The organism is Kitasatospora sp. NPDC127067 (genome assembly GCF_042724755.1).
Lineage (GTDB): Bacteria > Actinomycetota > Actinomycetes > Streptomycetales > Streptomycetaceae > Kitasatospora > Kitasatospora lactacystinica.
On sequence record NZ_JBHXEM010000059.1, the window covers coordinates 1 to 43,350 of the forward strand.

Consider the following 43,350-nt stretch of genomic DNA (forward strand, 5'->3'; position numbering starts at 1 on the left):
GCGAAGTCCACCCCGGAGAAGGTCTCCCCCTGGTCGAAGGACTCGCCGTGGCGGTTGTAGGTGCGGTGGTCGTCCGCGCCGAAGACGGTGTGTTCGTCGTACCGGCCCGACAGCAGGCCCGAGGCCAGCGGCACCCGGGCGAGGATTCCCACACCGGCCGCCTCGGCGGCGGGCAGCACCTGCTCCAGCGGCTTGAGCCGGAACGCGTTCAGGATGATCTGGACGCTCGCGACGTTCGGGCGGGCGATGGCCGTCAGCGCCTCGGCGCAGGTCTCCACGCTCACCCCGTAGGCGGCGATCCGGCCCTCCTCCACCAGGGTGTCCAGGGCGTCGAAGACCTCGTCCGAGGAGTACACCGGCGTCGGCGGGCAGTGCAGCTGCACCAGGTCCAGCCGCTCGACCCCCAGGTTGTCCCGCGAACGGTCGGCCCAGGCGCGGAAGTTGGCGAGGTTGTAGTGCTCGGGCCGCTGCTCGACCCGGCGGCCGAACTTGGTGGCGACGAACACCTCGGCGTCCGGGCGGTCCTTCAGGAAGCGGCCGATCAGCCGCTCGCTGCGGCCGTCGCCGTAGACGTCGGCGGTGTCGAAGAGAGTGACGCCGGCCTCCACCGAGGCCTCCAGCACGGCCAGGGCGTCCTCCTCGCGGACGTCCCCCCAGTCCGCGCCGAGCTGCCAGGTACCGAGTCCGACGATCGAGACGGGGCGGCCGGAGCGGCCGAGTACACGCTGTTCCATGGAGCGAGCCTCTCACGCGACGCCCCGGCCGCACCACGCACCGCTGCCGCACCACGCACCGCTGCCGGCTCACGACCCGCCGTCGAGGCGCCGCCTACCGAACGCGGGCCCGCCGACCGGACCCGCGGGGCCGTTGGGACCAATCCGCACCGCGGGCGGCTCCGAACATCCGGGGAGAAGCAGCTGAAGCGGTAGAAGCAATCAGAACACCCGACGGCACCACCTGTGAGGCCCCGCCCGTGACCGTATCGATCGCCCTGTTCACCCAGGACCTGCGGCTGCACGACAACCCCGTGCTGCACGCCGCCCGGTCCGCGGCCGACCGGGTCGTCCCGCTGTTCGTCCTGGACCCGGCCGTCGAGGACGCCGGATTCGCCGCGCCCAACCGGCAGGCGTTCCTGGCCGACTGCCTCGCCGACCTGGACGCCTCGCTGCGCCGGATCGGCTCCCGGCTGATCGTGCGCCGCGGCGAACCCGCCGAGCAGACGGCCCGGGTCGCCGCCGAGGCCGAGGCCGAAGGTGCGGCCGAGGGTGATGCCGGTGGCGGTCCCGCTCCCGTCACCGTGCACATCGCCGCGGGCGTCAGTGCCTTCGCGCACCGACGGGAGGCCCGGCTGCGCGAGGTGTTCGGCGAGCGCCTGCACGTCCACGACGCCTCGGTGACGGTCGTCCCCGCAGGCCGGATCACCCCGGCCGGCCGGGACCACTACGCGGTCTTCACCCCGTACCACCGCGCCTGGCAGCAGGCGCCCCGCCGCACGGTGCTCGGCGCGCCCCGGGCGCTCGACACCCCGGGCGGCATCGGCAGCGAGAACCTGCTGCTCACCGGGCCGCTCTCGCCCGCCCTGCCGCCCGGGGGCGAGAGCGCGGCCAGGGAGCGGTGGCGGCGCTGGGACGTCGACGCCTACGCCCGGGTGCACGACGACCTCGCCGCCGACGCCACCTCCCGGCTCTCCCCGTACCTGCACTTCGGCTGCCTGTCCCCGACCGAACTCGTCGAACGCGCCCTGCGGCACGACGGCGAGGGGGCGCAGGCCTTCGTCCGGCAGCTCGCCTGGCGCGACTTCCACCACCAGGTCCTCGCCGCCCGCCCCGACGCCGCGCACCGGGACTACCGCACCAGGGACGACCGCTGGCACCGGGACGAGCGCGAGGCCGAGGCCTGGCGGCAGGGCCGCACCGGCTACCCGATCGTCGACGCCGGAATGCGCCAGCTCGCCGAGGAGGGCTGGATGCACAACCGGGCCCGCCTGCTGACGGCGGGCTTCCTCGCCAAGTGCCTGTACCTGGACTGGCGGATCGGCGCCGCCCACTTCCTGTCGCTGCTGGTCGACGGCGACGTGGCCGACAACCAGCTCAACTGGCAGTGGGTCGCGGGCACCGGCACCGACACCCGCCCCAACCGGGTGCTCAACCCGCTGCGCCAGGCCGACCGGTACGACCCGGACGGGGCGTACGTGCGGCGCTGGGTGCCCGAACTCGCCCACCTGCCCGGCCCCGCCGTCCACCGCCCCTGGCTGCTCGACCCCGCCCCCGACTATCCGGCCCCGCTCATCGCCCCGGACGCCCTCACGGTCCGCTTCCGCGAGGCCCGGGGCCTGGACTGAGCACGGCCGGGGGCCCCCCCGCGGGGGGGGGGGCCCCCTTCCGCTGTGCCCGCGGGGCTACTGGGCGCCCGAGGTCGCCGAGAGGAGCTGCTCCAGCTCCTCCTCGCGCTCCTGCGCGGCGACGAAGAGCAGCTCGTCGCCGCCCTCCAGGGTGTCGTCCTTGCCCGGCACCAGCACCCGGCCCTCGCGGATGATGGTCACCAGCGCGGTGTCCTGCGGCCAGGCCACGTCGCCGACCCGGATGCCGACGAGCTCGGTGTCGGAGGCCAGGGTCAGTTCGACCAGGTTGGCGTTGCCCTGGCTGAAGCGCATCAGGCGGACCAGGTCGCCGACGCTGACCGCCTCCTCGACCAGCGCGGACATCAGCCGCGGGGTGGAGACGGCGACGTCCACGCCCCAGGACTCGTTGAAGAGCCACTCGTTCTTGGGGTTGTTCACGCGGGCGACCACCCGCGGCACCGCGTACTCGGTCTTGGCGAGCAGCGACACGACCAGGTTGACCTTGTCGTCACCGGTCGCGGCGATCACCACGTGGCAGCGCTGCAGCGCTGCCTCGTCCAGCGAGGTGATCTCGCAGGCGTCGGCCAACAGCCACTCCGCCATCGGAACCCGCTCCACCGAGATGGAGTTGGGGTTCTTGTCTATCAGCAGGACCTCGTGGCCGTTCTCCAGCAGCTCGCCCGCGATCGAGCGGCCCACGGCACCGGCCCCGGCAATGGCGACCCGCATCAGTGACCCTCCTCCTTCGGTCCCTGCGCGAACGCGGCCTCGACGGCCGTCAGGTCGGCCCGGCGCAGCATCACGTGCACCAGGTCGCCCTCCTGAACCACCATCTGCGGCGAGGGGAGCATTCCCTCGCCGAGCCGGGTGACGAACGCCACCCGGGTGCCGGAGGCCTCCTCCAGCCTGCTGATCCGGTGGCCGATCCAGCGCGGGTCGTACGCGACCTCGGCGAGCTGCACGCCACCGCTCGGGTCCTGCCACAGCGGCTCGGCGCCGCTCGGCAGCAGTCGGCGCAGCATCTGGTCGGCGGTCCAGCGGACCGTCGCGACGGTGGGGATGCCCAGGCGCTGGTACACCTCTGCGCGGCGGGGGTCGTAGATCCGGGCGGCGACGTTCTCGACGCCGAAGTTCTCCCGGGCCACCCGCGCGGCGATGATGTTGGAGTTGTCGCCGCTGGAGACCGCGGCGAAGGCGCCCGCCTCCTCGATGCCCGCCTCGCGCAGGGTGTCCTGGTCGAAGCCGACGCCGGTGACCCGGCGGCCGTTGAACCCGGCGCCCAGCCGGCGGAACGCGGTCGGGTCCTGGTCGACCACGGCCACCGAGTGGCCCTGTTTCTCCAGGGCTCTGGCGAGGGCGGAGCCCACGCGGCCGCAGCCCATGATCACGATGTGCACCGGCGCTTACCTCACCCGTCCCGAAGGGGCCTTGACCTGCGCAAACACCGTTCAGCTCCGTTTCCCGCCCGGTCGTCCGGGACGAGGTTCCTCGTGGGGGCGCCGACCCGGCAACGCTCGACAACCAGAGTGTTGCCCGCCGACTCGTATCCGACACGCTAGCCGGTCCACCGAACGCAGTCGCGACGAAGGGGGGGACAAACGGCGGAGCCTTGACCGGGGAGCCCCTACGATTCCTTAACGTGCCTATGCCGACTGACCTTCCGAAACGCATCCTGATCGGGCGCGCCCTACGCAGCGACAAGCTGGGCGAGACGCTTCTGCCCAAGCGGCTCGCGCTGCCCGTGTTCGCCTCGGACGCGCTCTCCTCGGTCGCGTACGCCCCCGAGGAGATCCTGCTCACCCTCTCCATCGCGGGCGCCTCGGCGATCCATTTCTCCTGGCAGATCGGCGTCGTCGTGGCGATCGTGATGCTCGCCGTGGTCGCCTCGTACCGGCAGAACGTGCACGCCTACCCCAGCGGTGGCGGTGACTACGAGGTCGCGACCGTCAACCACGGTCCGGCCGCCGGTCTGGTGGTCGCCAGCGCCCTGATGGTCGACTACGTGCTCACCGTGGCCGTGTCGACGACCTCGGGCGTCGCCAACGTCGTCTCCGCGGTGCCCGCGCTGCGCGGCCACGAACCGGTCCTGTCGGTGATCGTGGTCGTGCTGCTGATGGGCATGAACCTGCGAGGCGTGCGCGAGTCCGGGAGCGCCTTCGCCGTTCCCACCTACGCCTTCATGGTCGGCGTGATCGGGATGGTCGGCTACGGGGTGTTCCGGCACTTCGTGCTCGGCCAGGACATGCCCGCCGAGAGCGCCGGGTTCCACCTCGCCGCCACTCCCGGCAACGACTCGCTGGCCGGCTTCGCGATGGTGTTCCTGCTGCTGAAGGCGTTCTCCTCGGGCTGTGCCGCGCTCACCGGTGTCGAGGCGATCTCCAACGGCGTGCCGGCCTTCCGCAAGCCCAAGAGCAAGAACGCGGCCACCACGCTGCTGATGATGGCGAGCATCGCCGTCGTGATGTTCATGGGCATCATCTGGCTGGCCCGGCTGACCGGTGTCCAGATGGCCGAGAACCCGGCCGAACAGCTCGTCGGCACCTCGCCGGACTACCACCAGAAGACCGCGCTGGCGCAGATCAGCGAGGCCGTGTTCAACAACTTCACGCCCGGCTTCTACTTCGTCGCGGCCGTCACCGGGCTGATCCTGGTGCTCGCCGCCAACACCGCCTTCAACGGCTTCCCGGTGCTCGGCTCGATCCTCGCCCAGGACCGCTACCTGCCGCGCCAGCTGCACACCCGCGGTGACCGGCTGGCCTTCTCCAACGGCATCATCCTGCTGGCGATCGCCGCGATCCTGCTGATCCTCGCCTTCGACGCCGACCCGACCCGGCTGATCCAGCTCTACATCGTCGGCGTCTTCGTCGCCTTCAACATGAGCCAGTCCGGCATGATCCGGCACTGGACCCGGCTGCTGCGCACCGAGACCGACCCGGCCAAGCGCCGCCACATGCAGCGGAGCCGGGCGATCAACGCCTTCGGCCTGGTGATGACCATGGCCGTGCTGATCGTCGTCCTGGTCACCAAGATCAGCCACGCCTGGATCGCGATCGCCGCGATGGCCGTGCTGTTCGTGATGATGAAGGGCATCCGACGGCACTACGACCGGGTCTCCGACGAGCTCATCGCCGCCGAGGAGCCGGACGACGTGGTGCTGCCCACCCGGGTGCACGCCATCGTGCTGGTCTCCAAGCTGCACAAGCCGGCGCTGCGCGCCCTGGCGTACGCCAGGCTGGCCCGGGCCCACACGCTGGAGGCCGTCACGGTCAACGTCGATCCGGCGGACACCGCGGCGCTGCGGCGGGAGTGGGACGAGCGCGGCATCGAGGTGCCGCTCAAGGTGCTGGACTCGCCGTACCGCGAGATCACCGGGCCGGTGCTGGACTACGTGAAGAACCTGCGGCGCAGCAGCCCGCGGGACGTGGTCTCGGTCTACATCCCGGAGTACGTGGTCGGCCACTGGTACGAGCACCTGCTGCACAACCAGAGCGCGCTGCGGCTCAAGGGGCGGCTGCTGTTCAAGCCCGGTGTGATGGTCACTTCGGTACCGTGGCAGCTGGAGTCCTCGGAGCGGCGCAAGCCGCAGAAGGCCTGGTCGGCGCCGGGTGCCGTCCGGCGTGGCGAGCCACGCGCGCCGAAGGCCGTAAAGTCGAAGGATTCCGTCTCCACCGGTTCGAACGCCGGGGACACCTCCGACCGCAGCAAGGACTCCTCCCAGTGACCCGCAACACTCCGCCCCGTTCCTCGGGCTCCTCCGGCAAGGGCGCCCGCCGGGGCGGCTCCCAGCCCGGGCAGGTCTCCCGGCCGCGCTGGGGCCGGCCGGCCCGTCCGGAGGCCACCGATCGCGACGGCCTCACCGCGCGCACCGCGCCGATCGTCCCGGGCGAGCGGGAGGACCGGGAGCCCGCCGGGCCCGCCGCCGGCAAGGGCGCCGCGGGCAAGACGTCCGCCGGCAAGACGTCCGCGGGCAAGGCGTCCGCCGGCAAGGCCTCCGGCAAGGGCGCGCCGAAGGGCGCCGCCAAGGGTGCCGCCCAGGACGCGCCGAAGGGCGCTGCCGGGGCCGGCCGGAAGGCGCCGCGCAAGCAGGCGGTGCGGCCGCCCAAGGCGCTGCGCGCCGGCGCCGCGCGGCCGTCGCGGCCCGGGACGCCGTCCGGGGAGCCGCTGGTCGGGCAGCGCTACGAGGTCGAGGTCGGCCCGGTCGCGCACGGCGGCGGGCACTGCGTGGCCCGGCACGAGGGCCGGGTGCTGTTCGTGCGGCACGCGCTGCCCGGTGAGAAGGTCGTCGCACTGGTGACCGACGGGACCACCACCTCGCGGTTCCTGCGGGCCGACGCGGTGGAGGTGCTGGAGCCGTCCAAGGACCGGATCGAGGCCCCCTGCCCGTTCGCCGGTCCAGGCAAGTGCGGCGGCTGCGACTGGCAGCACGTCACCCCGGGCGGGCAGCGCAAGCTCAAGGCGGCGGTGCTGACCGAGCAGCTGGCCAAGCTCGCCGGGCTCACCCCGGCCGAGGCGGGCTGGGACGGCAGCGTCGAGCCGGTCGGCGGCAAGCTTCCGGCCGGGCAGGTGCCGGCCTGGCGCACCCGGGTGCAGTACGCGGTCGACGCCGGGACCGGGAAGGTCGGCCTGCGCAAGCACCGCTCGCACGACGTGCAGCCGGTGGACCGCTGCCTGATCGCCGCCGAGGGCGTCACCGAGCTGGGCATCGAGGCCCGCGACTGGCCGGGGGTGGCGAGCGTCGAGGTGATCGCCGCGACCGGCTCCTCGGACCGCCAGGTGGTGCTCACCCCGCGGCCGGGCGCCCAGCTGCCGCTGGTCGAGCTGGACAAGCCGGTGTCGATCGCCCGGGTGGACGAGCAGGGCGACGTGCACAAGGTGCACGGGCGCGGCTTCGTGCGCGAGCGGGCCGCCGGGCGGACCTGGCGGATCAGCAACGGCGGCTTCTGGCAGATCCACCCGGAGGCGCCGGACACCCTGGTCGACGCCGTGCTGGACGGGCTGGACCCGCAGTGGGGCGAGAACGCGCTCGACCTGTACTGCGGCGTCGGCCTGTTCGCGGGCGCGCTGGCCGACCGGGTCGGCGAGGACGGTGCGGTGCTCGGCATCGAGTCCGCCAAGCAGGCCGTGGTCGACGCCCGGCACAACCTGGCCGCGCTGGACAACGTGCAGATCGAGTGCGACCGGGTCGAGACGCTGCTGCCGCGCACCGGCATCACCGCCACCGACCTGGTTGTGCTGGACCCGCCGCGCTCGGGCGCCGGCCGCGAGACCGTCGCCCACCTGGTCGGCCTGGAGGCGCGCCGGATCGCGTACGTGGCCTGCGACCCGGCGGCGCTCGCGCGGGACCTGAAGTTCTTCCGCGAGGGCGGCTACCGGCCGGTGTCGCTGCGGGCCTTCGACCTGTTCCCGATGACCCACCACTTCGAGTGCGTGGCGATCCTGGAGCCGGTCGGGCAGTGATTCCGGGCTGATTCCGGGCTGATTCCGGGCGTTGGGGAGTCACGGCAGGAGGCGGTCACCCGTTCGGGGTGGCCGCCTCCTGACGTGTCCGGGGCCGGCTACTCGTTGTGCTCCTCCTCGTCGACGCTGTGCGGCAGGTCGATGCCGTGCTGGGCGGCGAGCCGCAGGAGCGCGGCGACCCGGCCCTCGTAGGCCTGGACGCCGTCGGCGTCCTCCTCGGCCCGGGCCGCCGCGAGGTCCCGGCGGGCCTGGGCGAGCTGCTCGCGCAGCTCCTGGTCGAACATGGCTGTCATCGGTAGGCCTCCGCACCGGTCGGCGCCCGCTCGGGGGAACGCAGGGGGGTCTTCAGCCTCCCGGACGGCGGGTCGGTCTTCAAGTCCCGCCCCTCCCGGCGGGGCGGGGTGGGGGGTGGGGCGGAGCGGGCGCGGGCGGCCCGGACCGGGCGGAAGGTCAGGTGCCGGCAATGTGCTGGTAAAAGATGGTGCGCGCAAGGCCGCCGGGCCCCGGGAGAGGGCTTGACGAGGTCATTCCCCGGGGCGAAGGTGAGCCGCTGACATGTGATGTGTGCCGTTGTACCGGCGTGCCGTTGCGCCGGTATGCCGTCGCACCGCCCGTGACGGCAGCCGCCCCACGCCGTCGGCCGGGGCCGGCCGGGTGCGCGAGGGGGAGCGTCATGGAGCTGGAGCTGCGGCACCTTCGCGTGCTGTGCGCGATCGCCGACACCGGGAGCGTCGGCCGGGCCGCCGTCCTGCTCGGCGCCTCGCAGCCGGCGACCAGCACCCAGCTGCGCCGGATCGAGCGCCACCTGGGCGCCCCGCTGTTCGAACGCACCACCGTCGGCGTCGCGCCGACCGGCTTCGGGGCGGAGGTGGTGGCCGCGGCCCGGGAGCTGCTCACCCGCGCCGACGGTCTGGGCCGCCGCCCGGAGGCCCCGGCCGGGCCCGTCCCGCGCGAGCTGCGGCTGGCGGCGACCAGCTCGCCGCTGCTGCCCGGACTGGTCACCAGGGCGCGGCACCAGCGGCCCGGGCAGCGCCTCACCCTGACGTCGGTCCACCGCTCCTCCGACATCGTCGAGCTGCTGGAGCGGGACGAGGCCGACGCCGCGGTGGCCGTGGACTACCCGGGCCGGGAACTGCGCCACGCGCCGTCCGTCGCGCACCGCGGCATCGTCACCGAGCCCGTCTTCGTCGCGCTGCCGGCCGGCCACCGGCTGCGGCACCGCACCGAGGTGGCGCTGGCGGACCTCGCGGAGGAGGAGTGGTTCCTGGCCCCCGACGACGGGGCCGGCTGGCACGGTGTGTTCCACGGGGCCTGCGCCGCGGCGGGGTTCGCCCCGGCGACCGTCCACGAGTTCCTCGGCGGCCGGCTGGAGCTCCAGGAGATGATCGCCGCCGGGCTCGGCATCTCCGTCGTCCAGGCCACCACCCGGCCGCTCGCCGAGGTGGTGGTCAAACCGCTCGCGGGGACGCCGATCTGGGTCCGGCAACTGCTGGTCTGGCGGCCGGCCGGGGTGGGCGGGGAGGTGGTGGAGACACTGCTCGGGGCGGCCGCCGCGGCGTACCGGGACCTGATCGCGGCGGCGCCGAGCTTCCAGGCGTGGGCCGCACGGACGTACCGGCCTTAGCGGTCGGGGCGGGCGGTGTTATGGCTGGACAGGGCTATGTCATATGACCTGTGACATTGTTCCGACCCTCCGCCGCTGGCAGGATCATGACGCGTTCCCCCAACGCCTCGGCAGTCCTCCCAGCGCCTCCCCCCACAGGAGAAGGACCCACCAGTGCGCCCACGGATACCACTCCCCACCCTGCTGGCCGGCCTCGTCGCCGGCTGCTGCGCCGCCGCCACGCTGCTGCCCGCCGCGGCCGCCTTCGCCGCCCCGGCTGCTCCCGCCGCCCCGGCCGCCTCCGGGGCGAGCGCCCGGCCCGCGGCCGGCGCCCCGGCGGCCGACCCGGGCTCCGCCCTGCCGAAGCCGCTCGGCGCCTTCCTCACGGTCGACCCGGTCGAGCAGTCCCGTGCGGCCGAGGAACCCGCCCCCGTCGCCAAGCCGCTGCCCCCGGCGCTGCTCGGGCAGCTCGTGATGGGCCAGCCGGCCGGCACCGCCGTGCAGACCGCGCAGCGCCCGGCCGGGCCGAAGACGTCCCCGGTCAAGCAGCCCCTCGCGGCCCGCGGTGCCGCCGCCGCGGCCGCCACCGCGCAGAGCTGCACCCCGGCCGACTTCGGCAGCCGCAGCGGGGCCGACCTGGTCTCCTTCCTGGAGGCCTCGACCCCGGACTGCGTCAACACGCTGTTCAACGTCACCGGCACGGACGCGGGCGCCGTCTTCAAGGAAGCGAAGATGCTCACCGTCGCCAACGCCTTCCAGAACGCGGCGGGCGGCTACACCGGCGACAACTCGACCGGCATCCTGCAACTCGTGCTCTTCCAGCGGGCCGGCTGGTACGTGCAGTCGAACAACGCGGGGGCGGTCGGCCCGTACGACGCGGCCCTGACCGGCGCCTCCAAGGCCGCCCTGGACGCGTTCTTCGCCGCGCCGCACCGCACCGACGTGAGCGACGGCAACGGCACCGTGCTCAACGAGGTCCTGGTGCTCACCGACAGCGCCAACCTCCAGGGCAGCTACCTGGGCGTCTACAAGCAGGTGCTGACGTCGTACGACAACTCGTACAACGCCTTCCCGAAGATGCTCAAGGCGGTCAACGCGGTGCTCTCCGCACCGCTGTGGCGGGGCAACTGGAACCCCGACTTCGTCAGCGCGGTCGGCGCCGACCCGAGTATCGGCGCCACCCTGGGCGACTTCGCCCTGAACCACAAGGACCTGCTCGGCACCGCCAACGCCTACCTGGACGTCAACGCGGGCAACGACCTCGGCCGGATGGCCGGCGACGGCCCGGCGGTCGAGGCCGCGGTCAAGGGCAAGGTCAAGGCCGTCCTCGACGGCGCCCGGATCACCGGCGCCACCGGCCCGCTGTACGTCCACACCGCGTACCAGGCCAACAGCTTCGACCCCGGCCAGTGCTCGTACTACGGCACCTGCGACCTGCCGGCCAAGCTGACCGCCGCGGTGCTGCCGAACCAGCTGGTCTGCGACAACCGCACCATCCTGACCGAGGCGCTCCCGCCCGCCGACCTGTCCGCGGTCTGCGCCAGCCTGCGCGGCGAGGACACCTTCTTCCACAAGCTGGTGAAGGACAACGGGCCGATCCCCGGTCAGTACGACAAGGAGCTGACCCTCGCGGTCTTCGCCAACCAGGCCGACTACCTGACCTACTCCTGGGCGATCTTCAACAACTCCACCGACAACGGCGGACAGACCGTCATGGACCCGACCGACCCGAACAACCGGGCCGTGTGCGTGATGTACCAGAAGTCCTGGAACGACGGCTTCACCGCCAACGTGTGGAACCTCAACCACGAGTACACCCACTACCTGGACAACATCTACGACCTCAAGGGCAACTTCTCCACCGAGATCTCCGTCCCGGACATCTGGTGGATCGAGGGCGTCGCCGAGTACGAGTCCTACGCCTACCGCGGCACCACCGACACCCAGGCGATGGCCGAGGCCGCCAGGCACACGTACAAGCTGAGCACGATCTTCCAGAACACGTACGGCAATTCGGACACCGTGCGCACCTACCCGTGGGGCTACCTGGCGGTCCGGTACATGTTCGAGAAGCACCCGGCCGACATCGACTCCGTGCTCGCGCACTTCCGCACCGGCGACTACCAGGGCGGCTACGCGGTCTACAACGGCATCGGCACCGGCTACGACGCCGACTTCGACGCCTGGCTCGACGCCTGCGCCGGCGGCGCCTGCTACGCGGCCGGCCCGACCGCGCTGTTCGGCCAGACCGTGAACGGCCCGACCGTCACCCTGACCGACAAGTCCGTCCAGACCGGCCCCGGCCGGATCACCGCCTGGCACTGGACCTTCGGCGACGGCGGCTCGTCCGACCAGCAGAACCCGAGCCACACCTACGCGGCCGCCGGCACCTACACCGTCGCGCTGACCGTCACCGACGACACCGGCAGGACCGCCAGCACCCCGACCTCCGTCACCGTGACCACCGGCGGAGGCGGCGGCCCCACCACCCCGCCGGCCTGCACCGACCCCCGCGCCGACGCGCTCGGCAAGAACTGCTCGCGGGCCGACCTGGCGGCGACCGCCGGCAACCTGGACTACCTGTACGTCTACCTGCCGGCCGGCACCAGCACCCTGAGGATCACCACCTCCGGGGGCACCGGCACCGCCTCCCTGTACTACAACGAGAGCACCTGGGCCTCGCCGAGCGCGTACACCGCCTCGTCCACCAACCCGGGCACCACCCAGAGCATCACGGTGACCAACCCGACGGCGGGCTACCGCTACGTGAGCCTCTACGCGAACACCGACTTCAGCGGGGTGACCGTCAGCACCCAGTTCTGATCCGCCTCCCTTCCGGCGCGGGCCGGGTCCGTGGCAGCCGCCGCGGGCCCGGCCGTTCGGCGTCCCGGTGACGGCGAGGTTGCGCGGGGGCGTGCGGCAGGTGTGCGGGCGGTGTGCACGCGCCCTTGTTGTGCTAGCACTTGAGCGCTAGCTTGAACGGCATGGGTAAGAAGCAGCTGAACGTGCGGGTCGACGCCACGACCGCCGAGATGGCCCGGGAACGGGCGGAGCAGCAGGGGATCTCCATGAACCAGTACATCGAGCGCCTGGTCCAACAGGACATGGGCGAGTCCGGGCGGGCCTTCGTGGACGCGGCCGCGCAGTTCATGAAGGAGTACGAGTCGGCCTTCCTCGCCGAGTTCGGGGAGCCCGGCGACCTCCAGGACGTGCGCCGTTGAAGCTGGAGGTCGACCTCTCGTGGCTGCTCATGACCGCCGAGCAGTACACCCCCGGTGACCCGCAGGTCACCGACTACGGCTCGCTGCTCGCGGCCGTCACCCGCCACCAGGCCGAGATATTCGACATCGCGGTCTACCCCGAACCACAGGACCGCGCCGCCGCGCTGATGCACCAGCTGATCCGGGTGCCAGCCCTGGAGAAGACCAACGAACTCTTCGCGACCGCCGTCGCCTACGCCTACCTGGTCGCCAGCGGCTGCACCATTGCCACCACCGCCCGCGAGGTGCGCAGCCTCTCCCGGGCCATCCGCGAGGGGCGGCTCGGGGTGTCGGGCGTCGCCGAGCGGCTGGCGGCCTGGATGGTGGACGAGGCGGAAGGGGAGGAGGTCACCGGGGCGGACGAGGAGGACGAGGACGACGACTGATCGGCGCCGTCCTCGGCCGGGCCCCCGGGGCGCCGGGCGGCGGGGCCGCTGAGGGGCGGGCTGCTACTGGGCGGTGGGCTGCTGCCGGGCGGGCTGCTTCTGGGCGGTGGGCTGCTGCCGGGCGGGCTCCTACTGGGCGGCGGGTTCCGCGATCAGGGCCGTCGCGAAGGTGCGGAAGCCGGCCCGCCGGTAGATCCGGGCGACGTCCTCGTCGGCGGCGGACAGGAACACCGTCCGAACCCCGTTCGCCCGGGCGTGCGCGACCAGCGCCGCGGTGACCGCCAGGCCCAGCCCGCGGCGGCGCGCGGACGGGAGCGTGCCCACCCCGGCCACCTCGGTGACCGGGCCCACCGGGTTGTGCTGGCCGGCGCACAGGGCCGTGCCGTCCTCCAGGGCCGCGGCCAGCACGGTGGTGCCGGCGGCGATCCGCCGGGCGACCTGCTCCGCCGTGCCGTCGGCCGTCAGCCGCGCCGCGGCCGTGGCGAGCTCGGCCGCACCGGTCGGGCCGACCGCCGTGCCCGGATCGCCGAAGGCCAGGTGCGGGACGGCGAGCGCGGCCGCCAGTTCCGGCGCGTCCGGCGCCAGCACCCGGACCTCCACCGGCTCCGGCAGCTCGGGCGCCGGGGCCGCTTCGTCCTGCGGGCCCAGCACCAGCAGCGGGTGCTCGTGCACCGTCAGGCCCGCCGCCTCGACCGCCGCGCGCAGCTCCGGGGTCTGCTCGGCCACCCACTCGAAGGCCTCCGGGACACCCAGCTCCCGCTGCCGCTCCAGCACCCGGCGGACGTCCTCGGCGGTGGCGGCCGGGCCGCCGTGGCCGAGGGCCGGGCGGGCGTAGTACGGCCAGCCGCCCCCGTCGCGGACGAACAGGGTCAGCGGTCCGAAGTCCTCGGTGCGGGCGGCGCTGCGCGGCACGGCGTCGTAGTAGCGCTCGATCTCGTCGAGCAGGGGGCGGTCGGGAACATGATCAACAGGGGTCACGGCGTGCATCCAAGCAGGGGCTGTGGCGCGGTGCCACCGGATTTCCGGGGCACGTCCCGGGGTCCCTCGCCGCCTCCCCGGTGCCCCTCGACGTCTCCCCGGGGGCCGATTGTTGCCGAACGCTTACCCGCTCGCAGCGATCTTGTGCGAACACAGCGTGCATGCTGAAGGCTTTACAGCTCTGCCGAGGGGGACGGCGGACGTCTGCACTAGGCGAGGCAAGGGGGAAGACAGGCCCATGAGGCTCTGCTTTCTGGTGGAGGAACACTACCGGCACGACGGCATGCCGCTCGACGTGGCACGCCAACTCACGGCGTGGGGACACCGGGTGGACGTGCTGCGCCCCGGGGATTCGCTGCTGGCGATCTCCGAGGAGGTCCGGGCCGGCAGTCACGACGCCTGGGTGCTCAAGACCGTGTCCGGCGGGCCCGGGCTGACCCTGCTGGAGTCGGCCGCCGCCGTCGGCCTCACCACGGTGAACGACGTGCGCTCGATCCGCGGGGTCCGGGACAAGGCGCTCGCCGCGGTCATCGGCCGCACCCGCGGGCTGCCCGTCCCGGTGACGTACGCGGCCGCGCGCTGGGAACGGCTGGCGGAGATCCCGGCCGCCGAGTACCCGCTTGTGGTCAAGCCCGCCGACGGCAGCTCCGGGCGCGCCGTCCGGCTGGTGCGCAGCCCCGACCAGTTGCTGGAGGTCGGGCCGGAGCTGGCGGGGGAGGGGCTGCTGATCGCCCAGCCGTACGTGCCCAACTCCGGGACCGACCTCAAGGTGTACTGCGTCGACGGCGAGCTCTTCGCGACGGAACGTTCCTCCCCGCTGCACCCGGGGCAGGGCGTGCGCGAACGGCAGGTGCCGCTGCCGGGGAGCGTCGCGCGGATCGTGGCGCAGGTCGGCGAGGTGTTCGGGCTGGACCTGTACGGGGTCGACGTGCTGCTGGGGCCGGACGGGCCGGTGGTGGTGGACGTCAACGACTTCCCGAGTTTCCGGCAGGTGCCGGACGCGGTGGCCCGGGTCTCCCGGGCGGTGCTGCGGCTCGCGCGCAGCGGGACGGCCGTGTCGGTGCCCGGCGGGCCCGCCGAACTGGTGCCCGGCGGGCCGGTCGAGCTGGTGCCCGCGGGCGGCGACTCCTACGGTCAACTCGGCTTCGGTGAGGGGGAGTTGCTGTGAAGGTCGGACTGATCACCGGCGACCCGGGGCATCCGGTGCTGGCCTCGGCGGCCGAACTGCTGGTGCGCCGGGGGCACGAGGTGGCGGTCGTCCCGCCCGCCGGGCCCGTGACCGGGCTCGCCGACGTCTGCCTGCTCAAGGCCCGCACGCCTCAGGCGCTGGCGCTGGCCGCGGAGTTGGAGCGGCGGGGCGTGCCGGTGGTCAACTCGGCGGCGGCCACCGGGCTGTGCCAGGACCGGGTGCGGATGGCCGACCTCGCCCGCGCCGCCGGGCTGCCCTTCGCGGCCACGGACGCGGCCGGACGCTTGGGCGAACTCGCCGATCCGGCCTACCCGTTCGTGGTCAAGAGCCGGCACAGCAGGCGGCACGACCTGGTCGCCCGGGTGGACGGCCCGGCCCGGTTGCGCGAACTCGCCGAGCGCTGGCCCGAGGAGCCGGTCGTCACGCAGCCGTTCGTCCCGGGGACGGGCTGGGACCAGAAGCTGTGGGTGGTCGACGGACAGGTGTTCGCGGCCCGGCGGCAGTCCGAGCTCGCCACCGGCACGGGGAAGTCGGGGCGGGCGGAGGACTGGCAGCCGTCCGCCGCGCGGGCCGCGCTCGCGCTGCGCGTCGGCGAGGTGTTCGGGCTCGACGTGTACGGGGTCGACCTGCTCGACGGGCCCGCCGAGCCGGTCATCGTGGACGTCAACGCCTTTCCCGGGGTGCGCGGCCGCCCCGGCGCGCCGGAGGCTCTGGTGGCGTTGGCGCTGCGGGTCGGGGCGCAGCGGGGGCCGGTGCTCGCGGGGCAGGACCGCGCGCGGCGGGGCCCCGCGGGGCGGGCGCTCGCAGGACTCGGGAGGGGCGTGGGGTAGGGCCGGCGGGCGTGGCCGGCGTGGGCCCGTCGGCGCTGGGCCGGGGTGGCGGCCCGGGGCGCGGGTCCGTCGGCGCTGGGCTGGGATGGCGGCCCGGGGCGCGGGTCCGTCGGGGTCGTTAGGCTGGCTGGCGCCCCGACCGGCCGGGGCGTACGGCGAGAGAAGACGGAACCTTGCTCCAGGACATCGAGCGCTACCTGGCCTGCCCGCACTGCGCGCAGGCCCTCACCCGGCACGACCGCAGCCTGCGCTGCCCGGCCGGGCACAGCTTCGACCTCGCCAAGCAGGGCTACGTCAGCCTCCTCGCCGGCGACGCCCACACCGGCACCGGGGACACCGCCGAGATGGTCGCGGCCCGCGCGGACTTCCTCGCCGCCGGGCACTACCGGCCGATCGCCGAGGCGCTGGCGCGGGCGGCCTCCGCCGTCGTCGCCGGTGAGCCCGGCGGGCTGGTCGCCGACCTCGGCGCCGGCACCGGCCACTACCTGGCGCACGTCCTGGACGCCCTGCCCGGCACGGTCGGCGCGGCCCTGGACATCTCCAAGTTCGCGCTGCGCCGCGCCGCCAAGGCGCACCCCCGGATCGGCGCCGTGGTGTGCGACGCCTGGCGCCCGCTGCCGCTGCGGGACGCCTCGGCCGAGCTGATGCTCAACGTGTTCGCCCCGCGCAACGGGCCCGAGATCCGCCGGGTGCTGCGCCCCGGCGGCACCCTGCTGCTGGTCTCGCCGACCGCCCGCCACCTGCGCGAACTCGTCGACGCACTGGGCCTGTTGTCGGTGGACGAGGAGAAGCAGCGGCGGATCGACGAGAAGCTCGGACCGTACCTGGAGCCCGCCGGGCGGCGGGAGGTCGAGTTCACCCTGCGGCTCGGCCCGCAGGACGTGCGCACCGTCGTCGGCATGGGGCCGAGCGCCTGGCACACCGATCCGGAGCGGCTCGGTGCCACGCTCGCGGAGCTGCCGGAGCCGGTCGAGGTGACGGCCTCGGTGACGGTGGCCGCGTACCGGCGCTGAGCGCCACGTTGGGATGAATCTGCCGCGCAGGCACGTTTCTTCCGGTCGGCCTGCGGCTAACGTCCGACAGGTGAACCGCGACGCCACCAGGCCCGCAGGGCCGTCCCACCTCCGAACGGGCGCCCCACGGCCCGACCGGCCGCCCGTGCCGCGTCCCACCGTCGAGGAGCTCCGGCTCACCTCGTTCAAGTCCTACCGGCGCGCGGTGCTGCCGCTCGCGCCCCTCACCGTGCTGCACGGGCCCGCCGGGGTCGGCAAGTCCAACGCCCTCGACGCGCTGGCCGTGCTCTCCCGGCTCGCCCTCGGCGAGGAGATCGCCGACTCGCTGGACGGGCTGCCCGACCGCACCGGTCCGCTCGCCGAGCCCGTCCGCGGAGGCCTGGACGGGTGCGTGCCGCACGGGCGGGACGCGATCATCCTCGGCTGCACCGTCCGCTCGCCGCACGGCCTGATCCGGCTCGACGTGGTGATCCGCACCGACGGCCCGGTCCGGATCGCCCGGGAGTCGCTCACCCTCGACGGCCGGACCCTGATGGACACCGGGGAGCAGGACGTCCGCAACCGGCGGGTCAACGTCTGCTGGCACAACGACACCCGCCAGGGCGACATCCGGGCGCCGTTCCCCAGCGGCACGATGATCACCGCGCAGCTGCCGCTGCGGGTCGCCGGCTCGTCGGCCGGCGAGTGCCTCGTCCTCGCCGCCACCGAGGACCTGCTCACGGCGCTGCGCGAGGTCTTCCCGCTGCACCCCGTCCCCGCACTGATGCGCGGCTGGGCCCGGGCCGACCCGCAGGCCCGGCTGCGCGGCAACGCCGCCAACATCTCCGCCGTCGTGGCCCGGCTGAGCAACGAGTGCCCGCGCCGGTACGGGCAGCTGCTGCGCGCGGTGCAGTCCGCCGCGCCGCACCCGCTGCTCGGGCTCACCCTGGCCGAGCGGGAGAGCGCGGGCGTGCGGAAGGTCCTCGCCGTCTTCGACGAGGGCGTCCTCGGGCGCACCGGGGCCGACCAGGCCTCCGACGGCATGCTGCGCCACCTCGCCTTCGCCGCGGTGCTGCTGACCGGGGCCGGGGTGCTCGACCTCGACGTGGCCGCCGAGGTGCCCTGGGCGCACCGGCAGCTCACCGTGCTGGCCGAGGACCTGGGCGCGGGGCTCTCCGCGGAGCAGGCCGCCACGCTGTTGCGGCTGGCCCGGGACATGGCGGAGCGCCGCCAATTGCGGGTGGTCGCGGCCCTGCAGGAGCCGGCGGCGGCGCGGGAGGTGCTGGGCGGCACGCCCGGGGGCGGGATGGTGCTGGTGGAGTGTCGGCGGGATCCCGACTCGGGGTTCACGGTGCTGCGGACGGAGACGGCGCGGGTGCCGGTCCAGGGCGGGCGCGGGGAGGCGGCCGGGGAGGTCGGGGACGCCGGGGGTGGGGCTGACGAGGGGGCCGCGGCGGGCGCGGGCCGGTCGGCGGCGGGGTTGACGGAGCCGTCGGCGGGGGCACCGGAGGGGCCGGCCGGGCTCGCGGCAGCTCCGGCCGGCAGCGGGGCGTTTCCGGTGGACGGTGGGGCGGCGGGTCTTGATGCGGTAGACCTGGAGGGGTGAGCGAACGAGTGACGGGGCCGGCGGAGCCCACCGTTGAGGCCTTGCGGCAGCGGCTGGTGGACTTCGCGGCGGCCCGGCGGTGGGAGCCCTTCCACACCCCGAAGAACCTGGCGGCGGCGCTGAGCGTGGAGGCGGGGGAGCTGCTGGAGATCTTCCAGTGGCTGACGCCCGAGCAGGCCGGCGCGGTGATGTCCGACCCGGACCGCGCGCACCGGGTGCACGACGAGGTCGCGGACGTGCTGGCGTACCTGCTGCAGTTCTGCACCGCGGTCGGGGTGGATCCGCTGGAGGCCCTGGCGGCCAAGATCGAGCGGAACGAACTCCGCTTCCCGGTGCCGGAGGGCGCGGTCGACAGCGGTGAACACGCGGTCGTCGGCGGTGAAAACGCGGTCGGCGCCGGTGAAAATGTGCTCGGCGTCAATTCGGACGTGGGCGACCAACCCTTGTGAGGGAAGGAATTCATCCACAGCCCCCGACTTTTCCACAGCTTCTGACACCGTGGATGCACGTCCGCGCTCTTCCTCGCACGCTTTCGCCGTGACCAGCCGTCGCCCCTCGGACCGCCCCTCCCGGCGGCCCGGGTCGACGGCGACAGCGAGCGAGGGGAGCGGTGGCCATGGAGGCGCTGCGACTGATCAAGACGGCCCGGCACGCCCTGGCCGAGGCCAGGCACGTACCGGATGTGCTGGCCGAGGCGCGGCAGGCCGCGCTGCTCACCGAGGCGGTGGGCGCCAGGCTGGCGGAGTCGGAGGACGAGGAGCTGACCGGGCTGGGGCAGCAACTGTCCGAGGCCGGGGCGCACGCGGCGGTCTGCCTGGACCGCTCCGTCGTCCGGGCCGCCCTGGTGAGCGGGGGTCGGGCGGCGCGGCTCACCGACCTGGGGGACTTGGCGCCGGCCCTGGGGGCGCTGGACGGATTGCTCCGGGACGTCGGCGAGACGCTGGTGGTGCTCGCCTGCGGGGCGGACACCGAGAGCCTCTACTGGACGTGCATCGACGGTGTGGACGCGGTGTCGGAGTGCAAGGACCTCACCGTACGGCTGCGTGAGGCGGCGGTCCGGGCCGGGGAGGCGCAGCCCGCGGCGCTCGGTGGGGCCGAGCGGGAGCGGGAGCAGGTCGGCGGCGGGGCGCCGTTACTGGTGGTCCGGCTCGGCCCGCCGGGCGACACCGGTCCGTCGGGCGGTGGTGGTGGCGGTGCCGCGAGCCGCAGTGGCTCGCTCTCCGGCGGCGGCCCGCCCGGTGAGGGCGGGCCGGCCGAGGAGGAACCGGTGGAGGGCTACCGGGTGCCCTGCGTGTCCGAGGTTCCGGAGGTGTCCGTGCCGGTCGGATAGGCGGTGGAGTCGGCGTTCCCGGGGACGGAGCCCTGGAGTTCGGCGAGGTCCGCGGAAACGGAGGCGAGCAGTTCCTGCATCTGCTCCAGCAGGCTCTTGGGGCTGGCGGGTCCGGCCGAGGTGCCGTCGGCCGAGCCCGTCGGGCTGCTCGGGAACTGCGGCGTGGCAGATGGTTCGGACATGACGGGACCTCTTCGCATCGGTGGTGCGGTGTGGAGCGGCCGACGGTGGCTCGGACCGCACGGCGGGAGGCGGCAGTCGCCCGCCACCGGGGCACCCACCCCCGCCGTAGCACCCAACGAACCGCTCCGGACGCCGTCACCCGGACACCACCCGATGCGGTCCAACTCCGCTGCGGGGTAAGCCTCCCGGGTGAGCCGGGGTTGCCGTCGCGGTGCCGCCTCGGCTAGGCGCGGAACGGCCCCCGGGCGCGTTGCGGAGCGGGCCCCGGGCGTCGCGGAGCGGGGATGCGATCGGTGATGCGGAGCCCGGCGTGGTCGACATGCCCGGAAAGGAGCCGGGGATGAACCGGGACGACCCGGGGGAGAACCCACCCCTTGCCACTCTCAACGTATAGCGCACGGGGGGTCTTGCGGCAAGGCCCCCGTGCTGGCGCACAATCGCAGGCCTCAGATCGGAGCTGATGCCATGAACAACCGGACCACCAGTGCGTTCGACCTTCCCGCCCGCCTCGCCGCCAAGGCCGACCCGGCACTGATCGGCGAGGACGAGCGGCACTTCGCGGCCGTCGCGGAGAGCCTGGAAGAGGCGATCACTGGCCTGTCCGACCGCCTCGACGCGCTGCGCCGGGCGCCGGGCGGCCTCGGCCGGGAGGCGATGGACCGGGACATCGAGGTGCACAGGCTGACCGGTCGGTTGCGCGCCCTGCGCCGCTTCGGCCTGGACCTGTGCCTCGGCCGGGTCGTCCTCGCCGACGACCCGGAGCCGGTGTACGTCGGGCGGCTCGGCCTCACCGACAGCGCGGGCCGACGGCTGCTGGTCGACTGGCGCTCGCCCGCGGCCGAGCCGTTCTTCGGGGCCACCCACGCCGATCCGATGGGCCTGGTGAGCCGGCGCCGGTACCGCTGGACCGGTGGCCGGATCGCCGACTACTGGGACGAGGTGTTCACCGCCGAGGCCCTGGAGGGGCACGCCGCGCTGGACGACCAGTCCGCGTTCATCGCCGGCCTGGGCGGCGGCCGGTCGGCCCGGATGCGGGACGTGCTGGCCACCATCCAGACCGACCAGGACGCCATCATCCGGGCCGGCTCCCGGGGCGCCCTGGTGGTGGACGGCGGCCCGGGCACCGGCAAGACGGTCGTCGCCCTGCACCGCTCCGCGTACCTGCTCTACTCCGATCCCCGGCTCGGCCACCGGCGGGGCGGCGTGCTGTTCGTCGGCCCGCACCAGCCCTACCTGGCCTACGTCGCCGACGTCCTGCCGAGCCTCGGCGAGGAGGGGGTGCGCACCTGCACCGTGCGGGACCTCGTCGCCGAAGGGGCGAAGGCCGGGGCCGAGGCCGACCCGGAGGCGGCCCGGCTGAAGTCCTCGGCCGACATGGTGAGGGCGATCGAGAAGGCCGTCCGGTTCTACGAGGAGCCGCCCACCGAGGGGCTGGAGGTCACCACCCACTGGGCCGACCTCTGGCTGAGCGCCGAGGACTGGTCCGACGCGTTCGACGCGCCGGACCCGGGCACTCCGCACAACGAGGCCCGCGAGCAGATCTGGGAGGAGCTGGCCACGATCCTGATGCACAAGCTGGACGAGGACGAGGGGGTCTCGCCCGAGCTGTTCCGCCGGTCGCTGCGGCAGGACCGGGAGCTGGTCGAGACGCTCAACCGGGCCTGGCCACTGCTCGACGCGGCCGAGCTGGTCGGCGACCTCTGGTCGGTGCCCGCCTACCTGCGGATGTGCGCGCCCTGGCTCGCACCCGAGGATGTCCGCAGGCTCCAGCGCAAGGACGCGCCCCAGGCCTGGACGGTGTCCGACCTGCCGCTCCTGGACGCGGCCCGGCAGCGGCTGGGCGATCCGGAGGCGGACCGGCGCCGGCATCGGCGGGAGGCCGCGGCCGCCGCCGAGCGCGCGCGGATGGCCGACGTCATCGGCGACCTGCTGCAGGCCGACGACGACGGCGAGGGCGCGGTGACGATGCTGCGCGGCCGCGACCTCCAGGACACCCTGGTCGACGAGACGGCCCTGCCCGTCGCCGACCCGGAACCGCTCGCCGGGCCGTTCGCGCACATCGTGGTGGACGAGGCCCAGGAGCTGACCGACGCCGAGTGGCAGATGCTGCTGCTGCGCTGCCCGTCCCGGAGCTTCACCATCGTCGGGGACCGGGCGCAGGCCAGGCACGGCTTCACGGAGTCCTGGCAGGAGAGGTTGGAGCGGATCGGGCTCGACCGGACCACGGTGGCCTCGCTGAGCATCAACTACCGGACACCGGAGGAGGTCATGGCCGAGGCCGAGCCCGCGATCCGGGCCGCGCTGCCGGACGCCAACGTGCCTACCTCCGTCCGCAGCAGTGGCATCCCCGTCGTGCACGGGTCGGTGGCGGAGCTGGACGCCGTCCTGGACGGCTGGCTCGCCGACCATGCCGAGGGGATCGCCTGTGTGATCGGCGCCCCCGGGTTCGAGGCGCGGCCGCGGGTCCGGTCGCTGACCCCGGAGCTGTCCAAGGGACTCGAGTTCGACCTGGTCGTCCTGGTGGATCCGGAGGCGTTCGGCGGTGGGGTCGAGGGCGCGGTCGACCGCTATGTCGCGATGACCAGGGCGACCCAGCGGCTGGTGGTCCTCAGGAGTTCGTGAGCCGGCGCGGACCCCGAGGCGCGAGCGGCCCCGGGACGCGAGCGGGGCCCGGCGCCGCCCGGCGCCGGACCCCGACAGTCGCTGCCCGCAGGTCAGTTGTGGGCGTGCAGGTCGGCGTTCAGGCCGCCCCAGGAGCCGGAGCGGGCGATGACCTCGACCGCGCCGCTCTGCGAGTTGCGGCGGAACAGCAGGTTGTCCTGGCCGGACAGCTCGACGGCCTTGGCCACCGTGCCGTCCGGGGTGGTGACCCGGGTGCCGGCGGTCACGTACAGGCCGGCCTCGACCACGCAGTCGCTGCCGAGCGAGATGCCGATGCCCGCGTTGGCGCCGAGCAGGCAGCGCTCGCCAACCGAGACGACCTGCTTGCCGCCGCCGGACAGGGTGCCCATGATCGAGGCGCCGCCGCCGATGTCGCTGTGGTCGCCGACGACGACGCCCGCGCTGATCCGGCCCTCGACCATGGAGGTGCCCAGGGTGCCGGCGTTGAAGTTGACGAAGCCCTCGTGCATCACGGTGGTGCCGACGGCCAGGTGCGCGCCGAGCCGGACGCGGTCGGCGTGGGCGATGCGCACACCGGTCGGGGCGACGTAGTCGGTCATCCGCGGGAACTTGTCGATCCCGTACACGGCCAGCTGGCCGCCCTGGGCGCGCACGGCCAGGCGGGCCTGCTCGACCTTGTCCACCGGAACGGGGCCGATGCTGGTCCACGCGACGTTGGCCAGCAGGCCGAAGACGCCGTCCAGGTTCTGGCCGTGCGGCTTGACCAGACGGTGGCTGAGCAGGTGCAGCCGCAGGTACACGTCGTGGGTGTCGAGCGGCTTCTCGTCCAGCGAGGCGATGGTGGTGCGCACGGCGACCACCTCGACGCCACGGCGCGCGTCGGCGCGCAGCGCCTCGGCCGCGCCGGCGCCGAGCTCGGCCTCGGCCTGCTCGGCGGTCAGGCGGACGGTGCCGGCCGGGCCGGGCTCGGCGGCCAGCACGGGGGCGGGGAACCAGGTGTCGAGGACGGTGCCGTCGGCGGCGATGGTGGCCAGACCGGCGGCCACGGCGCCGTTCGCCGGGGAGGTGGATTCGAGCGAGGTGGATTCAGCAGTCACACCGTGCACGTTAACCAATGCGGGGCCCCGGTGCCGAACACGCCCGCCGGGCGGACACGCCCGTCGGACCTGCTGGTCGGCGGTCCGCGGGGCGGGAAAACCCGGTGCTCGCCGCCTCGGCGCTGGGCAATACTTCAGCGGGTGTTCATGTCGATCTCCACCACCGGCAGCGCCGAGGACCCGGCCGCGGACCTCGGGTTCCTGCTGCACAAGCACCCCGACAAGGTCCAGCGGTTCACCACGTCGCACGGAGAGGCCCACGTCTTCTACCCCGAGGCGGCGGACGAGGTCTGCACCGCGGCGCTGCTGCTGGACATCGACCCGATCGCACTGGTCCGCAAGGGCCGGGGCGACGGCAGGGGGCGCGGCGGCTCGCCCGACTTCGCGCTCTCCCAGTACGTCAACGACCGCCCGTACGCGGCGTCCTCGCTGCTCGCGGTGGCGCTGCGGACGGTGTTCCGGTCCGCGATGAAGGGCGCCTGCCCGGCCCGGCCCGAACTGCCCGGGCGGGCCCGTCCGCTGCGCATCGACCTGCCCGCCGTGCCCGCCAACGGCGCGGGTGACGGCGGCGGCCCGGCCCTGGTGGTCCGGCTGTTCGAACCGCTGGGCTGGCAGGTCGAGGCGACGGCGATCCCGCTGGACGAGTCGTTCCCCGAGTGGGGCGAGTCCCGCTACGTGCGGATCGCGCTCTCCTCCGGAACGGTACGGCTCGCCGACGCGCTCCAGCAGCTGTACGTGCTGCTGCCGGTGCTGGACGGTGCCAAGCACTACTGGGTCGCCCCGGACGAGGTGGACAAGCTGCTCGCCGCCGGCCAGGGCTGGCTGGCGGCCCACCCGGAGCGCGCCCTGATCACCCGCCGCTACCTGGCCCGGCGCTGGTCGCTGACCCGGGCCGCGATGGAGCGCCTGGAGCTGGCCCGGCTGGCGGAGGCCGACGACCGCGAGGTCGAGGAGATCGACAACGCGGTCGACGACCGGCCCGAGGAGGAGGTCCGGCCCGAGGAGGAGGTCGGGCCCGAGGAGGAGGTCGGGCCTGAGAAGGAGGCCGGGGAGCAGCCGGAGCCCCGGCAGCCCTCCCTCGCCGAGCGGCGCCGCGCCGCGATCCTTACCGCGCTGCGTGAGAGCGGTGCCGCCCGTGTCGCCGATCTCGGTTGCGGCCAGGGCGAGTTGATCGGCGAGCTGCTCAAGGACCCCCGGTTCACCGGGATCCTCGGCGTGGACGTCTCCGTCCGGGCGCTGCGGGCGGCGAGTCGTAAGCTGGGCCTGGAGCGGTTGCCGGAGCGTCAGGCGGCCCGGGTGTCGCTGGCACAGGGAGCGCTCACCTACACCGACGCCCGGCTCAAGGGCTTCGACGCGGCGGTGCTGTGCGAGGTGATCGAGCACCTGGACCTGCCGCGGCTGCCCGCGCTGGAGTACGCAGTGTTCGGCGCCGCCCGGCCGAGGACGGTCGTGGTCACCACGCCGAACGCCGAGTACAACGTCCGCTGGGAGAGCCTGCCGGCGGGCGCCGTCCGGCACGCCGACCACCGCTTCGAGTGGTCCCGGGCCGAGTTCCGCGCCTGGGCCGGGAAGGTCGCCGCCGCGTACGGCTACACCGTGGAGCTGCGCCCGGTCGGCCCGGAGGACGAGGAGGTCGGCGCCCCGACCCAGCTGGCCCTGTTCACCATGACCACGACGCCCGAAGGAGGCGAGCCCCGATGACCGATGACACGACCGACACCCCTGGCGACGACCAGGGCCAGGACCGCGCGGAGAGCACCACCCCCCGCCGCCTCCCCGTCACCGACGTCTCCCTCGTCGTCCTGATCGGCACCAGCGGCGCGGGCAAGTCCACCTTCGCCCGTCGCCACTTCCTGCCCACCCAGGTGATCTCCTCCGACTTCTGCCGGGGCCTGGTCGCCGACGACGAGAACGACCAGTCCGCCTCCGCCGAGGCCTTCGACGTCCTGCACTACATCGTCGGCAAGCGACTGGCGGCCGGCCGGCTGACCGTCGTGGACGCCACCAACGTCCAGCCCGAGGCCCGCCGTCAGCTGGTCGCGATCGCCCGCGAGCACGACGTGCTGCCGATCGCGATCGTCCTGGACGTCCCGCCGGGGGTGTGCGCCGAGCGCAACCGCTCCCGCCCGGACCGTCGGCTGCCGGCCCACGTGATCCCCCGCCAGCACCGCGAGCTGCGCCGTTCCCTCCGGGGCCTGGAGCGCGAGGGCTTCCGAAAGGTGCACGTCCTGCGTGGCGAGGCCGAGGTGGCGGCGGCCGGGGTCGAGCTGGAGAAGCGCTACAACGACCTGCGCCACCTCACCGGCCCGTTCGACATCGTCGGCGACATCCACGGCTGCCGCTCCGAGCTGGAGACCCTGCTGACCAGGCTCGGCTACACCCTCACCCGGGACGCCGAGGGCCGCCCGGTGGACGCCGCGCACCCCGCGGGCCGCACCGCCGTCTTCGTCGGCGACCTGGTCGACCGCGGCCCGGACACCCCGGGCGTGCTGCGCCTGGTGATGGGCATGGTGGCGGCCGGCCACGCGCTCTGCGTGCCGGGCAACCACGAGAACAAGCTCGGCCGGGCGCTGGACGGCAAGAAGGTCAACGTCGCCTACGGCCTCCAGGAGTCGCTGGACCAGCTGGCCGGGGAGAGCGAGGAGTTCCGGGCCGAGGCCCGCGCGTTCATGCGTGGTCTGGTCAGCCACTACCTGCTGGACGGCGGCGCCCTGGTGGTCTGCCACGCCGGCCTGCCGGAGAGGTACCACGGCCGCAACTCCGGCCGGGTCCGCTCGCACGCGCTGTACGGGGAGACCACCGGCGAGACCGACGAGTACGGCCTGCCGGTGCGCTACCCGTGGGCGGAGGAGTACCGGGGCCGGGCGCTGGTGGTCTACGGCCACACCCCGGTGCCGTCGGCGAGCTTCGTCAACAACACCGTCTGCCTGGACACCGGCTGCGTCTTCGGCGGCAGTCTGACCGCGCTGCGCTACCCGGAACGCGAGCTGGTGAGCGTCGAGGCCGAGCGCGAGTGGTACGCCCCGGTCCGCCCGCTGATCACCGACGCGCCGGGCGCCCGCGAGGGCCGTCCGCTGGACCTCGCCGACGTGGCCGGGCGCCGGACCGTCGAGACCGGGCTGCACGGGCGGGTGGCCGTGCGGGAGGAGAACGCGGCCGCCGCACTGGAGGTGATGAGCCGCTTCGCGCTGGACCCGCGGCTGCTCGCCTACCTGCCGCCGACGATGGCGCCGAGCGCCACCTCCCGTCGGGAGGGCTACCTGGAGCACCCGGAGGAGGCCTTCCTCGGCTACCGGGCGGACGGCGTGCGGCACCTGGTCTGCGAGGAGAAGCACATGGGCTCGCGCGCGGTGCTGCTGGTCGCCAGGGACGGGGCCGCGCTGGAGCGCCGCTTCGGCGTGGCCGGCCCCGGCGCGATCTGGACCCGGACCGGCCGTGCCTTCCTCGCCGACGAGGAGTTGACCGGCGCCGTGCTCGACCGGGTCCGCGCGGCCGCCGAGCGTTCCGGGCTGTTCGAGGAGCTGGCCACCGACTGGCTGCTGCTGGACGCCGAGCTGATGCCCTGGTCGCTGAAGGCGGTGGAGCTGCTGCGCCGCCAGTACGCGGCGGTCGGCGCGGCGGCGGGCGCCGCCCTGCCGGAGGTGCTGTCCGCGCTGGAGCGGGCGGCCGGGCGCGGCCTGGACCTGGCCGGCCTGACCGCCCGCCAGCGGCAGCGCGCGGCCGACGCGCGGGCGTTCACCGAGGCGTACCGGCGCTACTGCTGGCCGACCGAGGGCCTGTCGGGCATCCGGCTCGCGCCGTTCCAGTTGCTCGCGGCCGAGGGGGCGAACCTCGCGGTGCGCCCGCACGACGAGCACCTGGCCTGGATCGACCGCCTGGTGGCCGCCGACGCGTCCGACGGGCCTGACGCGCCCGACTCCGCCGACGGCACGGAGCACCAGGAGCGCCCGGAGCCCCGGAAGGAGCCGGTGCTGCACCGCACCCGCCGGATCCTGGTGGACACCGAGGACGAGGCCTCGACGGCCGCCGCCACGGCCTGGTGGGAGGAGCTGACCGCGGCGGGCGGTGAGGGCATGGTGGTCAAGCCGCTGGCCTCGCTGGTGCGCACCGCGCGCGGAGAGGGCCGGCCGGGCGGCCTGGTGCAGCCCGGCGTGAAGGTGCGCGGCCGGGAGTACCTGCGGATCATCTACGGTCCGGACTACACCGAGCACCTCGACCGGCTGCGCCTGCGCGCGCTGGGCCACAAGCGCTCGCTGGCGCTGCGCGAGTACGCGCTGGGCCTGGAGGCGCTGGACCGGCTGGCGGCGGGGGAGCCGCTGTGGCGGGTGCACGAGCCGGTCTTCGCGGTGCTCGCACTGGAGTCGGAGCCGGTCGACCCGCGGCTGTGAGGGCGGTGCCGCAGGAGGGGAGCTCCCCGTGGGCTCCCCTCCTCCGGCCCGTCTCTGTATAGAAATTCCGGGCATCGTATAGACTTGCTGCTTTCCCGTAGTCCCGTCACCCCAGGAGCCCGGCATGGCCTTCAACCTCCGGAACAGGCACTTCCTCAAGGAGCTCGACTTCACGCCCCAGGAGTTCCGCTTCCTGGTGGACCTCGCCGCCACGCTCAAGGCGGCGAAGTACGCGGGCACCGAGCAGCCCCGGCTGCGCGGCAAGAACATCGCGCTGATCTTCGAGAAGACCTCCACCCGCACCCGCTGCGCCTTCGAGGTCGCCGCCCATGACCAGGGCGCCACCACCACCTACCTGGACCCCGCGGGCTCGCAGATCGGCCACAAGGAGTCCATCAAGGACACCGCCCGGGTGCTCGGCCGGATGTTCGACGGCATCGAGTACCGCGGCCACGGCCAGGAGGTCGTCGAGGAGCTGGCCGAGTACGCCGGCGTCCCGGTCTGGAACGGCCTGACCGACGAGTGGCACCCCACCCAGATGCTGGCCGACGTGCTCACCGTCACCGAGCACACCGCCAAGCCGCTGTCCGAGGTCGCCCTCGCCTACCTCGGCGACGCCCGCTCCAACATGGGCAACTCGCTGCTGGTCACCGGCGCCCTGCTCGGCATGGACATCCGGATCGTCGCCCCGCGCGCGCTCTGGCCCACCGAGGAGGTGCAGAAGTCGGCACAGACCCTGGCCGGGACGACCGGCGCCCGGATCACCCTGACCGAGGACGTGGCCGAGGGCGTGGCCGGCGCCGACTTCCTCTACACCGACGTCTGGGTCTCGATGGGCGAGCCCAAGGAGGTCTGGGCCGAGCGGATCGAGCTGCTCAAGCCGTACCAGGTCTCCATGGACACCGTCCGGGCCACCGGCAACCCGGACGTGAAGTTCCTGCACTGCCTGCCCGCCTTCCACGACCTCGGCACGGTGGTCGGGCGGCAGATGCACGAGGCGACCGGCATGACCGAGCTGGAGTGCACCGACGAGCTGTTCGAGTCGGCGCACTCCATCGTGTTCGACCAGGCCGAGAACCGGCTGCACACCATCAAGGCGGTGCTGGTCGCCACCCTCGGCTCCTGACCGGCCTTAACCGGCCCCGACCCGGCCCTGGCCGGCCCGGAGGCCGCGGAGGCCGCCGGGCCGGGGCCGGCTCGGCGCCCGGCCTCAGCCGTCCAGCTTGACGCAGGCCACCCGGTCGCCCGCCGCGTGCGGGCCGGCCGGGGTGCCCGCGTGCAGCACCAGCGAGCGGGCCTCGCCCGGCCGCGGCTGCCAGGCCACCGCGGTGGTGGCGCTGCCCCCGCCCCGCCCGTCGGTGCGCAGCACCAACCGCAGTTCGTTGCGCTCGTTGGCGTACACCGGGTCGCTGGACGGCTGCACCGGGTCGACCTCGTCCTGGTAGTGCGGCCCGGAGGAGGCCGGGTCGGCCCCGCAGCCGCCGGTGTGCAGGTGCACCGGGAACTCGTGGTCGGGGGCGAGCCCGGAGGCCGTCAGGGTGAGTACCGTCCGCCCGGGCACCGAGCGGTCGGTGACGATCCGAACGTGCGAGCCGTACGGCACCAGGTCGCTCGCGTAGCTGATGGCGGCCGGCGGGACGAAGGCGGTGGCCGGGTCGAAGTCGGCGTCGACGACGGAGACCGGCGAGGTGGCGGGGACGAGCAGGGCCAGTGGCAGCAGGGCGGCGGCGAGCGGAGCGGTCATCGGGACGGGGCCTTCCACGGGCGGGGCGGGGGTCGCCCTGCTAACGCGGCCGGGGCTCCGAGGACACCCGGCCCGTGGCGGCTCAGTCGCGCCGGATCCCCCGGATCTCGCAGCGCGGCCCGCTGGCCCGCATCAGCCGCAGGTCGGCGGTGACCAGCGGCACCCCGTACCGCTCGGCGACCGCGACGTACGCGGCGTCGTCCGGGGTGAGGTTGTCCTTGAGCTCCCAGATCCGGCCGAGCAGCGGCGCCACCTCGACCTTGCGGATCGTCACCGCCGCGAGTTCTCCGGTGAGTTCGGCGACCCGCTCGGCGGTCAGTTCCTTGGCCAGGTAGAGCCCGCGCAGCGACTGCATCACCTCGATGACGATGTGCTCGGGCGCCACCCATTCGCCGCCGGAGGCGAGTTCCGCGCGGGCCCGGATCCCGCGCGGGCCCTGGTCGGCGAGCGCCAGTACCAGCGCGGATGCGTCCACCACGATCATCTGTCGGCCCCTGCCCGTTTCCGCACGTCGAGTCACCGGCCACGGTACCGGGGCGGCCCGCGGGCGCGTCCCGCGGATCCCTGCCGTCCCCTCGCGCCCCGTGACGAGGTGGGCGCCCCGCTTGCCCCGCCTGCCCCGCCTGCCGCGCCCGCCCCGCACGGCCGGCCGTCGGGGCCCGGAAGCCGCGTCACGGGCGGGGGCGGGGCGGGGGCGGGGCGGCGGTCAGGACAGGATCAGCAGTCCGGCCAGCAGTGAGGCGGCGTTGGCGGTGCCGGCGGCGAGCCAGGGCAGCGGGTCGCGCGGGCGGAGCCCGGCGAGCGGGCCCAGCAGCAGCGCCTCGACGGCGCAGACCGCGGCCTCGCCGAGCGTGAAGCCCGTCCAGTACGCTGCCGCCGGCCCGTCGGTCCAGTGCCGGAGGGTCCACCAGAGCAGCGGGTGCGTCACCAGGTTGACCAGGACGGCGGCCGCGGCCGCCCGCCCGGGTCGGACCCGCCCCACGCGGACGAGGGCGGCCGTGTAGACGGGCGTCTCGGTCAGCAGGGTGAGGGCGAGGGCCACCGGGTAGCGCACGGCGGGGATCGTGCCACGGAGAGGGGGAGCATGGCGACCACGAGCGCGGGCGCGACCACCGGCGCCACCGGCGCCCCCAGCGCCCCCGGAACCGCGGGAACCGCAGGAGCCGGGGGAGCCGCCTGGCCCGCGCCAGGCCCGGCCGCCCGGCCCGGCGTCGCGCCGTTCGCGGGCTTCGCCCTGTCGGCCGTCCTCGCCCTGGCGCTGGCGCTGCGGGCGCCGACCGGCCTGGCGGTGCTGGGCCTGGCCGTCTTCGGCCTGCTGCACAACGTGCTGGAGCTGCGCTACGTGGCCGGCCGCTTCGCCGTCGTGCTGACCGGCCCGCTGCTGCGGCTGCTGCTGGCGCTGGTGACCGGCATCGTGCTGTGCCGTCTGTTGCCGCCTTCGCGGGCCGCCCAGTCGGCGGAGATCCTGCTCGCGTACGGCCTGCTGGCGGCGGCCTGCCGGTACGGGCTGCGCGGCCGTCCCCGGCTGCTGCTCGCGGGCGTGGTGCTGCTGGGGGCGGCCGGCGCGGCCTCGCTGGCGTTTCCCGCGTACCACTTCGTGGTGCTGGCCCATCTGCACAACGTGGTGCCGCTGCTGTTCCTGGCCGAGTGGTCGCGCCGGCTGGCGCGGGGCCGTGCGGCGTTCCTGGCGTTGCAGTCGGCCTGGGTGCTGCTGGTGCCGGCCCTGTTGTTGAGCGGTCTGCTGGACGGGCTGCTGTCCCAGCGCCCCGGTGGCTGGACGGACCGGCTGGCGGCGGCGTACACCCCGCCGGCCCTGCTGACGCCGCAGGCGGGGCTGCGCTTCCTGGCGGTGTTCGCCTTCCTCCAGTCGATGCACTACGTGGTCTGGGTGTGGTTCCTGCCGCGGTACGCGCCGGAGGCGGCGGAGCGCTTCGACGCCCGGGTTCCGGGGCTGCTCGGGGTGCGGGCCTGGGGGCTGGGCGCGGTCCTGGGGCTGCTGCTGGCCCTGTTGTTCGCCGTGGATTACGCCCGGGGCCGGTCGGTGTACGCCGCGTTGGCGAGTTACCACGCCTATCTGGAGTTCCCGGTGCTGCTGATGCTGGTTCTGGGCCCGGGAGTGAACCGGGGGCGAACGGAGGAGGAAGAGTGACGACGATCCGGCTGGCCGACATCGCCCCCTCGCCGACCGGCGGTTCCGGTGGTGAGCTTGTGGTGGTGCTGCTGGTGGCGGCGGCTGTCCTGGCGGGTGCGGTGTGGCTGATCAGGCTGGAGCGCAAGCGGCGCGGCCCGGACGACCGGTGAGCCACGGCATGCACTATGGTTTATCTCGACATCGAGATAACTGCCCTTTACGATATATCTCGACATCAAGATACTTGCCGAGAGGCGCTCGCCGGCGATGCGGGCAAGGTCAGCCTAAGTAAGGGTGACCTTACCACCGCGTGACGGCCGGATATCGCACGAAGCACCCAGAAGGAGTCAGTCGTGTCCGCGAACAGCTTCGACGCCCGCAGCTCGCTGCAGGTGGGCGACGAGTCGTACGAGATCTTCAAGCTCTCCGCCGTCGAGGGTTCCGAGCGGCTGCCGTACAGCCTCAAGGTGCTGCTGGAGAACCTGCTCCGCACGGAGGACGGCGCGAACATCACCGCCGACCACATCCGCGCCCTCGGCGCCTGGGACGAGAACGCCCAGCCGAGCCAGGAGATCCAGTTCACGCCGGCCCGCGTGATCATGCAGGACTTCACCGGCGTGCCGTGCGTGGTCGACCTCGCCACCATGCGCGAGGCCGTCAAGGAGCTGGGCGGCGACCCGGCCAAGATCAACCCGCTGGCCCCGGCCGAGCTGGTCATCGACCACTCGGTCATCGCCGACAAGTTCGGCACCAAGGACGCGTTCACCCAGAACGTCGAGATCGAGTACGGCCGCAACAAGGAGCGCTACCAGTTCCTGCGCTGGGGCCAGACCGCCTTCGACGAGTTCAAGGTCGTCCCGCCGGGCACCGGCATCGTCCACCAGGTGAACATCGAGCACCTGGCCCGCACCGTCATGGTCCGCGGCGGTCAGGCCTACCCGGACACCTGCGTCGGCACCGACTCGCACACCACCATGGTCAACGGCCTGGGCGTGCTGGGTTGGGGCGTCGGCGGCATCGAGGCCGAGGCCGCCATGCTCGGCCAGCCGGTCTCCATGCTGATCCCGCGCGTCGTCGGCTTCAAGCTGACCGGCGAGCTGCCGGCCGGCACCACCGCCACCGACCTGGTGCTCACCATCACCGAGATGCTGCGCAAGCACGGTGTGGTCGGCAAGTTCGTCGAGTTCTACGGCGACGGCATCGGCTCCATCCCGCTGGCCAACCGCGCCACCATCGGCAACATGTCGCCGGAGTTCGGCTCGACCTGCGCGATCTTCCCGATCGACGCCGAGACCATCAACTACCTGAAGCTCACCGGCCGCGACGAGCAGCAGCTCGCCCTGGTCGAGGCGTACGCCAAGGAGCAGGGTCTCTGGCACAACCCGTCGCACGAGCCGGTCTACTCCGAGTACCTGGAGCTGGACGTCTCCACCGTCGTCCCGTCGATCTCCGGCCCGAAGCGCCCGCAGGACCGCGTGATCCTGGCCGAGGCCGCCGAGCGGTTCGCCGAGGCGCTGCCGACCTACTCCGCCGAGGCCTCGAAGCCGACCGCCGTCACCGCCCCCGACGGCTCGTCCTACGAGATCGACAACGGCGCGGTCGTGATCGCCTCGATCACCTCCTGCACCAACACCTCCAACCCCTCCGTCATGCTGGGCGCCGCCCTGCTGGCGAAGAAGGCCGTGGAGAAGGGCCTGCGCGTCAAGCCCTGGGTCAAGACCACCCTGGCGCCCGGCTCCAAGGTCGTCATGGACTACTACGAGAAGGCCGGCCTGCTCCCGTACATGGAGAAGCTGGGCTTCAACCTGGTCGGCTACGGCTGCGTCACCTGCATCGGCAACTCGGGCCCGCTGCCCGAGGAGGTCTCGGCCGCCGTCAACGAGGCCGACCTCGCGGTCGTCTCGGTGCTCTCCGGCAACCGCAACTTCGAGGGCCGGATCAACCCGGACGTCAAGATGAACTACCTGGCCTCCCCGCCGCTGGTGGTCGCCTACGCCCTCGCCGGCAACATGAACATCGACATCACCAAGGACGCCCTGGGTCAGGACGCCGACGGCAACGACGTGTTCCTCGCCGACATCTGGCCGTCCGAGCAGGAGGTCGCCGACACCGTCGCCGGCTCCATCGACGAGGCCATGTTCGACAAGGGCTACCAGGACGTCTTCGCCGGTGACCACCGCTGGCAGTCGCTCCCGGTCCCGACCGGCAACACCTTCGAGTGGGACGCCGAGTCCACCTACGTCCGCAAGCCCCCGTACTTCGAGGGCATGGCCAAGACCCCGAGCCCGGTGACCGACATCGCCGGCGCCCGCGTCCTGGCCAAGCTGGGCGACTCGGTCACCACCGACCACATCTCCCCGGCCGGCAACATCAAGCCGGGCACCCCGGCGGCGCAGTACCTGACCGCCAACGGTGTCGAGAAGCGCGACTTCAACTCCTACGGTTCCCGTCGTGGCAACCACGAGGTGATGATCCGCGGCACCTTCGCCAACATCCGCCTGCGCAACCAGATCGCGCCGGGCACCGAGGGCGGCTACACCCGCGACTTCACCCAGGCCGACGCGCCGGTGTCGTTCATCTACGACGCCTCGCAGAACTACCAGGCCGCCGGCATCCCGCTGGTCGTCCTGGCCGGCAAGGAGTACGGCTCCGGCTCGTCCCGCGACTGGGCCGCCAAGGGCACCGCGCTGCTGGGCGTCAAGGCCGTCATCGCCGAGTCGTACGAGCGCATCCATCGCTCGAACCTGATCGGCATGGGCGTCCTGCCGCTGCAGTTCCCGGAGGGCGAGAACGCCGAGTCCCTCGGCCTGACCGGCGAGGAGACCTTCTCCTTCACCGGCGTGACCGAGCTCAACGAGGGCCGCACCCCGAAGACCGTCAAGGTCAAGGCCGGTGACGTCGAGTTCGACGCGGTCGTGCGCATCGACACCCCCGGTGAGGCGGACTACTACCGCAACGGCGGCATCCTGCAGTACGTGCTGCGCTCGCTCATCGGCTGATCGGGCTCACCGACTGATCGGGCACGGCGGCCGAGTCCCGCACGGCCCGAGGAGGGGCCGGACCGCACATCGCGGTCCGGCCCCTCTTTTGCATGCTGCACCGACCGGGCCCGCCCCCTTGTGCGGTGAACGGCAGATGGACTAAACCTCTCTCTCATCTGGTCCAGACCATTTGACGCCGCTTCAGAGAACAGGTCCGGTATGCCCACTCGCGCCTCAGCCCTGCTCGCCGCCGCCACCGTCGCCGCGCTGCTCGCCGCCCCCGCCACCGCCAACGCCGCCGACGGACGGCACGGCCCGAAGCTGAAGGGCCAGCGGGTCGGCTACTTCACCCAGTGGGGCGCCGACAGCTCCGCCAAGCGGGTCCAGGAGTCCGGCCAGGCGGCCAGGCTCACCGTCATCAACTACGCCTTCGGCAACGTCTCCGCCGAGGGCACCTGCTTCGAGAGCAACGAGGCCGGCCAGGGTGACGCCCACAACGACTACCAGCGCTCCTTCTCCGCGGCCGAGTCGGTGGACGGCGTGGCCGACGCCCCGGGCCAGAAGCTGAAGGGCCACTTCAACCAGCTGCGCAAGCTCAAGGCGAAGAACCCCCAACTGCGCACGGTCGTCTCGCTGGGCGGCTGGAGCTGGTCCAAGTACTTCTCCGACGCGGCCGCCACCCCCGAGGCCCGCAAGAAGTTCGTCTCCTCCTGCATCGACCTCTACCTCAAGGGCGACGTGCCGGTCCTGGCCGGTTCCCCGGAGGGCGGCAAGGGCGCGGCCGCGGGCGTCTTCGACGGCATCGACGTCGACTGGGAGTACCCGGGCGGCGGCGGGGACGCGGGCAACGTGGTCCGGCCCGAGGACGGCCGCAACTTCACCCTGCTGATGCAGGAGTTCCGCGACCAGCTGGACGCCCTGAGCGGCAGGAAGGGCAAGCACTACCTGCTGACCGCCGCCGTGGCCGCCAACGAGACCGTCGCCGACCGGCTGGAACTGCCCCGGCTCAGCGAGTCGATGGACTGGCTGAACGTGATGACCTACGACCTGCACGGTCCGTGGGAGGGCAAGGGCCCGGCCAACCACCAGGCCAACCTGTACTCCGACCCGACCGACCCGGACCCGCGCCGGCGCAGCGCCGACACCGCCGTGACGCACTACCAGGAGCGCGGGATGCCCTCCGAGCAGCTCGTCCTCGGTGCCCCGCTGTACGGCCACGGCTGGACCGGCGTCGCCCCCGGCAAGCGCGGCGGCCTCTTCCAGAGCGCCACCGCGGCCGCGCCCGACCACTCGTACCAGGAGATCAACGCGCTGCCGGGCAAGGTCTACCTGGACCGTGACCACGGCGCGTCCTGGAAGTACGACGGCACCACCTTCTACAGCTACGACACGGCCGAGGTGCTCACCCAGAAGGCGCGGTACACGCGCTGGAACGACCTGGCCGGGGTGATGGTCTGGTCGCTGGACGGCGACGACGCCCAGGGCAGCGCGATCGCCGCGCTGGACCGCGGTCTGCGCCGCGACTGACCGCCCCGCATCCAGGGCCCGCCGCGGACGCACCCGCGGCGGGCCCCCGCTACGCCGGCTGCGCGCGCGGACGCGAACCGTCCCGGCGAGCCGGCCGTGGCGGTGAAGGCCCTTTCGGCGTACGGCCGTTGCGGCCGTACGGCCGGTCAGGCCCGGGGGCGGCCCGTCAGACCCGGTCGCAGGCCTGCGCCCGCAGCGCGCGGGCCAGGTCGTCCCGGCGCTCCAGCACCAGACGGCGCAGCGCGGGCGCGGCCTGCGGGTGCCCGGCCAGCCAGGCGTCGGCCTCGGCCAGGGTCTGCTCGTCGGTCTGGGCGATCGGGAAGAAGCCGCCGACGATCCGCATCGCGATCTCGATGGTCCGGTCGGCCCAGATCCGCTCCAGCAGCTTGAAGTACGGCGCCGCGTAGAGGGCGCTCAGGTCGCGCTGGGAGGGGATCGAGAAGCCCGCGGTGTTGGCCTCGACCAGGGCGCTCGGCAGCTCGTCCGAGTCGATCACGGCCGACCAGGCGGCGGCCTTGGCCTCCGCGGTGGGCCGGGCGGCCAGGCACTGGGTGTGGTGCCGCTTGCCGCTCGCGGTGTTGTCGGCGGCGAGTTCGGCGGCCAGCTCCTCGTCGGAGGCCTGGCCGGAGGCGGCCAGCGCCAGCCACAGCGACCAGCGCAGGTCCTGGTCGACCTCCAGACCGTCGATCCGGGCGCTGCCGGACAGCAGGCCGCGGACCAGGCCGAGGTGCTCGGCGCCGCCCGCGGTCTGGGCGAGGAAGCGGGCCCAGGCCAGCTGGTGGTCGCTGCCGGGGACGGCTTCGCGCAGCTCGCGCAGGGCGCCGTCGGCGAGCAGCCGGCCGCCCTCGCCGCGCCAGGCCGGGTCCGCGTACAGGTCGACGGCGGTCTTGGCCTGGGCGTGCAGCGACTGGAGCACGCCGATGTTGCCCTCCTGGCCGGCGAACCGCAGCACCAGGGCGACGTAGTCGCGGGCCGGCATCAGGCCGTCCCGGGTGAGGTTCCAGACCGCGGACCAGGTCAGCGCCCGGGCCAGCTCGTCGCGGATGTCGCCGAGGCCGGCGCGCAGGTTCTCCAGCGACTCCTCGTCGAAGCGGATCTTGCAGTAGGTCAGGTCGTCGTCGTTGAGCAGCACCAGCGCCGGGCGGGGCAGGCCGGCGGCCTCGGCGACGACGGTCCGGGCGCCGGTGACGTCCAGTTCGATCCGCCGGGTGCGCACCAGGGCGCCGTCGGCGTCCCGGTCGTACAGGCCGACCGCGATCCGGTGGGGGCGCAGCACCTCGCCGTCCTGGAGCACCGCCAGCTCGGTGATCCGGCCCTCGGCGTCGGTGGTGACCTGCGGGGTGAGCGAGTTGACCCCGGAGGTCTGGAGCCAGGCGGCGGCCCAGGCCTTGAGGTCGCGGCCGCTGGTCTCCTCCAGCACCTCCAGCAGGTCGCCCAGCTCGGTGTTGCCGAAGGCGTGGCGCTTGAAGTAGCGGCGGGCGCCCTCGAAGAAGGCCTCGGACCCGACGTACGCCACCAGCTGCTTGAGGACGGAGGCGCCCTTGGCGTAGGTGATGCCGTCGAAGTTGAGCTTGGCGTCCTCCAGGTCCCGGATGTCCGCGGTGATCGGGTGGGTGGTGGGGAACTGGTCCTGCCGGTAGGCCCAGGCCTTGCGCTGGTTGGCGAAGGTGACCCAGGCGGAGGAGTAGCGGGTGCGGGCGCCGATCAGGCCGTAGGAGCCCATGAAGTCGGCGAAGGACTCCTTCAGCCACAGGTCGTCCCACCAGCGCATGGTGACCAGGTCGCCGAACCACATGTGCGCCATCTCGTGCAGGATGACGTTGGCCCGGCCCTCGTACGCGGCGTCGGTGACCTTCGAGCGGAAGACGAACTCCTCGCGGAAGGTCACGCAGCCGGGGTTCTCCATCGCGCCGATGTTGTACTCGGGAACGAAGGCCTGGTCGTACTTGCCGAACGGGTACGGGTAGTCGAACTCCTCGTGGAAGAAGTCGAGTCCGAGCTTGGTGACGCCGAGGATCTCGTCCGCGTCGAAGTACGGGGCCAGCGACTGGCGGCACATCGCGGAGAGCGGGATCTCCAGCGCGGTGCCGTCGGCCAGCTCGCGGCGGTAGTGGTCGCGGGCGACGTGGTACGGGCCGGCGACGACGGCGGTGAGGTAGGTGGAGATCGGCTTGGTCGGCGCGAACTCCCAGGTGCGGCCGCCGTCCTGTGCGGCGGCGTCCTGCCCGGTGCCGTCCTGCTCGGTGACCTTCTCGTGCGGGGCGTTGGACCACACGTTCCAGGCGGCCGGGGCGGTCACGGTGAAGGTGAACGGGGCCTTCAGGTCGGGCTGCTCGAAGTTCGCGAACACCCGGCGGGCGTCGGCCGGCTCGTAGTGGGTGTAGAGGTAGGTCTCGCCGTCCACCGGGTCGACGAAGCGGTGCAGGCCCTCGCCGGTGCGGCTGTAGGCGCAGTCCGCCTCGACGGTCAGCACGTTCTCGGCGGCCAGGCCGTCGACGTGCACCCGGGCGCCGTCGTAGGCGGTGGCCGGGTCGAGGGCTCGGCCGTTCAGGGTGACCGAGCGGACGGCGGGGGCGAGCAGGTCGAGGAAGGTGCCGGCACCGGGCTGGGAGCAGCGGAAGGTGACGGTGGTGGTGGAGCGGAAGGTGCCGGCCGCCCGGTCAGGGGCCGAGGTCACGTCCAGCCGGACCCGGTAGCCGTCCACGGTCAGGATGCTGGCCCGCTGCTGCGCCTCGTCGCGGCTGAGGTTCTTGCCCGGCACGGCGGTACTCCTTTGTCCGGCTCGCACGGTGGTGCGCCTGTGGGTGGTGCGGTCTCGCGCGGGGTGTACCCCGCGCGCGGGGTCATCCTTTCACGCCGCTCGCCGTCAGTACCATTGCACAGGCCGCCGCGTTCGCGCCGGAATCAGCGGCCCCGGGCGGGTGTTGGCGTTCCGGGGGTGGAACTCCTCCCTGCCCAGGATCGCCTCACGAAGGACACCACCAGTGACGACTGCCACTGAGCGCAAGACCGCCGACTTCTGGTTCGACCCGGCCTGCCCGTGGGCGTGGATGACCTCCCGCTGGATGGTCGAGGTCGAGCGGCTGCGTCCGGTCGACGTGCGCTGGCACGTGATGAGCCTGTCGGTGCTCAACGAGCACCGGGACCTCCCGGAGAGCTACCGGGAGCTGCTGGACAACGCCTGGAGCGCGGTGCGGGTCTGCATCGCCGCCGCGGAGCAGCACGGGCCGCAGGTGCTCGGCCGGCTCTACACCGAGCTGGGCGTGCGCTTCCACAACCAGGGCCTGCCGCAGAACCGGGAGACCATCGAGGCCGCCCTGGTGGCCGCGGGCCTGCCGGCGGAGCTGGCCGACGCGGGCGGCACGGACGCCTACGACGACGCCCTGCGCGCCTCGCACAAGGAGGGCATCACCCTGGTCGGCGAGGACGTCGGCACCCCGGTGATCGCGGTCGAGGGCGCGGACGGCGAGCGGGTGGCCTTCTTCGGCCCGGTGGTCACCCCCGCCCCGAAGGGCGAGGCCGCGGCCCGGCTGTGGGACGGCACCCTGCTGGTGGCCTCCACCCCGGGCTTCTACGAGATCAAGCGCACCCGCACGGCCGGCCCGTCCTTCGAGTGAGCCGTACGTAGTTCCCCGGAAACGCGGCAGGGCCCGGTACCGATCGGTACCGGGCCCTCGCCTTCGCTGACGGGAAGGTCAGCGCAGGGCGGCGTCCCGGCGCTGCTTGAGCAGCCCGGCGACGGTGAGCAGCGCGACCAGCACGCCGGCCGCGTACAGCTGGTCGCGGTTGCCCTCGGTGGTGGTCATCAGGGCGAGGATGGCGGCCACGGCGGCCATCGCGACCCAGGTGAGGTACGGGTAGCCCCACATCTTCACGGTGAGCAGCTCGGGCGCCTCGCGCTCCAGCCGGCGGCGCATCCGCAGCTGGACGACGCAGATGAACAGCCAGACCACCAGGATCGCCACGCCGGTGGTGTTCATCAGCCAGGTGAACACGGTGTCCGGCCAGAACTTGGCCGCCAGCACGGCGCCGAAGCCGAACAGGCAGGAGATCAGCACGGCTCTGCGCGGCACGCCGCCGCTGACCTTGGCCAGCGCCTTGGGGCCCTGGCCGCGGCCGACCAGCGAGTACGCCATCCGGGAGGCGCCGTAGATGTTGGCGTTCATCGCGGACAGCAGCGCGACCAGCACCACCACCTGCATGATCGTTCCGGCGGCGGGCACCCCGAGGTGGCTCAGCACGGTGACGTACGGGCCGTCGGCGACGACCTTCGGGTCCTTCCAGGAGACCAGGGTGACCACCAGGGCCATCGAGCCGATGTAGAAGATCGCGATCCGCCACACCGCGGTGCGCACGGCGTTGGCGACGTTCTTCTTGGGGTCGTCGGACTCGGCGGCGGCGATGGTGACGGTCTCCAGGCCGCCGTACGCGAAGACCGAGGCGAGCAGGCCGATGATCAGTCCGTCGACGCCGTTGGGCAGGAAGCCGCCCTGGCCGGTGAGGTTCGCCGTGCCGGGGGCGCCGGGGCCGATCACCCCGGCGATGCCGAGCCCGCCGAGGACCAGGAAGGCGATGATCGCGGCGACCTTGATCGCGGCGAACCAGAACTCGAACTCGCCGAAGTTCTTCACCGCGGTGAGGTTGCTGGCGCAGAAGAAGGCCATGAACAGGCCGACCCAGACCCAGGCGGAGACGCCGGGGATCCAGCCGTTGACGATCTTCCCGGCGGCGGTGGCCTCGGCGGCGACGCCGCAGCAGAGCATCACCCAGTACATCCAGCCGGCCGTGATCCCGGCCCAGGGGCCGATCTCCTTCTCGGCGTGCACCGAGAACGAGCCGGAGGCGGGGCGGGCGGCGGACATCTCGCCGAGCATTCTCATGATCAGCATGACCAGGAGGCCGGAGAGCACGAACGCCAGGATGATCGCCGGGCCGGCGGCCGCGATGCCGGCGCCGGAGCCGACGAAGAGGCCGGCGCCGATCACGCCGCCGAGGGCGATCATGGACAGGTGGCGCTGCTTCAGGCCGTGCGAGAGCTGCTGACCACCCGACGCCGGGCCTGCGGCCGGCTGGGTGCCGTTGGGGGTCCCGGTCGCCGTCGGGGCGGAAGTGGGGGCCATAGGGGTGGTTCCAGACTGTGCGGTATGCGACATGAGCTGTCCAATATCCGGCGGCACCCCTGTCCATGCCAAGAATGTTCGATTCGGGCCCACCATGCGGACCCTGCCGAAACCTACTGTGATCATGCTGTGACCAGGAGTTGTTCCGGTCCGGTTCCGACAATGCCCGAGGGCGGGGGTTTGTCCGAAACCGTGCCGTTCGCCCAGTGGATCACCGCGTAGGTTCACAGGTGTTCACTCACCTGGACTCTCACGGAGGAGCCCCGATGGCCACTGCCACCACCCCGATACCGCGCCGCACCGTCCTCGCCGACCTGCTGCCCGCCGCCTCCACCCGCCTCGGCGCCCAGGCCCGCGACCTGGCACTGGTGGCCGGCGGCGCCGCGCTGACCGGCCTGGCCGCCCAGCTGTCGGTGAACGTCCCCGGCTCGCCGGTGCCCGTCACCGGCCAGACCTTCGCCGCCCTGCTGGTCGGCACCGCGCTCGGCGCCCGCCGCGGCGTCGCCTCGATGGTGCTCTACCTGCTGGCGGGCATGGCGGGCCTGCCCTGGTTCGCCGAGGGCACCTCGGGCTGGGCGACGGCCTCCTTCGGCTACGTGATCGGCTTCGTCCTCGCCGCCGCCGTGACCGGCGCGCTGGCCCGCCGCGGCGCCGACCGCACTCCGGTCAACACCGCCGTCACCATGGTCCTCGGCAGCCTCGCCATCTACGCGGTCGGCGTCCCGTACCTCGCCCTGTCGCTGCACGTGTCGCTCGCCCGCGCCGCCGAGCTCGGCCTCTACCCGTACCTGGTCGGCGACGCCGTCAAGGCCGCCTTCGCCGCCGGCGCCCTGCCGCTGGCCTGGAAGCTGCTCGGCCGGCGCTGATCCGCCCGGCCGGCCCGCGTCGCCCGGCGGGCCCGCGCCGCCGTCCCACCCCGCCGCCCCACCCGGTCGGCGCCCCCGTTGTCGGGCCCGGGCGCACGCGCATGCCACACTCATGGCATGCGCGTGTACCTGGGCTCAGACCATGCCGGATACGAACTGAAGAACCACCTCGTGGAGTGGCTCAAGGGGGCCGGCCACGAGCCGGTCGACTGCGGGCCGCACATCTACGACGCCGAGGACGACTACCCGCCGTTCTGCCTGCGTGCCGCCGAGCGCACCGCCGCCGACGAGGACGCCCTGGGCATCGTGATCGGCGGCTCGGGCAACGGCGAGGCGATCGCCGCCAACAAGGTCAAGGGCGTCCGGGCCGCGCTGGCCTGGAGCGTGCAGACCGCCGAGCTCGGCCGTCAGCACAACAACGCCAACGTGATCTCCATCGGCGGCCGCATGCACACCCAGGAGGAGGCCACCGAGTTCGTCGAGGTCTTCCTCAAGACCCCGTACAGCGGCGAGCCCCGGCACACCCGCCGGATCGAGATGCTGAGCGAGTACGAGACCACCGGCGAGCTCCCGCCGATCCCGGCCCACCACCCGCAGGGCTGATCCCGCCACCCACCCTCCCCGACGGCCGGGCCGCCCCCCCCCCGGGGCCCGGCGGCGGCCGGTTCGGGGCCCCCCCCCCCCCCCCGGCCGGGCCCCGGGCCCCCCCCCCCCGCCCC

The 43,350-nt window shown here is 73.5% G+C and carries 36 protein-coding genes; 24 read left to right on the forward strand and 12 right to left on the reverse strand.

Annotation, left to right across the window (positions count from 1 at the left end):
- Positions 1–734, reverse strand: a 734-nt coding sequence (locus tag ACFWJ4_RS23115) for an aldo/keto reductase (RefSeq protein ID WP_380546575.1), incomplete at its 3' end; no start/stop codon positions are given.
- Between the two features lie 239 nt (positions 735–973).
- On the opposite strand from ACFWJ4_RS23115, the gene ACFWJ4_RS23120 reads away from it, so the two are divergent.
- Positions 974–2,341 carry a cryptochrome/photolyase family protein gene (locus ACFWJ4_RS23120; protein WP_380546577.1) on the forward strand — a complete coding sequence of 456 codons (1,368 nt, stop codon included), beginning with the start codon at positions 974–976 and terminating at the stop codon, positions 2,339–2,341.
- A 57-nt stretch (positions 2,342–2,398) separates the two neighbouring features.
- Here ACFWJ4_RS23120 and ACFWJ4_RS23125 read toward each other — a convergent pair whose 3' ends face one another.
- Entirely contained in the window at positions 2,399–3,070 is a 672-nt protein-coding gene (locus ACFWJ4_RS23125; RefSeq protein ID WP_359909904.1) for a TrkA family potassium uptake protein, read from the reverse strand.
- On the reverse strand, positions 3,070–3,738 hold the full coding sequence (locus ACFWJ4_RS23130; protein ID WP_359909907.1) for a TrkA family potassium uptake protein: 669 nt from the start codon (positions 3,736–3,738) through the stop codon (positions 3,070–3,072). Before ACFWJ4_RS23130 ends, ACFWJ4_RS23125 begins: the two co-directional genes overlap by 1 nt.
- A 248-nt stretch (positions 3,739–3,986) precedes the next feature.
- On the opposite strand from ACFWJ4_RS23130, the gene ACFWJ4_RS23135 reads away from it, so the two are divergent.
- Together ACFWJ4_RS23135 and ACFWJ4_RS23140 are read left to right on the forward strand one after the other, a co-directional pair.
- Positions 3,987–6,062, forward strand: coding sequence for an APC family permease (locus ACFWJ4_RS23135; protein ID WP_380546579.1), 2,076 nt, complete (start codon positions 3,987–3,989; stop codon positions 6,060–6,062).
- 386 nt (positions 6,063–6,448) lie between these two features.
- On the forward strand, positions 6,449–7,798 hold the full coding sequence (locus ACFWJ4_RS23140) for a class I SAM-dependent RNA methyltransferase (protein WP_380546629.1): 1,350 nt from the start codon (positions 6,449–6,451) through the stop codon (positions 7,796–7,798).
- Between the two features lie 98 nt (positions 7,799–7,896).
- Here the strand turns inward: ACFWJ4_RS23140 and ACFWJ4_RS23145 are convergent, their stop codons facing one another.
- Entirely contained in the window at positions 7,897–8,091 is a 195-nt protein-coding gene (locus tag ACFWJ4_RS23145; RefSeq protein ID WP_380456687.1) for a hypothetical protein, read from the reverse strand.
- Between the two features lie 380 nt (positions 8,092–8,471).
- Here ACFWJ4_RS23145 and ACFWJ4_RS23150 point away from each other — a divergent pair, with 380 nt between their 5' ends.
- The 4 genes from ACFWJ4_RS23150 to ACFWJ4_RS23165 all read left to right on the forward strand — a co-directional run bounded on the left by ACFWJ4_RS23150 (position 8,472) and on the right by ACFWJ4_RS23165 (position 13,047).
- Entirely contained in the window at positions 8,472–9,422 is a 951-nt protein-coding gene (locus ACFWJ4_RS23150; RefSeq protein WP_380546581.1) for a LysR family transcriptional regulator, read from the forward strand.
- 153 nt (positions 9,423–9,575) lie between these two features.
- Entirely contained in the window at positions 9,576–12,224 is a 2,649-nt protein-coding gene (locus ACFWJ4_RS23155) for a collagenase (RefSeq protein ID WP_380546583.1), read from the forward strand.
- A gap of 161 nt (positions 12,225–12,385) precedes the next feature.
- Positions 12,386–12,622 carry a toxin-antitoxin system HicB family antitoxin gene (locus tag ACFWJ4_RS23160; RefSeq protein WP_049659744.1) on the forward strand — a complete coding sequence of 79 codons (237 nt, stop codon included), beginning with the start codon at positions 12,386–12,388 and terminating at the stop codon, positions 12,620–12,622.
- Positions 12,619–13,047, forward strand: a complete 429-nt coding sequence (locus tag ACFWJ4_RS23165; protein ID WP_359909922.1) for a fic family toxin-antitoxin system, toxin component — start codon at positions 12,619–12,621, stop codon at positions 13,045–13,047. Before ACFWJ4_RS23160 ends, ACFWJ4_RS23165 begins: the two co-directional genes overlap by 4 nt.
- Before the next feature lie 129 nt (positions 13,048–13,176).
- Here the strand turns inward: ACFWJ4_RS23165 and ACFWJ4_RS23170 are convergent, their stop codons facing one another.
- On the reverse strand, positions 13,177–14,025 hold the full coding sequence (locus tag ACFWJ4_RS23170) for a GNAT family N-acetyltransferase (protein ID WP_359909925.1): 849 nt from the start codon (positions 14,023–14,025) through the stop codon (positions 13,177–13,179).
- 238 nt (positions 14,026–14,263) lie between these two features.
- Here ACFWJ4_RS23170 and ACFWJ4_RS23175 point away from each other — a divergent pair, with 238 nt between their 5' ends.
- The 6 genes from ACFWJ4_RS23175 to ACFWJ4_RS23200 all read left to right on the forward strand — a co-directional run bounded on the left by ACFWJ4_RS23175 (position 14,264) and on the right by ACFWJ4_RS23200 (position 19,972).
- Positions 14,264–15,193, forward strand: a complete 930-nt coding sequence (locus ACFWJ4_RS23175) for a RimK family alpha-L-glutamate ligase (protein WP_380546585.1) — start codon at positions 14,264–14,266, stop codon at positions 15,191–15,193.
- Complete coding sequence (locus ACFWJ4_RS23180; RefSeq protein WP_380546586.1) at positions 15,190–16,044, forward strand: RimK family alpha-L-glutamate ligase; 855 nt, start codon at positions 15,190–15,192, stop codon at positions 16,042–16,044. Before ACFWJ4_RS23175 ends, ACFWJ4_RS23180 begins: the two co-directional genes overlap by 4 nt.
- A gap of 173 nt (positions 16,045–16,217) precedes the next feature.
- Entirely contained in the window at positions 16,218–17,057 is an 840-nt protein-coding gene (locus ACFWJ4_RS23185) for a putative RNA methyltransferase (RefSeq protein ID WP_380546588.1), read from the forward strand.
- A 145-nt stretch (positions 17,058–17,202) separates the two neighbouring features.
- A complete protein-coding gene (locus ACFWJ4_RS23190) occupies positions 17,203–18,642 on the forward strand; it encodes an AAA family ATPase (protein ID WP_380546590.1) in 1,440 nt (479 codons plus the stop codon).
- A gap of 8 nt (positions 18,643–18,650) precedes the next feature.
- Positions 18,651–19,091 carry a nucleotide pyrophosphohydrolase gene (locus ACFWJ4_RS23195; RefSeq protein WP_380546631.1) on the forward strand — a complete coding sequence of 147 codons (441 nt, stop codon included), beginning with the start codon at positions 18,651–18,653 and terminating at the stop codon, positions 19,089–19,091.
- 167 nt (positions 19,092–19,258) lie between these two features.
- Positions 19,259–19,972: a DUF6099 family protein gene (locus ACFWJ4_RS23200; RefSeq protein ID WP_380546592.1), complete on the forward strand. Its 714-nt coding sequence runs from the start codon at positions 19,259–19,261 to the stop codon at positions 19,970–19,972.
- On the opposite strand, the gene ACFWJ4_RS23205 is transcribed toward ACFWJ4_RS23200, so the two are convergent.
- Positions 19,918–20,154, reverse strand: coding sequence for a hypothetical protein (locus tag ACFWJ4_RS23205; protein ID WP_380546594.1), 237 nt, complete (start codon positions 20,152–20,154; stop codon positions 19,918–19,920). The genes ACFWJ4_RS23200 and ACFWJ4_RS23205 overlap by 55 nt on opposite strands.
- A gap of 466 nt (positions 20,155–20,620) precedes the next feature.
- Between ACFWJ4_RS23205 and helR the strand changes: the two genes are divergently transcribed.
- On the forward strand, positions 20,621–22,777 hold the full coding sequence (gene helR / locus ACFWJ4_RS23210; RefSeq protein WP_380546596.1) for an RNA polymerase recycling motor ATPase HelR: 2,157 nt from the start codon (positions 20,621–20,623) through the stop codon (positions 22,775–22,777).
- Between the two features lie 92 nt (positions 22,778–22,869).
- Here helR and dapD read toward each other — a convergent pair whose 3' ends face one another.
- Entirely contained in the window at positions 22,870–23,874 is a 1,005-nt protein-coding gene (gene dapD, locus ACFWJ4_RS23215) for a 2,3,4,5-tetrahydropyridine-2,6-dicarboxylate N-succinyltransferase (protein WP_359909952.1), read from the reverse strand.
- Between the two features lie 141 nt (positions 23,875–24,015).
- Here dapD and ACFWJ4_RS23220 point away from each other — a divergent pair, with 141 nt between their 5' ends.
- The 3 genes from ACFWJ4_RS23220 (at position 24,016) to argF (ending at position 29,388) form a co-directional block, all read left to right on the forward strand.
- The gene (locus ACFWJ4_RS23220; RefSeq protein ID WP_380546598.1) at positions 24,016–25,575 is read left to right on the forward strand and encodes a 3' terminal RNA ribose 2'-O-methyltransferase Hen1; all 1,560 of its coding nucleotides are present in this window, start codon (positions 24,016–24,018) and stop codon (positions 25,573–25,575) included.
- A complete protein-coding gene (locus ACFWJ4_RS23225) occupies positions 25,572–28,262 on the forward strand; it encodes a polynucleotide kinase-phosphatase (RefSeq protein WP_380546600.1) in 2,691 nt (896 codons plus the stop codon). The genes ACFWJ4_RS23220 and ACFWJ4_RS23225 overlap by 4 nt, the downstream gene beginning before the upstream one ends.
- A 124-nt stretch (positions 28,263–28,386) precedes the next feature.
- Positions 28,387–29,388 carry an ornithine carbamoyltransferase gene (gene argF, locus ACFWJ4_RS23230; RefSeq protein ID WP_380546602.1) on the forward strand — a complete coding sequence of 334 codons (1,002 nt, stop codon included), beginning with the start codon at positions 28,387–28,389 and terminating at the stop codon, positions 29,386–29,388.
- A gap of 84 nt (positions 29,389–29,472) precedes the next feature.
- Here argF and ACFWJ4_RS23235 read toward each other — a convergent pair whose 3' ends face one another.
- From ACFWJ4_RS23235 to ACFWJ4_RS23245, 3 genes are all read right to left on the reverse strand, one after another.
- Positions 29,473–30,006 (reverse strand): superoxide dismutase family protein, encoded by a 534-nt coding sequence (locus tag ACFWJ4_RS23235; RefSeq protein ID WP_380546604.1) that lies wholly within the window; start codon positions 30,004–30,006, stop codon positions 29,473–29,475.
- An 82-nt stretch (positions 30,007–30,088) separates the two neighbouring features.
- The gene (locus ACFWJ4_RS23240; protein ID WP_380353518.1) at positions 30,089–30,490 is read right to left on the reverse strand and encodes a type II toxin-antitoxin system VapC family toxin; all 402 of its coding nucleotides are present in this window, start codon (positions 30,488–30,490) and stop codon (positions 30,089–30,091) included.
- Positions 30,491–30,712: 222 nt separating this feature from the next.
- Complete coding sequence (locus ACFWJ4_RS23245; RefSeq protein ID WP_380546605.1) at positions 30,713–31,060, reverse strand: hypothetical protein; 348 nt, start codon at positions 31,058–31,060, stop codon at positions 30,713–30,715.
- Between the two features lie 30 nt (positions 31,061–31,090).
- Between ACFWJ4_RS23245 and ACFWJ4_RS23250 the strand changes: the two genes are divergently transcribed.
- From ACFWJ4_RS23250 to ACFWJ4_RS23265, 4 genes are all read left to right on the forward strand, one after another.
- The gene (locus ACFWJ4_RS23250) at positions 31,091–32,155 is read left to right on the forward strand and encodes a hypothetical protein (RefSeq protein ID WP_380546607.1); all 1,065 of its coding nucleotides are present in this window, start codon (positions 31,091–31,093) and stop codon (positions 32,153–32,155) included.
- Complete coding sequence (locus tag ACFWJ4_RS23255) at positions 32,152–32,307, forward strand: hypothetical protein (protein WP_380546609.1); 156 nt, start codon at positions 32,152–32,154, stop codon at positions 32,305–32,307. Before ACFWJ4_RS23250 ends, ACFWJ4_RS23255 begins: the two co-directional genes overlap by 4 nt.
- 183 nt (positions 32,308–32,490) lie before the next feature.
- Entirely contained in the window at positions 32,491–35,136 is a 2,646-nt protein-coding gene (gene acnA, locus ACFWJ4_RS23260; RefSeq protein ID WP_380546611.1) for an aconitate hydratase AcnA, read from the forward strand.
- 201 nt (positions 35,137–35,337) lie between these two features.
- Positions 35,338–36,645, forward strand: coding sequence for a glycoside hydrolase family 18 protein (locus ACFWJ4_RS23265; protein ID WP_380546613.1), 1,308 nt, complete (start codon positions 35,338–35,340; stop codon positions 36,643–36,645).
- Positions 36,646–36,811: 166 nt separating this feature from the next.
- Here the strand turns inward: ACFWJ4_RS23265 and pepN are convergent, their stop codons facing one another.
- Positions 36,812–39,406: an aminopeptidase N gene (pepN, locus tag ACFWJ4_RS23270; RefSeq protein WP_380546615.1), complete on the reverse strand. Its 2,595-nt coding sequence runs from the start codon at positions 39,404–39,406 to the stop codon at positions 36,812–36,814.
- Between the two features lie 223 nt (positions 39,407–39,629).
- Here pepN and ACFWJ4_RS23275 point away from each other — a divergent pair, with 223 nt between their 5' ends.
- Positions 39,630–40,262 (forward strand): DsbA family protein, encoded by a 633-nt coding sequence (locus tag ACFWJ4_RS23275; RefSeq protein WP_380546617.1) that lies wholly within the window; start codon positions 39,630–39,632, stop codon positions 40,260–40,262.
- 78 nt (positions 40,263–40,340) lie between these two features.
- Here ACFWJ4_RS23275 and ACFWJ4_RS23280 read toward each other — a convergent pair whose 3' ends face one another.
- On the reverse strand, positions 40,341–41,765 hold the full coding sequence (locus ACFWJ4_RS23280) for an amino acid permease (protein ID WP_380546619.1): 1,425 nt from the start codon (positions 41,763–41,765) through the stop codon (positions 40,341–40,343).
- 266 nt (positions 41,766–42,031) lie between these two features.
- Here ACFWJ4_RS23280 and ACFWJ4_RS23285 point away from each other — a divergent pair, with 266 nt between their 5' ends.
- Positions 42,032–42,631 (forward strand): biotin transporter BioY, encoded by a 600-nt coding sequence (locus tag ACFWJ4_RS23285; RefSeq protein ID WP_380546621.1) that lies wholly within the window; start codon positions 42,032–42,034, stop codon positions 42,629–42,631.
- A gap of 117 nt (positions 42,632–42,748) precedes the next feature.
- Positions 42,749–43,234, forward strand: a complete 486-nt coding sequence (locus ACFWJ4_RS23290) for a ribose-5-phosphate isomerase (protein ID WP_359914820.1) — start codon at positions 42,749–42,751, stop codon at positions 43,232–43,234.
- Positions 43,235–43,350 lie beyond the last annotated feature (116 nt).

Excerpts from the sequence above, each read along its gene's own strand:
- ACFWJ4_RS23135 (WP_380546579.1), top strand. The coding sequence starts at position 3,987 with ATGCCGACTGACCTTCCGAAACGCATCCTGATCGGGCGCGCCCTACGC.
- ACFWJ4_RS23240 (WP_380353518.1), bottom strand. The coding sequence starts at position 30,490 with ATGATCGTGGTGGACGCATCCGCGCTGGTACTGGCGCTCGCCGACCAG.
- ACFWJ4_RS23265 (WP_380546613.1), top strand. The coding sequence starts at position 35,338 with ATGCCCACTCGCGCCTCAGCCCTGCTCGCCGCCGCCACCGTCGCCGCG.
- ACFWJ4_RS23205 (WP_380546594.1), bottom strand. The coding sequence starts at position 20,154 with ATGTCCGAACCATCTGCCACGCCGCAGTTCCCGAGCAGCCCGACGGGC.
- ACFWJ4_RS23290 (WP_359914820.1), top strand. The coding sequence starts at position 42,749 with ATGCGCGTGTACCTGGGCTCAGACCATGCCGGATACGAACTGAAGAAC.
- ACFWJ4_RS23200 (WP_380546592.1), top strand. The coding sequence starts at position 19,259 with ATGGAGGCGCTGCGACTGATCAAGACGGCCCGGCACGCCCTGGCCGAG.
- ACFWJ4_RS23250 (WP_380546607.1), top strand. The coding sequence starts at position 31,091 with ATGGCGACCACGAGCGCGGGCGCGACCACCGGCGCCACCGGCGCCCCC.
- ACFWJ4_RS23280 (WP_380546619.1), bottom strand. The coding sequence starts at position 41,765 with ATGGCCCCCACTTCCGCCCCGACGGCGACCGGGACCCCCAACGGCACC.
- ACFWJ4_RS23125 (WP_359909904.1), bottom strand. The coding sequence starts at position 3,070 with ATGCGGGTCGCCATTGCCGGGGCCGGTGCCGTGGGCCGCTCGATCGCG.
- helR (WP_380546596.1), top strand. The coding sequence starts at position 20,621 with ATGAACAACCGGACCACCAGTGCGTTCGACCTTCCCGCCCGCCTCGCC.
- ACFWJ4_RS23225 (WP_380546600.1), top strand. The coding sequence starts at position 25,572 with ATGACCGATGACACGACCGACACCCCTGGCGACGACCAGGGCCAGGAC.
- argF (WP_380546602.1), top strand. The coding sequence starts at position 28,387 with ATGGCCTTCAACCTCCGGAACAGGCACTTCCTCAAGGAGCTCGACTTC.
- ACFWJ4_RS23175 (WP_380546585.1), top strand. The coding sequence starts at position 14,264 with ATGAGGCTCTGCTTTCTGGTGGAGGAACACTACCGGCACGACGGCATG.
- ACFWJ4_RS23145 (WP_380456687.1), bottom strand. The coding sequence starts at position 8,091 with ATGACAGCCATGTTCGACCAGGAGCTGCGCGAGCAGCTCGCCCAGGCC.
- ACFWJ4_RS23150 (WP_380546581.1), top strand. The coding sequence starts at position 8,472 with ATGGAGCTGGAGCTGCGGCACCTTCGCGTGCTGTGCGCGATCGCCGAC.
- ACFWJ4_RS23235 (WP_380546604.1), bottom strand. The coding sequence starts at position 30,006 with ATGACCGCTCCGCTCGCCGCCGCCCTGCTGCCACTGGCCCTGCTCGTC.
- ACFWJ4_RS23160 (WP_049659744.1), top strand. The coding sequence starts at position 12,386 with ATGGGTAAGAAGCAGCTGAACGTGCGGGTCGACGCCACGACCGCCGAG.
- ACFWJ4_RS23285 (WP_380546621.1), top strand. The coding sequence starts at position 42,032 with ATGGCCACTGCCACCACCCCGATACCGCGCCGCACCGTCCTCGCCGAC.